Annotated in this window: 44 protein-coding genes and 12 pseudogenes; 26 read left to right on the forward strand and 30 right to left on the reverse strand. The window is 68.9% G+C overall.

Going from position 1 to position 57671, the window contains the following annotated elements; genetic code table 11:
• From ACNPQM_RS28610 to ACNPQM_RS28630, 5 genes are all read right to left on the reverse strand, one after another.
• A partial coding sequence (locus tag ACNPQM_RS28610) for an HAD family hydrolase (RefSeq protein WP_418086227.1) occupies positions 1-559 on the reverse strand: 559 nt, incomplete at its 3' end.
• A 47-nt stretch (positions 560-606) separates the two neighbouring features.
• A complete protein-coding gene (locus ACNPQM_RS28615) occupies positions 607-1713 on the reverse strand; it encodes an ABC transporter ATP-binding protein (RefSeq protein ID WP_418086228.1) in 1107 nt (368 codons plus the stop codon).
• Positions 1710-2543 carry an ABC transporter permease gene (locus tag ACNPQM_RS28620; RefSeq protein ID WP_418086272.1) on the reverse strand — a complete coding sequence of 278 codons (834 nt, stop codon included), beginning with the start codon at positions 2541-2543 and terminating at the stop codon, positions 1710-1712. Before ACNPQM_RS28620 ends, ACNPQM_RS28615 begins: the two co-directional genes overlap by 4 nt.
• Positions 2540-3520: an ABC transporter permease gene (locus ACNPQM_RS28625; protein WP_418086229.1), complete on the reverse strand. Its 981-nt coding sequence runs from the start codon at positions 3518-3520 to the stop codon at positions 2540-2542. Before ACNPQM_RS28625 ends, ACNPQM_RS28620 begins: the two co-directional genes overlap by 4 nt.
• Positions 3521-3528: 8 nt before the next feature.
• Positions 3529-4686: an ABC transporter substrate-binding protein gene (locus ACNPQM_RS28630; protein ID WP_418086230.1), complete on the reverse strand. Its 1158-nt coding sequence runs from the start codon at positions 4684-4686 to the stop codon at positions 3529-3531.
• Positions 4687-4985: 299 nt separating this feature from the next.
• On the opposite strand from ACNPQM_RS28630, the gene ACNPQM_RS28635 reads away from it, so the two are divergent.
• The gene (locus ACNPQM_RS28635; RefSeq protein ID WP_418086273.1) at positions 4986-5726 is read left to right on the forward strand and encodes a GntR family transcriptional regulator; all 741 of its coding nucleotides are present in this window, start codon (positions 4986-4988) and stop codon (positions 5724-5726) included.
• A gap of 310 nt (positions 5727-6036) precedes the next feature.
• On the opposite strand, the pseudogene ACNPQM_RS28640 reads toward ACNPQM_RS28635, so the two are convergent.
• A pseudogene (locus ACNPQM_RS28640) lies at positions 6037-6291 on the reverse strand (5-amino-6-(5-phosphoribosylamino)uracil reductase); the annotation flags it as partial.
• On the opposite strand from ACNPQM_RS28640, the pseudogene ACNPQM_RS28645 reads away from it, so the two are divergent.
• Positions 6290-6586 (forward strand): annotated as a pseudogene (locus ACNPQM_RS28645) (oxidoreductase); the annotation flags it as partial. The pseudogenes ACNPQM_RS28640 and ACNPQM_RS28645 overlap by 2 nt on opposite strands.
• A 23-nt stretch (positions 6587-6609) precedes the next feature.
• Here the strand turns inward: ACNPQM_RS28645 and ACNPQM_RS28650 are convergent.
• Positions 6610-7404 (reverse strand): annotated as a pseudogene (locus ACNPQM_RS28650) (IS5 family transposase); the annotation flags it as partial.
• 100 nt (positions 7405-7504) lie between these two features.
• Between ACNPQM_RS28650 and ACNPQM_RS28655 the strand changes: the two are divergent.
• Positions 7505-8134 (forward strand): class I SAM-dependent methyltransferase, encoded by a 630-nt coding sequence (locus ACNPQM_RS28655; RefSeq protein WP_418086274.1) that lies wholly within the window; start codon positions 7505-7507, stop codon positions 8132-8134.
• 108 nt (positions 8135-8242) lie between these two features.
• Here the strand turns inward: ACNPQM_RS28655 and ACNPQM_RS28660 are convergent, their stop codons facing one another.
• Together ACNPQM_RS28660 and ACNPQM_RS28665 are read right to left on the reverse strand one after the other, a co-directional pair.
• A complete protein-coding gene (locus ACNPQM_RS28660; RefSeq protein WP_418086231.1) occupies positions 8243-8434 on the reverse strand; it encodes a hypothetical protein in 192 nt (63 codons plus the stop codon).
• A pseudogene (locus ACNPQM_RS28665) lies at positions 8425-9170 on the reverse strand (transposase). The gene ACNPQM_RS28660 and the pseudogene ACNPQM_RS28665 overlap by 10 nt, the downstream one beginning before the upstream one ends.
• Positions 9171-9287: 117 nt before the next feature.
• Between ACNPQM_RS28665 and ACNPQM_RS28670 the strand changes: the two are divergent.
• The 5 genes and pseudogenes from ACNPQM_RS28670 to ACNPQM_RS28690 all read left to right on the forward strand — a co-directional run.
• Complete coding sequence (locus ACNPQM_RS28670; RefSeq protein ID WP_418086232.1) at positions 9288-9479, forward strand: hypothetical protein; 192 nt, start codon at positions 9288-9290, stop codon at positions 9477-9479.
• Positions 9480-9485: 6 nt separating this feature from the next.
• Positions 9486-9968, forward strand: coding sequence for a hypothetical protein (locus ACNPQM_RS28675; protein WP_418086233.1), 483 nt, complete (start codon positions 9486-9488; stop codon positions 9966-9968).
• 3 nt (positions 9969-9971) lie between these two features.
• Complete coding sequence (locus tag ACNPQM_RS28680) at positions 9972-10460, forward strand: integrase core domain-containing protein (RefSeq protein WP_418086234.1); 489 nt, start codon at positions 9972-9974, stop codon at positions 10458-10460.
• Between the two features lie 199 nt (positions 10461-10659).
• A pseudogene (locus tag ACNPQM_RS28685) lies at positions 10660-10950 on the forward strand (S8 family serine peptidase); the annotation flags it as partial.
• Between the two features lie 23 nt (positions 10951-10973).
• Positions 10974-14444 (forward strand): annotated as a pseudogene (locus ACNPQM_RS28690) (S8 family serine peptidase); the annotation flags it as partial.
• 228 nt (positions 14445-14672) lie between these two features.
• Here the strand turns inward: ACNPQM_RS28690 and ACNPQM_RS28695 are convergent.
• Positions 14673-15263: pseudogene (locus tag ACNPQM_RS28695) on the reverse strand (transposase); the annotation flags it as partial.
• Positions 15264-15267: 4 nt separating this feature from the next.
• A pseudogene (locus ACNPQM_RS28700) lies at positions 15268-15945 on the reverse strand (IS630 family transposase); the annotation flags it as partial.
• Between the two features lie 261 nt (positions 15946-16206).
• On the opposite strand from ACNPQM_RS28700, the gene ACNPQM_RS28705 reads away from it, so the two are divergent.
• The 3 genes from ACNPQM_RS28705 to ACNPQM_RS28715 all read left to right on the forward strand — a co-directional run bounded on the left by ACNPQM_RS28705 (position 16207) and on the right by ACNPQM_RS28715 (position 18517).
• The gene (locus ACNPQM_RS28705; RefSeq protein WP_230215181.1) at positions 16207-16548 is read left to right on the forward strand and encodes a PadR family transcriptional regulator; all 342 of its coding nucleotides are present in this window, start codon (positions 16207-16209) and stop codon (positions 16546-16548) included.
• Positions 16545-17501: a hypothetical protein gene (locus ACNPQM_RS28710; RefSeq protein WP_418086235.1), complete on the forward strand. Its 957-nt coding sequence runs from the start codon at positions 16545-16547 to the stop codon at positions 17499-17501. Before ACNPQM_RS28705 ends, ACNPQM_RS28710 begins: the two co-directional genes overlap by 4 nt.
• Positions 17502-17596: 95 nt before the next feature.
• Complete coding sequence (locus ACNPQM_RS28715) at positions 17597-18517, forward strand: phosphatase PAP2 family protein (protein WP_418086236.1); 921 nt, start codon at positions 17597-17599, stop codon at positions 18515-18517.
• Between the two features lie 208 nt (positions 18518-18725).
• Here ACNPQM_RS28715 and ACNPQM_RS28720 read toward each other — a convergent pair.
• A pseudogene (locus ACNPQM_RS28720) lies at positions 18726-18980 on the reverse strand (transposase); the annotation flags it as partial.
• A 101-nt stretch (positions 18981-19081) separates the two neighbouring features.
• Here ACNPQM_RS28720 and ACNPQM_RS28725 point away from each other — a divergent pair.
• From ACNPQM_RS28725 to ACNPQM_RS28735, 3 genes and pseudogenes are all read left to right on the forward strand, one after another.
• Positions 19082-19279, forward strand: a pseudogene (locus ACNPQM_RS28725) (IS5/IS1182 family transposase); the annotation flags it as partial.
• Positions 19280-20180: 901 nt separating this feature from the next.
• Complete coding sequence (locus tag ACNPQM_RS28730; RefSeq protein WP_418086237.1) at positions 20181-20420, forward strand: hypothetical protein; 240 nt, start codon at positions 20181-20183, stop codon at positions 20418-20420.
• 204 nt (positions 20421-20624) lie between these two features.
• Complete coding sequence (locus ACNPQM_RS28735; RefSeq protein ID WP_418086238.1) at positions 20625-20804, forward strand: hypothetical protein; 180 nt, start codon at positions 20625-20627, stop codon at positions 20802-20804.
• A gap of 612 nt (positions 20805-21416) precedes the next feature.
• Here ACNPQM_RS28735 and ACNPQM_RS28740 read toward each other — a convergent pair.
• Positions 21417-22058 carry a TetR/AcrR family transcriptional regulator gene (locus ACNPQM_RS28740; protein WP_358863263.1) on the reverse strand — a complete coding sequence of 214 codons (642 nt, stop codon included), beginning with the start codon at positions 22056-22058 and terminating at the stop codon, positions 21417-21419.
• Between the two features lie 66 nt (positions 22059-22124).
• Here ACNPQM_RS28740 and ACNPQM_RS28745 point away from each other — a divergent pair, with 66 nt between their 5' ends.
• Together ACNPQM_RS28745 and ACNPQM_RS28750 are read left to right on the forward strand one after the other, a co-directional pair.
• A complete protein-coding gene (locus tag ACNPQM_RS28745; RefSeq protein ID WP_418086239.1) occupies positions 22125-23606 on the forward strand; it encodes an APC family permease in 1482 nt (493 codons plus the stop codon).
• Positions 23603-25042 (forward strand): amidase, encoded by a 1440-nt coding sequence (locus ACNPQM_RS28750; RefSeq protein ID WP_418086240.1) that lies wholly within the window; start codon positions 23603-23605, stop codon positions 25040-25042. The genes ACNPQM_RS28745 and ACNPQM_RS28750 overlap by 4 nt, the downstream gene beginning before the upstream one ends.
• 43 nt (positions 25043-25085) lie before the next feature.
• Here ACNPQM_RS28750 and ACNPQM_RS28755 read toward each other — a convergent pair whose 3' ends face one another.
• A complete protein-coding gene (locus ACNPQM_RS28755; RefSeq protein ID WP_418086241.1) occupies positions 25086-25493 on the reverse strand; it encodes a hypothetical protein in 408 nt (135 codons plus the stop codon).
• A gap of 154 nt (positions 25494-25647) precedes the next feature.
• On the opposite strand from ACNPQM_RS28755, the gene ACNPQM_RS28760 reads away from it, so the two are divergent.
• From ACNPQM_RS28760 to ACNPQM_RS28770, 3 genes are all read left to right on the forward strand, one after another.
• Positions 25648-26337 (forward strand): TetR/AcrR family transcriptional regulator, encoded by a 690-nt coding sequence (locus ACNPQM_RS28760; protein WP_418086242.1) that lies wholly within the window; start codon positions 25648-25650, stop codon positions 26335-26337.
• Positions 26276-27070 carry a maleylpyruvate isomerase family mycothiol-dependent enzyme gene (locus ACNPQM_RS28765; RefSeq protein WP_418086243.1) on the forward strand — a complete coding sequence of 265 codons (795 nt, stop codon included), beginning with the start codon at positions 26276-26278 and terminating at the stop codon, positions 27068-27070. Before ACNPQM_RS28760 ends, ACNPQM_RS28765 begins: the two co-directional genes overlap by 62 nt.
• A 375-nt stretch (positions 27071-27445) precedes the next feature.
• Positions 27446-27988, forward strand: a complete 543-nt coding sequence (locus ACNPQM_RS28770) for a YciI family protein (RefSeq protein ID WP_418086275.1) — start codon at positions 27446-27448, stop codon at positions 27986-27988.
• Positions 27989-27998: 10 nt separating this feature from the next.
• Here the strand turns inward: ACNPQM_RS28770 and ACNPQM_RS28775 are convergent, their stop codons facing one another.
• Positions 27999-28604 (reverse strand): TetR family transcriptional regulator, encoded by a 606-nt coding sequence (locus ACNPQM_RS28775; protein WP_418086244.1) that lies wholly within the window; start codon positions 28602-28604, stop codon positions 27999-28001.
• Between the two features lie 46 nt (positions 28605-28650).
• Here ACNPQM_RS28775 and ACNPQM_RS28780 point away from each other — a divergent pair, with 46 nt between their 5' ends.
• A complete protein-coding gene (locus tag ACNPQM_RS28780) occupies positions 28651-29115 on the forward strand; it encodes an SRPBCC family protein (protein ID WP_418086245.1) in 465 nt (154 codons plus the stop codon).
• Positions 29116-29235: 120 nt separating this feature from the next.
• On the opposite strand, the gene ACNPQM_RS28785 is transcribed toward ACNPQM_RS28780, so the two are convergent.
• Together ACNPQM_RS28785 and ACNPQM_RS28790 are read right to left on the reverse strand one after the other, a co-directional pair.
• Positions 29236-30288, reverse strand: a complete 1053-nt coding sequence (locus ACNPQM_RS28785; RefSeq protein ID WP_418086246.1) for a hypothetical protein — start codon at positions 30286-30288, stop codon at positions 29236-29238.
• A 132-nt stretch (positions 30289-30420) separates the two neighbouring features.
• Positions 30421-30894 (reverse strand): hypothetical protein, encoded by a 474-nt coding sequence (locus ACNPQM_RS28790; protein WP_418086247.1) that lies wholly within the window; start codon positions 30892-30894, stop codon positions 30421-30423.
• Positions 30895-31090: 196 nt separating this feature from the next.
• On the opposite strand from ACNPQM_RS28790, the gene ACNPQM_RS28795 reads away from it, so the two are divergent.
• The gene (locus ACNPQM_RS28795; RefSeq protein ID WP_418086248.1) at positions 31091-31309 is read left to right on the forward strand and encodes a hypothetical protein; all 219 of its coding nucleotides are present in this window, start codon (positions 31091-31093) and stop codon (positions 31307-31309) included.
• 120 nt (positions 31310-31429) lie between these two features.
• On the opposite strand, the gene ACNPQM_RS28800 is transcribed toward ACNPQM_RS28795, so the two are convergent.
• Positions 31430-32056 (reverse strand): TetR/AcrR family transcriptional regulator, encoded by a 627-nt coding sequence (locus ACNPQM_RS28800; RefSeq protein ID WP_418086249.1) that lies wholly within the window; start codon positions 32054-32056, stop codon positions 31430-31432.
• Between the two features lie 99 nt (positions 32057-32155).
• Here ACNPQM_RS28800 and ACNPQM_RS28805 point away from each other — a divergent pair, with 99 nt between their 5' ends.
• Positions 32156-32809 (forward strand): CatB-related O-acetyltransferase, encoded by a 654-nt coding sequence (locus ACNPQM_RS28805; protein ID WP_358863256.1) that lies wholly within the window; start codon positions 32156-32158, stop codon positions 32807-32809.
• Between the two features lie 58 nt (positions 32810-32867).
• Positions 32868-33409, forward strand: a pseudogene (locus tag ACNPQM_RS28810) (nucleotide disphospho-sugar-binding domain-containing protein).
• Positions 33410-33415: 6 nt separating this feature from the next.
• On the opposite strand, the gene ACNPQM_RS28815 reads toward ACNPQM_RS28810, so the two are convergent.
• From ACNPQM_RS28815 to ACNPQM_RS28840, 6 genes are all read right to left on the reverse strand, one after another.
• Positions 33416-34588, reverse strand: a complete 1173-nt coding sequence (locus ACNPQM_RS28815; protein ID WP_418086250.1) for an ROK family transcriptional regulator — start codon at positions 34586-34588, stop codon at positions 33416-33418.
• A gap of 302 nt (positions 34589-34890) precedes the next feature.
• Entirely contained in the window at positions 34891-38169 is a 3279-nt protein-coding gene (locus ACNPQM_RS28820) for a PQQ-dependent sugar dehydrogenase (protein WP_418086251.1), read from the reverse strand.
• A gap of 714 nt (positions 38170-38883) precedes the next feature.
• Complete coding sequence (locus tag ACNPQM_RS28825; protein ID WP_418086252.1) at positions 38884-39456, reverse strand: hypothetical protein; 573 nt, start codon at positions 39454-39456, stop codon at positions 38884-38886.
• A gap of 321 nt (positions 39457-39777) precedes the next feature.
• Positions 39778-42336 carry an NPCBM/NEW2 domain-containing protein gene (locus tag ACNPQM_RS28830; RefSeq protein WP_418086253.1) on the reverse strand — a complete coding sequence of 853 codons (2559 nt, stop codon included), beginning with the start codon at positions 42334-42336 and terminating at the stop codon, positions 39778-39780.
• A 709-nt stretch (positions 42337-43045) separates the two neighbouring features.
• Positions 43046-43936 (reverse strand): hypothetical protein, encoded by an 891-nt coding sequence (locus ACNPQM_RS28835; protein ID WP_418086254.1) that lies wholly within the window; start codon positions 43934-43936, stop codon positions 43046-43048.
• Positions 43933-44301: a hypothetical protein gene (locus ACNPQM_RS28840; RefSeq protein WP_418086255.1), complete on the reverse strand. Its 369-nt coding sequence runs from the start codon at positions 44299-44301 to the stop codon at positions 43933-43935. The genes ACNPQM_RS28835 and ACNPQM_RS28840 overlap by 4 nt, the downstream gene beginning before the upstream one ends.
• Before the next feature lie 23 nt (positions 44302-44324).
• Between ACNPQM_RS28840 and ACNPQM_RS28845 the strand changes: the two genes are divergently transcribed.
• Both ACNPQM_RS28845 and ACNPQM_RS28850 read left to right on the forward strand, forming a co-directional pair.
• Positions 44325-47201 carry a CHAT domain-containing protein gene (locus ACNPQM_RS28845; protein ID WP_418086256.1) on the forward strand — a complete coding sequence of 959 codons (2877 nt, stop codon included), beginning with the start codon at positions 44325-44327 and terminating at the stop codon, positions 47199-47201.
• Between the two features lie 59 nt (positions 47202-47260).
• Positions 47261-48376 (forward strand): tetratricopeptide repeat protein, encoded by a 1116-nt coding sequence (locus ACNPQM_RS28850; protein ID WP_418086257.1) that lies wholly within the window; start codon positions 47261-47263, stop codon positions 48374-48376.
• Between the two features lie 399 nt (positions 48377-48775).
• On the opposite strand, the gene ACNPQM_RS28855 is transcribed toward ACNPQM_RS28850, so the two are convergent.
• From ACNPQM_RS28855 to ACNPQM_RS28870, 4 genes and pseudogenes are all read right to left on the reverse strand, one after another.
• Positions 48776-49348, reverse strand: coding sequence for a dihydrofolate reductase family protein (locus tag ACNPQM_RS28855; RefSeq protein WP_358863445.1), 573 nt, complete (start codon positions 49346-49348; stop codon positions 48776-48778).
• 191 nt (positions 49349-49539) lie between these two features.
• The gene (locus ACNPQM_RS28860) at positions 49540-50277 is read right to left on the reverse strand and encodes an SRPBCC family protein (protein ID WP_418086258.1); all 738 of its coding nucleotides are present in this window, start codon (positions 50275-50277) and stop codon (positions 49540-49542) included.
• The gene (locus tag ACNPQM_RS28865; RefSeq protein ID WP_418086259.1) at positions 50274-50948 is read right to left on the reverse strand and encodes a helix-turn-helix domain-containing protein; all 675 of its coding nucleotides are present in this window, start codon (positions 50946-50948) and stop codon (positions 50274-50276) included. The genes ACNPQM_RS28860 and ACNPQM_RS28865 overlap by 4 nt, the downstream gene beginning before the upstream one ends.
• 602 nt (positions 50949-51550) lie before the next feature.
• Positions 51551-52932 (reverse strand): annotated as a pseudogene (locus ACNPQM_RS28870) (IS701 family transposase).
• Here ACNPQM_RS28870 and ACNPQM_RS28875 point away from each other — a divergent pair.
• On the forward strand, positions 52914-53291 hold the full coding sequence (locus ACNPQM_RS28875) for a hypothetical protein (protein ID WP_086831186.1): 378 nt from the start codon (positions 52914-52916) through the stop codon (positions 53289-53291). The pseudogene ACNPQM_RS28870 and the gene ACNPQM_RS28875 sit on opposite strands and share 19 nt — an antisense overlap.
• A 71-nt stretch (positions 53292-53362) precedes the next feature.
• Here the strand turns inward: ACNPQM_RS28875 and ACNPQM_RS28880 are convergent, their stop codons facing one another.
• Positions 53363-54457: an IS630 family transposase gene (locus ACNPQM_RS28880; RefSeq protein ID WP_418086276.1), complete on the reverse strand. Its 1095-nt coding sequence runs from the start codon at positions 54455-54457 to the stop codon at positions 53363-53365.
• A 319-nt stretch (positions 54458-54776) separates the two neighbouring features.
• A complete protein-coding gene (locus tag ACNPQM_RS28885) occupies positions 54777-56762 on the reverse strand; it encodes an NAD(P)-binding protein (protein ID WP_418086260.1) in 1986 nt (661 codons plus the stop codon).
• Positions 56763-57671 lie beyond the last annotated feature (909 nt).

Consider the following 57671-nt stretch of genomic DNA (forward strand, 5'->3'; position numbering starts at 1 on the left):
TTCCAGGTGGGGGGGGGGGGACGGGGCCCCGGGGTTGGCCCCCCCCCGCCCCCCCGGGGCGGGGGGCCCCCCCCCGCCCCCCCGCGGCGGCGAGGTAGGGGTCGGGGGCGGGCTTGGTGCGCGGGGTGTCCTCGACGGCGACCGTGACGTCGAACCGGTGTCGACCGATGGTCGTCAGCACGGTGTCCACCACCGCGCGCGGGGAGGCGGACACCAGCGCGGTGGGGATGCCCGCCTCGCGGAGCGCGTCCACCAGTTCCAGGGCGCCGGGTCGCGGCACCACCTGCGTCGCGACCCGGTCCACGAACTCCCTCAGGAGCTCGCCGGCGAGGTGCGCCGCGGGTGCCCGCCCGCCGGTGTTGCGGTACAGGTGGCCCGCGGTGTGCTCCACGGATCGGCCGAGTACGTCAGGTGTGTCGGCCTCCCCGAGGGCGTATCCGAGGTCGCAGGCGACCGACTCGACGGCGTCCCACCAGACCCACTCGGTGGCCACCAGGGTGCCGTCCATGTCGAAGAGGACGGCCTGCAGCCGGACTGACTCAGCGGTGTGTGGAGGCAAGGTCTGCTCTTCTGCTCAAAAGTGACGTAGTGTCAACGAATACTCTGTCAGGTGCGGCGGGAGTCCACCAGCACCGGTCGGTCGGGGATGGCCACGGAGACCGCCGCACCCGCGCCGAGCGCGGCTGCGTCGGGTGTGGACAGGTCGGCCTTGATCTCGGTGCCGTCGGCGAGCCGTACGGTCAGCCGGGTCATCGCGCCCAGGAAGGTCGCCGCCACCACCCTCGCCCCGCCGTCGGCATCGGAACGCACAGAAACGGCCTCGGGCCGCACCAGTACGTCCAGCGCGTCGCCCGCCGCCGCCCCGCCCGCCACCGGAAGCCGACGACCCAGCACCTCGATCTCGCCGTCGCCGGCCGGGCAGCCGGGCAGCCGGTTCATGGTGCCGACGAACTCGGCGACGAACGCGGTCGCCGGGTGCGCGTACAGCTCCATGGGCGGGGCGCACTGCTCCAGCCGCCCGCCACGCATCACCGCCACCCGATCGGCCATCGACAGCGCCTCCTCCTGGTCGTGGGTGACGAAGAGGGTGGTGATGCCGAGGTCCTGCTGGAGCCGGCGGATCTCCTCGCGCAGCGTCAGCCGTACCTTGGCGTCCAGTGCCGACAGCGGCTCGTCCAGGAGCAGCACCCGCGGCCGCAGCGCCAGCGCACGGGCCAGCGCGACGCGCTGCTGCTGACCGCCCGACAGTTGGTGCGGGTAGCGGTTGCCATGGTCAGGCAGGCCGACCAGCTCCAGCAGCTCCGCAGCGCGAGCCCGCCGCTCGGCCGCACCTGCCTTGCGGATCCGCAGCCCGAAGGCGACGTTGTCGCGGGCAGTGAGGTGCGGGAAGAGACTGTACGACTGGAAGACCATGCCGGCGTCGCGGCGGTGTGCCGGCACTCGGGTGACGTCACGGCCGTCCACCAGCACCTGGCCGGATTCGGGCTGCTCAAAGCCCGCGAGCATCCGCAGCGCGGTGGTTTTGCCGCAGCCGGACGGGCCTAGCAGGGCAAGCAGTTCACCAGGCCGCACCGAGAGACTCAGGCCGTCGAGAGCCAAGGTGGTACCGAAGGTCCGGCGCAGTTCGACGAACTCAAGGGCGGCGCCGGTCTCCCGAGCCTCTGTCGGGGTCCGGCCGGTCGAGCTGAGGCCGGGCGTATGCGGATCGATCATGCGGAGACGACCCCCTTCCGGGGAGTACGAGCGGTGCGGCGGCGCCCTCCGGCCGGCGCGAGCAGCAGCAGGAGCAGCCAGGTGAGCAGCAGGCTGAGCACCGACACGGCCACCGACAGCTGGGCGTCGGAGCCTGCGATCCCGGCGATCCACACCGCGAAGGGCTGGAAGCCGAGCAGTTGGGCAACGGTGAACTCGCCGAGCACCAGGGCGAAAGTGAGAAAGGACGAGGCCAGCAGCGGCGCCCGCAGATTGGGCAGCACCACCCGCAGCACCGCATGCGGCCATCCGGCGCCGCAGTTTCGGGCGGCCTCCACCAGGGTGCGTACGTCGATCGTGCTCAGCCCGGCATCCAGCGCCCGGTGCACGAACGGCAGCGCCATCACCGTGTACGCGAGCACCAGCACCACGGGGAAGGCCGGGTTCTGGATGGCAACGAAGGTCCCGAAGAACGGGGTGCGCGCCAGGTGGTCGGGCGCCCAGGCGAGGACGGTGCTGATTCCGGCCGTCAGCGCGACCGCGGGTACCACCAGCGGCAGTGAGCACACCACCTCGACCACGGGGCGCAGCCGGGGCACTCCCAGCCGTACTGCGAGCAGCGCGGGCACCACGAGGAGCAGCACCAGGGCGATGGTGGCGGCGGCCAGTTCGAGGGAGAGCAGCAGGCCGTCGCCGAAGCCGTCGGCGACGACGATGCGGGTGTACGCACCCAGGGTGAGGCCCTGGCCAGGGGCGTCCACGGTGAAGACCGCGGAGGCGGCCAGCGGCCCGAGGAAGTACAGCGCCGCGCCGGCGAGGACCAGGCCCCGCCAGACGCGCAGGCGGGTCAGTCGAGCCATCGGGCGCTCCGTCGCTGTAGGGGGCGGTACACCGCCATGACCAGACCGGCCACCAGGACCATGTCCAGGCTGAGCGCGAGCGCCGTGTTGGCCTGACCGACCAGGACGTTGCCGGAGAGGGCGTCGGCGATCTGCAGGGTGACCAGGGGCACCGAGCTGCCGACCATGGCTGCGGCGGTTGCGTACGCGGCGAATGCGGTGCCGAAGAGCAGCACCAGGCCGCCGAGCAGCGACGGGGCCAGCACGGGCAGTGCGACGTACCGCCAGTACTGCCAGGCGGTGGCGCCGTTGTTCTGCGCTGCCTCCCGCCACTGGACGCGCAGGCCGTCGAGCGCGGGCACGACGGTGAGCACCATGAGCGGGATCAGGAAGTACAGGTATGTGATCACCAGGCCCCAGAAGCTGTACAGGCTCCAGCCGTGTTCGGTCAGGTGCAGGTGCTGTGTGATCACGCCGGCGTTGCCCAGGGTGGCGACGAAAGCGAAGGCGAGCGGCACTCCGCCGAAGTTGGCCAGCACCCCGGAGGCGGTGAGCACCACCTCGCGCAGCGCCCGGAACCGGGCTGTGACCACGGCCTGCGCGAGCAGCAGCCCGAGCACCGTGCCTGCGCCTGCGCAGACGGCGGACAGTTTGACGCTGCCGCCCAGCGCGGTCAGGTACGCGCCCTGCAACGAGGCGCTGAGGTTGGCGGTGGTGTAGTGCGAGGCGCCCGTCGTCGGGTCCTGCGCGGTGAACGCGCCGTTCAGCATGGCCAGCGCCGGGACGCCGAAGCACAGCGCAGTGAAGGCAAGCAGCGGTACGACCGCGAGTGCGGCCGCCGAGCGACGGCGCGGTTGCGGGGCCGGGCGGGACAGCCGGGATTCGGTACGGGGCCCGGGCGGAGCCGGTTCCGGGCGCCGTGCCGCGGCGTTCGGCCCCCCGCCGACGGACACGACGGCGGGAGAAACGGTGGCGGAGGAGTCGGTCATGAGCTGGGTCAGCCGGCCACGGCCTTGGCCCAGCCCTGGGCCACGACCTGCTTGGCCTTGTCCAACTGGGTGTCGGCCGGGAAGGAGGGAGTGCCGTCGACCTGGGGCAGACGGGCGGCGGCTGCGCTGTCGAGCGTGCCGCTCCGAGTCATCGAGGGCATGAGCGCCGGGCGGGCGTAGCCCTTCAGGAAGAGATTCTGCCCCTCGGTGCTGTAGAGGTACTCCTCCCACAGCCGGGCGGCCGCCGGGTGCGGGGCGTCCTTGTTGATGGCCTGCGAGTAGTACTGCGCGTACTGGCCGTCGGTGGGGACGACCACCTTCCAGTCCACGCCCTTGCTGCGGAACTCATCGGCGTAGCCGGCGTTGAGGTAGTCCCAGTCGATGCTGATCGGGGTCTCGCCCTTCTCGACCGTGGCCGGTGTGGTCTCCACCGGGTTGTAGTTGCCGGCCTTCTTGAGCTTCGCGAAGAAGTCCAGGCCGGGCTGGATGTCGTCGAAGGAGCCCTTGTTCGCCAGGGCTGCGGCGAAGACCGCGCCGAAGGCGGAGCCCGACTTGGTCGGATTGCCGTTCATGGCGACCTGGCCCTTGTACTGCGGCTTCAGCAGGTCGGCGAAGGACTGGGGGCACTGCTTGACGCGCTTGGCGTCGCAACCGATCGAGACATAGCCGCCGTAGTCGTTGTACCAGCGGGCCTGGGCGTCGCGCTGCGTGGCCGGGATGGCGTCGAAGGCCGCAACCCGGTACGGGGCGAGCAGCCCCTGCTGAGCTGCGCTGAGCGCGAACGACTGGCCCAGGTCCACCACGTCCGGAGCGCGGTCCTGGCCCTTGCGCGAGGTGATGGCGTTGATCTCGTCCTGGCTGGCGCCGTCCGGGTTCTCGTCGTTGACCTTGATGCCGTACTTCTTCGTGAATCCGTCGATCACGGCACCATAGTTGGCCCAGTCGCGGGGCAGGGCGATCGCGTTGAGCACGCCCTCCTTCTTGGCCGCCGCGACCAGTGCGTCCATACCACCGAGGTCCTGCGCCGAAGCGACGGTGGCGGCGTGCGGGCCGCCCGTGCCGCCGGACGCGACGGAATCGGGAGCCGAGCCGCAGGCACTGAGCGCGAGCGTGGCTGCGGTCAGTACGCCGGCAAAGCCGGATATTCGCGCAGAAAACAGGTTCACAAGGTCTCCTGAGGGTGCATGAGCTGCCCGGACAACAGTGATCGGGTACTGCCCGGATCCAGATAACTTGTCCAAACAAGATGTCCCAAGTACGTCGGAGCGTGATGACCTCTCGGTGAACGGAGAGCTGCTGCTCGCTCTCGGTTTGAAGGCTGTTTCAGACGATGGGGGCCGCGTAGGGGATGCGGTCTCCGCTGTGTGCAGGATGAGCGTGCCCGGCGCGGCGGGATCACCTACCCTGTGTGTACACGCCGGTGCCGCGCAGAGCGGAGCCGGTATCGCGGATGAGAGGGCTGGGTGTGGCGGCACGGCACGAACAGATCGCCGGCGAGCTGAGGGTTGCGATCGACCGCGGCGACTACCCGGTGGGGGGCCGGCTCCCTACCGAGGGCGAACTCGCCGAGCGGTACCAGGTATCCCGCGGCACCGTCCGCCAGGCGCTCACGGCTCTGGTGGCCGAGGGACTGATCGGCTCACGACAGGGCACCCGGCGGGTGGTGCTCGGCGCCCGCCGCAGCCAGAGCTTCACCGAACTGCGCAGCTTCGCTCAGTGGGCGCGGGTAGCCGGACACAAGGCCACCGGCAGCGTCGTCGAGACCGCCCGGCGCTCGGCCTCCACCGAGGACGCGCTGCGCCTCCAACTTCCTGCAGGATCAGAGGTGTTGTACGTCCTGCGGATGCGTGGTCTGGACGGACAGCCGGCCCTGCTGGAACGCACCGTCTACGCCGGCTGGATCGCGGACGCGGTCGAGCGCATTGAGCCCGACTGCGAGTCTGTCACCCAGCGGCTGCTCGACGAGGTGGGCGTGGTCTTCGCGCACGGCGAGCACGTCATCGACACACTTGCGGCGGGCACCCGCGACGCGGAACTGCTCGGTGTACGCCGCGGCACGCCGCTGCTGCGGGTCCGCCGGGTCACCACCACCCACGCCGGCCGCCCCGTGGAGTGGTCCGACGACCGCTACCGGCCGGGAACGGTCAACTTCCGTATCCACAACTCCATCGGCGCCAACCCGCTCGTCCGCCAGCCTGGCGAATGACCGCAGCGTGGTCCTTCAGAGGTGCATAGCACTCGCCCGCCGACGTCCGGGGCGGCTGTTGGGCCCGCCCGCGGTTCTGTATGGTCACCCCTTGGACCGAACCCGGTGAACCGTGTCCGGACGTACCGCCAGCCGTATCCTGCGCAGCACCTGCAAGGGCAGGCGGTCGAGTGCCACCCGCGAGGGGACCGCTTCGAGCGCCCGAGCCCGCGACTCCACCAGCCTCTGCTCCCTTGCCGCCGTCGGTGGCGCTGCTGCGGCTGGAGGGCCGCGTGGCGTCGGTCGGTGAAGGCCAGCGGGATCCGTTCAGTCAGCTGCGCAAGCCGCCAATGAGCTGCAGCAGGTGCAGGTTCGGAGATTTCGCGGCGTCGGCGTAGCCGGCCAGTTCGATGACGGTGACGCCTGCGTCCTGGAGGAGCTCGGTGCCGTCGGCCCCGGGGACGAACGTGTTGGGATCGCGTCAGGCGGTGACGACACGGTGGATGCCTGCGTCGCGGATGAGCTGGGCGCAGGGCCGGGGCTGTGAGGCGCGTTTGGCGCAGGGTTCCAGGGAGCTGTGGATCGTCGGTTACGGCTACCGCCCCTGGCTTGCCGGCGTCTGGCTCCTTGTGCTGACCTTGATGGGCATGCTGTCCTTCGGCGCCCACTCGCCCACCCCGGTCAAACAAGGCGAAGGCGCCCCGTTCCAGCCCCTCGTCTACACGCTCGACCTCTTGATCCCCATCGGTGGTCTGGGGCAGCGCACGGCCTGGTACTGGCCGAACGACATCCAGTGGCTGGCCTACCTGTTGATCGCTTTGGGATGGGTGCTGACGACCGCCGTCATCGCGGGTGTCACCCGCACCCTGCAGAAGAAATAGCGGGCGACAGCTGAGTTCAGGCGTCGCCAGCAGATCAGTGCGCATCCGAGGGTGAGGAAGGCGTCGTGGATGTCGTCGCGTATCTCCCAGCGGATCCGCAGCCGGCGGAACCAGTGCAGGTGGGCGAACGCGCGCTCGACGACCCAGCGTTGGGTGCCAAGTCCGGAGCCGTGCTCGATTCCCCGGCGGGCGATCAGCGGCTTCACCCCGAGATCCCAGACCAGACGGCGGTACTTGTCGTGGTCGTAGCCGCGGTCGCCCAGAACCACCGTGGGGCGCCGACGGGGCCGACCGCGCTTGCCCCGCACCGGCGGGATCGCCGTCAGCAGTGGGATCAGCTGAGTGACGTCGTTGCGGTTGCCTCCGGTCAGGGTGGCGGCCAGAGGGATGCCGGTAGCGTCGGTGATCAGGTGATGTTTGCTGCCCGCCCTGCCCCGGTCGACGGGGCTTCGTCCGGTCTTGGCTCCCCCCTTTAGCGCCCGAATATGGGAGCCGTCGACGGCCGCCCGGGAGAAGTCCAGGGCGTTCTCCCTGCGGAGTTCGGCGAGGAGAACCTCGTGGAGCCGAGGCCACACACCGGCCTCGGTCCACTCGGCCAGGCGACGCCAACAGGTCATACCCGAACCGAAGCCGAGGTCCTGTGGCAGGTGCTCCCAGGCGATCCCGGTGTGTAGGACGAACAGAATGCCCTGGAACACAAGCCGGTCCGGATGCCGCTTGCGCCCGGGGTGCCGGGCCCGACGCCCGACCCTGGGTAGCAGCGGCTCGACCACCGCCCACAGCTCGTCGTCGACTTCCCACGGCTTCGGCCGAGCCACCCAGCACCCCCGGATCATCAGTCCGGGAGTGATCCAACCACCTTGGAGATGGGGGCGGAGAACGGCTTTGAACGGCACGGGTGTTAGCTTCTTTCCCGTGATGGAACACCAGGACGAAACCAGGGCTGCCTACGACGGGGTCGTCGAGCTGTATGCGTCGATGTTTGCTAATCGGTTGGAGACGCAGCCGTTCGCGCGAAACATGATTGGCACCTTCGCTGAGCTGGTGCGTGGGACGGGGAACCTGCGGGCAGCCGACGTCGGGTGCGGGCCTGGACATCTGACGGCCATGCTGCACGACCTGGGGCTGGACGCCTTTGGGCTCGACCTCTCCCCGGCCATGGTCGACCACGCCCGGCGTGCCCATCCGGCGCTGCGGTTCGACGAGGCGCGAATGGAGGCCCTGCCGGTCGAGGATGGTGCGCTCGGCGGCGTGCTGGCCCACTACTCGATGATCCATACCCCGCCTGGGGAATTGCCCGCGCTGCTCGCCGAGCAGGTGCGTGTCCTGGCACCAGGGGGCCTGCTCCTGGTCTCGTTCTTCGGGACCGAGGGACCGGAGCCGGTCCGCTTCGATCACAAGGTGACGCCCGCCTACTGCTGGCCGGTAGACCGGTTCGCCGAGTTGCTTGCCGGGGCCGGGCTCGGCACGATCGCTCGGCTGCTCCACGACCCGGCCTCCGAGCGGGGCTTCCTCGACGCCCACTTGCTGGCCCGCCTCCTCAAGTAGGGCTTGGTCAGGTTCGCATTGGGGTGGGTATGTCGCGGTGGCAGGTGGGGCAGGTGCCGGCCCAGAGGGCGAGGAGTGTCTGCAGCTCGCGGACTACTTGGTAGAGGCTCAGTCCTGCGCCGCGTCTTTTGGGTCTCGTGCCAGTCGTTGGAGGGTGCAGAAGGCATGGGCGGCGGAGACGAGGGTGACGTGGTGGTGCCAGCCGCCCCAGGTGCGGCCTTCGAAGTGGGCGAGTGCCAGGGCCTGTTTCATCTCCTGGTAGTCGTGCTCGATGCGCCGGCGGAGCTTGGTCAGCCGCACCAGCGAGGCCAGGGGTATGCCGGAGGGCAGGCTGGACAGCCGGAACTGCACCGGTTCCGGCTCGGTGGCGGGCCATTCGCCAGCAGTCGGCGTTCAGGCAGTTCCACACCCTGCGTGGCCTGGCGGATCTCGCGTCCGGCGGGACGAATGCGCAGGGCGACGAAGCGCGAGTACATGCGCTTGAGGCCGGTTCGGCCTGTGCCTGGCCGGGAGCCCTCGCGCCAGGAGACGGGCCGGGCCGCCTGCCGGCCGGCCTCCATGACCAGTTCCTTCACCGTCTGGGGCTTGTCCGGGTATGTCGCCACCGGTGGGCGGCCGATGCCTTGATACTCGGGAGTGATCGGCCGTGCATGGGCGCGATGGGCGGTGTGACGGCAGGAGATCCCGACTGCGTAGGCCGGTTTCCGTTCCTCCAACCGCAGGCGGAAGGCGGCGGCATCTCCATATCCGGCGTCCGCGACGACCAGCGGGACGTCCACGCCCCAGGTGCGGGCCTCGTCGATCATGTCCAGTGCCAGCTGCCACTTTTCCACATGCCCCACCCGGGCAGGGATCCCGCAACGGCCGCGGCGGGCGACCCTGCCCGCATCCGCATCCGGCGAGGCGGGATCCCAGGAGGCGGGCAGGAACAGCCGCCAGTTGACCGCGGCCGAGGCGTGATCGTGCCCAGGTGCAGCGACACCCCCACCTGCCAGTTGGTGACCTTGCCCGCAGTGCCGGTGTACTGCCTCGACACACACGCCGAGGCATCCCCGTCCTTCAGGAAGCCGGTGTCATCGATCTGGACGCTGCTGGAGGAGGACCAGGAGCGGCTGCGGAACAAGTCGGGGGCGAACCGATTGGGTTCGCGCTGTTGCTGAAGTTCTTCGAGGTGGAGGCCCGGTTCCCGGAGGACTCCGGGGGAGATCCCGACGCCGGCGGTGTCGTACGTCGCCCAGCAGTTGAGGTGGCCGCGGAGGAGTGGGCCGCGTACGACTGGTCGGGGCGGGCGATCAAGCGGCATCGGATCGAGATCCGGGGCGCGTTCGGCTTCCGTGAGTGCTAGGGGCAGTTGGGCACCACGGCGGCCTGTCGGCTGACCGGACGCTCACGCGCCACCCACTACCGCCACCTCAACCCGCCACCGAGGCCCGCGCCGTGCCCGAGACCCACGCCCGCCTCGGCCCTGACACCGGCCGAGCGGGCCCAGGTCCTGGCGCTGCTGAACCGGCCGGAGTGCGCCGACCTGCCACCCGCCCAGGTCTGGGCATGTGAGCTGGACGCAGGATACTACTGGTGTTCGGAGCGGACGATGTACCGGATCCTGTCCGCCGCCGGGCAGAACGGCGAACGCCGCGGACAGGCCACCCACCCGCCCAGGACGATTCCCGAACTGGTCGCGAACGGGCCGTCGGAGGTGTTCACCTGGGACATCACCCGGCCGCCCGGTCCTGTCAAGGGCATCTGGTTCCACGCCTACGTGATCATCGACATCTTCAGCCGCTACATCGTCGGTCACACGGTCGAACTCGCCGAAACGGCTGAGCGGGCCTAGGAGTTGATCCGCGAGACCATCGAACGCAACGGCATCGTGCCCCACACCGTCCAATGGGACCGCGGCACCTCCATGACCAGCAAGAAGGTCTCCCAGCCGCTGATCGACCTTGGTGTCACCAGGAGCCATTCCCGCCCCAGGGTGAGCAACGACAACCCTTTCAGCGAAAGCCAGTTCCGCACCACCAAGTACGCCGCCGACTGCCCCGACCGCTTCGATTCACTGGCACACGCCAGGGAATGGATGGACGCGCTCGTCGGCTACTACTACAACCACGAGCACAGGCACTCCGGGATCGGCCTGCACGCCCCCGCCTCGGTCCACTTCGGCACCGCACACGAGGTGCGGAACCAGCGGGCCGTCGCCCTCGCCGAAGCATACGAACGTCATCCCGAACGCTTCGCCCGACGGCCGAAACCGCCCGCGATACCCGGCCAGGTCTGGATCAACGATCCTGTCAAACGCATGCAACCAGCACCACAAAACTCATAGCCACATAAACGTCTCATTTGACTTGAAAGCTACCGGTACGCCGAACCGCCCAAGCGGTGAGACCTTCCAGACCTTGGAGCCCGTGGACGAGAAGACGCCGGCCGACCAGGCCGTCCGCCCCTCCGCCCCCGCGGCCACCGCCGAGGCGGGCACCGTCTCTTGGGGTCTGGACGCCATTCACGCCCCCAAGGCCTGGGCCATGGGCGCCACCGGTGCGGGCATCACCGTGTCCAACCTCGACTCGGGCGTCCAGTTCGACCATCCGGCGCTGGTGGACTCCTACCGCGGCAACAACGGCGACGGCACGTTCGACCACGACTACAACTGGATGGCCACCCGGGGCACCTGCACGGGTGCGCCGTGCGACGACAACGGGCACGGCACGCACACCATGGGCACCATGGTCGGCGACGACGGCACCAACCACGTCGGCGTCGCACCGGACGCGCAGTGGATAGCGACGAACGGGTGCTGCGCGTCGAACGGCCCCGAATCGCTGCTCGAGTTCGGCTGGTGGCTGCTCGCCCCGACCGACGTCCATGGGACAAGCCGGACGTCTCAAAGCGCCCGCACGTCATCAACAACTCGTGGGGCCAGAATGCGGAGCACAACTTCAACGACTTCTTCCAGGCCATCGACGAGGCCTGGAGCGCCGCGGGCATCTTCTGCGTCTGGTCATCGGGCAACACCTCGCCGTACGCGGCCTGCGACACCGTCTCCTCGCCCGGCTCGGCCGCGAGTGCCTACTCTGTTGGCGCTTACGAGTCGAACGGCACGCTCGCGTCGTTCTCCCGCAAGGGCGAGGGTGAAGGCGGCCGGATCAAACCAGAAATCTCCGCCCCCGGCGTGACCGTCCGGTCCTCCTACCCGAACAACAGCTACACCGAGATGTCCGGCACATCGATGGCGGCTCCCCACGTCGCCGGCGCCGTGGCGGCGCTGTGGAGCTATGACCCGACCCTCATCGGGCAGGTCGAGGAGACCCGCCGCCTGCTTGCCGAGTCGGCCGTCGACGTCGACGACATCGAGTGCGGCGGCACCGCTGCCTTCAACAACAAGTACGGCGAGGGCCGGCTCGACCTCGTCCGCCTGCTCGAACTCGCGCCGCGCCAGGGCGGCACCCTGACCGGTGTCGTCACCGCCAAGGGCGCCCCGGTCCCCGCCGCCGAGGTGACGATCAGCGGCCCGTTCAGCCGGTCCATCGGGACCGACAAGGACGGCCGGTTCACGATGAACCTCCCGGTCGGCGACTATCAGATCAGCACCAAGGTCTTCGGCTACCTGACCGCGACCAACAGCGCCAGGATCGCCCTCGGCCAGAACACCTCGCTCGAGGTTCCCCTCACCGCCGCGGCGCGCCACGACATCAGCGGCAGGGTCGTCGACGACAAGAAGCAGCCCGTTCCGAACGCCGATGTCTCCGTCAAGGACACGCCGCTGGCCGCGGTACGCACGGATGCCAACGGCGCGTTCACGATCGCCGCTGTCCCCGAGGGCGGGTACGCACTGAACATCAAACCCAACGCCTGCTTCTCGCCCACGACCGTCCCGCTGACCGTCGGCGCGCAGAACGAGTCGCCCGAATTCCCGGTCGCGCTCGTCATCGACGAGGGCGGCTACACCTGCTCCGTCTCCGAAGGCGAGTACCTGCGCGGCACCGACCCGGTCGCGTTCCCGAGCGGCGTCTGGGCCACGGTGAAGCTGCCGTTCCCGGTCGCGCTCTACAACGGGAGCCACGACACCCTGAATATCAGCCTGCGCGGCGTGGTCTCCCCGGACGCCTCCACCGGTCCCGGCACCGGCGGTGCCGGCGCCTTCCCGTTCTATGTTCAGACCCCCGTCCAGACCACGGGCGGTGGCGTCTACACGGCGGCGACCAAGGTCAACGGCGAGGACGCCTTCGTCGTCGAGTTCCGCGATGTCCAGGTCTGGGCCTACCCGATCCGATCGGAATACACAAAGCCGGTCAGCTTCTCGGCCACCTTCACCCGCTCCGGCACCGTGATCTTCGGGTACGGGCACGGCATCGGCACCGACGACCCGGTGACCGCCGGCGCCCGCGCCATCACCGGCATACAGGGCTGGGCCGGCGTCGACGGCATCCGGTTCTCCGACAACGCCCCGGTGCTGCACGACGGGATGATCGTCACCTACGACCTGCCTGACTTCGGGTACCTCGACGCGACCGTCGTCGACCAGAACGACGGGCTGCCGGTGGCCGGGGCCAAGGTCTCTTTCACGAACAAGAATGGGCTCGTCGAGACCGTCACGACCAACGGGACGGGCCTCGTGCATCGCCAGCTTCCGGTTGGCGACTACACGATGACGGTCGACGCGCCGAACTACACGACCGCGGCAGACCCCTTCTCCCTCGACAAGCTCTACGCGAAGGCCAAGATCGACGCACGTCTGACCACGGGTGTCGCCGGCCTGAAGGCCGACGGCCTCGACGCGGTGCTGGGCACCGATCAGAAGGGCGTCGGCACGCTGACGCTGACCAACACCGGCTCGGCATCGCTGAAGTACGACCTGGGCGAGGCGGGGCGCCACCCGGAGCTCGACGCGACCGGAGCCACCGAGCGCACCGGGACGGGAGCCGACAGCACCATCGACCTCACCGCTTGGAACAAGACGTCGACAGGCACGAAGCCGTCGGCGTTCGACGGCACGAGCACCAAGGTCGATGCCGCTGCAGCGCGAGCCGCCGACAAGATCGGCACGACCTCCGGCGGCGACGTCATCACCCGGATCGCCATCCCCGGCAAGATCGAGGAGAAGGAGCCCACCGGCGTCGGATACGACGGCGACGTCTGGGTCCACGACTACGACGCGAGGACCAACACCGCCTACACGGTGACCGGCAAGCCGACCGGCAAGGTCTTCGACGCTGCGTGGAACCCCGCCTACCGCGCGTTCGACCTGGAGCTCGACACTCGGACCGGCGACATGTGCCAGATCGAGGACAGCCCGCGCTCGGTGATCCACTGCTTCGACCGGGAGACCGGTAAGGAGACGAGGATCATCAAGGGCACGTGGTCCACGGTGCAGTTGACCGGGCTCGCCTACAACCCGACGCTCGACGTCTTCTACGTGGGCGGCCGCGCGAACGGTTCTATCGGGACCGTCGCCGGCACCTCGTGGGACAACCCGGGTGAGTTCCTCTCCTACTGCGCTGCGCCCAAGCCAGAGGTGATGGGGCTGGCCTACAACCCCGCGTCGGACACGCTCTGGTACAGCGACCTCGCCAGCAGCGGACCGACCCGGCTGATTCAGGTCAACCCCAGCACCTGTCAGCTCGTCAACGCCTGGTGGTTCCCAGGCATGAAGGCGCGACAGGGCGGTGGCCTGGCCACCGACGTGACCGGCGCGCTCTGGGCCGTGGACCAGATCGCCGACGACGTCCTGCTCGTCGACGTCGAGGACGACCTGCTCACCGACCTGCCGTGGCTGTCGCTCTCCTCGACCGGCGGCACCCTGGCCCCGGGTGAGTCGACGACCGTCAAGGTCTCGGTCTCCTCGAAGGACGCCAAGCCAGGAGTCCTCGGCGCGAACATCGTGGTGAGGTCCGACTCCGGACGCCAGTCCAAGACCTACGTCCCAGTGACGCTCACGACCACGAAGCACCAGGTCGGCGTCAACGCCGGCGGCCCTTCGTTCACCGACGGCTCCGGCTACACCTGGTCCGGCGACCAGGCCTCCGGCGACGCGGCGTGGGGCTACGAGGGGAAGGCGAAGGTCACCTCCACGCAGGCCGGGATCGAAGGCACGACGGACGGCAAGCTGTTCCAGTCGCAGCGCACCACGCCGGCCAAGGACCTGACCTACACCTTCCCCGACGCACCCAAGGGCACCTACGCGATCGATCTCGGGTTCGCCGAGATCGAGAAGGTGGCCAAGGGGAAGCGGGTGTTCGACGTCCTCGTGGACGGCTCCCTGACGGAGTACGCGTACGACGCGGCCGCGGCCGTGGGGCCGAACGCCGCCGACTGGCGCACCGCCGTCGTGAAGCACGAGGGCGGCCCGCTGACCGTGGAACTGCGGGGTTCGAAGGGCCTACGCGCCCCGAGCATCGCCGCGCTGCGCGTGACGCTCGACCCGCGCGCAGACCAGGTTGAGCAGGAGCCCATGCCCGAGCAGCCGAAGCCGGGCGAGGTGCCGGTGGCTCCCGCCGGTCGCTCGTACTCGTCGAAGGTGACCAGCGGGCTCTACCGCGGAGCGTGCGGTCGCGGTGCCGTAGAGGCGGGTGTCGGTGGTGGTCTCGGTGTCGGGGATGCCCCAGGTGTCGGGTTGGCCGAAGGCGAACTCGCCGCCGTGGCGGGGCGGGCGGCCCCTGGTTCCGGGAAGTCGGGGCGGGGCCGCCCGGCGCAGGACACGGTCCGAGCGCATCCGTGCCAGCACCTGGACGGGCAGGTCCCGGGGCAGGAAGGCCAGACGCGGGGCGTCGTAGCCGGCGTCGGCGACGACGAGCGCGTCCGGGTCGCCGGCCTGCCACTGCCCGGCGGCGACCAGGCGCTCGACCAGGTCCCGCAGCTGTCGGGCGGTGACCGCGGCCGCGTCCTCGCCCGGCGCCAGACGCCGCACATCCAGCGGGACAGTCCACGAAATGCGGCCCGGCTCCAGCGCGCAGACCACCGAGTAGGGCCAGCCGGGAACGGGAATGTGCTGATCCTTGCACCGTCCGTAGGTGTGGCACAGGATCCGCTGCGGCGAGGTGTGGGCGTCCGGCCGCAGCCAGCAGGTGATAGCGACGCCCAGGACCAGCCGGCCGTCGGCCGACCGCGGCATCGGCACCGAGGCTAGTGCCGCATCAGGCAACGTTCGCCCTGTTCACGACCTCGCGGAGGCGTTCGTCGGCGGCGTGCTTGTTTCGCCAGATGATGTAGCGACGGATCACGCTGCCCTGCTCAAGTTGTCGAGCACGATCGCGATGCGGATCTCGGGCGGGTAGAGGCTGCGCAGGTAACGGCAGAACTCCAGGAACCTGGTCCGCTTCTTCTTCGGCTTGATGTGGCCATAGAGCTTGCCCTTGGCCAGGTCGTAGGCGGCGAACAGGTGCCGGACCCCGTGCGGGCGGGTGTAGGTCGCCCGCCGGCGGGGCCCCGGTTCCCGGGCGGGGTCCTTGTGGCGGCCGCCGCGTTCGGTCCGTTGCCGTCCGGGGCTGGAGGTTGAGCGAGCCGAACTCGTCCAGGCATAAGACGACTTCGGGCTCGCCTTCCTCGGGTATGACCTCACCGCCGGCGATCGCGTAGAGGTGTTCGACCTGGGACTTCTTGGCCGCGTAGTCGGGGTCGTGTGAGGTCTTCCAGGTCTTTATGCATGGAAATGAGACGCCTTCCTCGCGGAGCAGGGCCCGAAGGCCATCGTGGCTGATGTCGTCGACCGCCCCCACGGCTACCAGGAAGTCGGCCAGCCTGGCTGGGCTCCAGGTCGAGAACGGCAGGCCGTGCTCGACCGGCTTGGACTTGGCGATCTCCTTGATCTCCCGGCCGGTCCGGGCGAACAGAGTCTGGTCCGTGGGAGATTCAATGGAGGCGAGACGGGTCCGGCGGACACGGTGGGAATGACATTCCGCTCGGCCCGGACCAGGTCGCGGTGAGCATCCGCCAACGCCGCGCGGGTGCGTCGAGGAGACCGCCGTCGCGCCCGCCGGCCGGGAGAGGGTGACGCTCGCCGCGGGCGTGGAGGCGCTGCCAGTGATCGCCCAGGGCTGGTATATATATTTCTTAGCTCGATATATCCTCGACGCATGACCAGACGGAATCCGCCCTTGACGGAACCGCAGTACTTCATCCTTGCTGCGCTCATGGATGGTCCGTTGCACGGTTACGGCATCATCAAGGCTGCCGAGCAGGCCACCGACGGGCGGCTCCGGATCGCTGTCGGCACTCTCTACGGCGCCCTGGAGCGGATGGAGCGGGCCGGCCTGGTGGCCGCCGGCCATGAGGAGATCGTGGACGGGCGGGCGCGGCGCTACTACCGGCTCACCGAGGACGGCACCGAGGCGCTCGGCCGGGAGGCGCTGCGGATGCAGCAGGCGGCGGCCGTCGTCATCGGACGCTCGCGGGATGCCGGAGCGGCCCCGGCATGAACCGTCTGCTGCTCGCGGCCTACCCCGAGCCCTACCGTTCCCGGCAGGGAGAGGAGTTGCTGACCTGCCTGGCCGAGGCGTATCCCGGCCGCTCCTGGCCCCCGCCGCGGGAAGTTGCCGCCTTGGTGCGCGCCGGGGTCCAGGCCCGCGCCCGTGCCACCGTTGACGACGCCACTCGGCCGTGGTGGCTGGACGGCATCCATCTGACCGCCCTGGCCCTCGCCGCGCTGGCGCTGGTGCCCTACCTGCAGGACGTGTGGCACTGGGCACTGCACATCGACCCCGGACAGCACGCCATCGCCTTCCACTTCTCCGGCTGGTACCCGTGGGCCGAAGGTCCCACGCGGACACGGCTGCTGCCCTACGGGCTGCTCCCGCTGGGCTGCCTGATCGCTCTGCTGCGTGGCAGACCGTGGATCGCGCTGCCGGCCGCGGCAGCCATGATCTGGGCCGGCGCCACGTCCCACGGCCGCACCCTCTTCGGCGACGAGGGCAAGGCGGGCCTGGGCTACTACGGTCTTGGCGCCCCGATAACGGCCCGTGACCTGGCGCTCTCGGGGGCACTGTGCGCCGCGTGCACTGTGCTGGCGCTCGGCCGTCCCAGCCGTCTGCGACGCCGCTCGTTCCGCTGGCTGGCCCCCGTCGTGCTCGCCATGTTCGTGGCCGGGGGCCTGCACATCATCTCCGTCAGTCCAGCCTTCCAACGCGGCCTGTTCGCCCTCGAAGTCGCCGCGCTGATCGCCGCGTGGGCGGCGACGGCCGCCACCGGCGACCACCGGTGGCTGATCCCCGTCGCAGCGGTCGCGATCGTCCGCACGCAGGCGATCGTCGTCCAGCCGGACGCGTTCATGCAGTCCCTTCCGGACCTGGTCGTCCTCATCCTGCTGATCGCACCCCTCCCCGCCCTGGCGTTCACCGCCCAGCGCCGACAGGGGCAGGCACTCGCCGAATAGGAGCGGACCCCCGGTGGGCCGGCCGAGCCTGGCGGCCTAAGTCGTGCCGCAAGACGTGCGTGACCGAACTCCCTCAACGGAAAAAAAACAGAACGATGACTCAGCACGATTCCCCGTCCCTACCCGCACCGTCCGGGGCCTCAAGGCAGGCCCCCGAGGCCCCCGACGACCCCAGCCCGTCACGTACGACACGGCCGTGGATGCGGGCTCTGCTGTACACCCTGGGGTTCCTGACGGTCTACCTACTCGCCATCTGCACCCCGTGGGGGCAACGAGCTGAGAACGCCCTGTTTGATCTCGGTAAACAGGGCAGCGAAGAAGCATGGATCTACCCCCTGTCAGGAGCGGCCTACGGCTCGACGCCCCTGCCGCCGATGGAATTGAGCGCCAAGCCCACCCTGATGGCGGGCCTGGCCGTCATCGTGGTCCTCACCCTGGTGCGGCGGTGCTGGCGACAGGGGTGCGCGGCGCTCGGGGTCGTCATTCTCACGACCGGAGGCAAGGAGGTGCTCAAATCGACCATCCTGCCCCGCCCCGATCTGGTGGGCGCGCCCGAGAATCTCCTTGATCAAGGTTTCCCCAGCGGGCACACGGCCATCCCCGCCGCACTGACCCTCGCCGCCGTCCTCGTGGTTTCCCCCCGCATCCGCCCCTACGTCGCCGCGGCCGGTGTGCTGTGGCTCGCCTGCATCGCCGCCGCCAGCGCGACCATGGGCGGCCATCGGCCCAGCGAAGTGCTGGGAGCCACACTATTGGCCTGTGCCTGTTACGGTCTCGCAGCCTGGCTGCTGCCGCCAGCCGCCGCGCCAGGCGCCACGCGGAGCCCCCGAGCGCTGCCCGTCATCACCCTGACGCTGGCAATGGCCCTCGCCCTTGTTTCCGGCGCACGGAACGACACCCTCACAAGGTCACTGGTCTCCGCGGCGACGGCCTTCATATGTGCGGCCCTGGTCTGGTACGCCGCAGTCGGGCGGCCCGCACACACCGCACGCCGCACACGCCCCGCACTGGGCTGACCACCCGGCCGGCTCCGGGCGGGAACCGGCGCATCCTGGCAAAGCAGCGGTCCGACGCCACCGCCCAGTCGTAGAAGCCGTCGACGCCCGAGCGGGGATGCGCTCCCGCCCGGCGTGTCCTCCCGTAGTCCGGTCAACAAGCCGGTGTCGCCCGGCGCGGCAACCGGACGAAACATCACCACAGGGCGAACGTTGCCTGATGCGGCACTAGCGCCTGGCGCAGGCGGTCGGTGTCGATACGGCCGCGGGCCAGGGCGGCGTAGAGACTGCCGTGTTCGCGGCGGTGCTCGCCCACCAGCGAGAGCTCCACCAGCGACCGGACCGGCCCGTCCGCGCACAGCACCGCATCGGCCAGGTCGAACAACGCGCCCCCGTGTCGGGTCAGGCACGAGTAGAACTCGCCCCGGAATCATGACAGTTGAGCGAACGCATCCTGCCCGGCACCTTCGTGCAGCAGACTCATCCTCACGGCCTTCGTCCTGGTCGCGTGCATACCTTGGTCGGAGCACAGGATCAGGCGATGGCCGCCTCCGCGTACGGCGGTTACCGACCGAGAGGCCTCACATGTCGACCAGTGTCACATACACCGCCGTACTCGATGCGCGACGGTCTACCGCCGAGCATCTCGCCCGGCTGCTGCGAGACCGGCGGGCCGAGTTCGGTACCCGCAGCGGGCGACGGGCGCTGGGCTGCTTCCGCCAGGCCGTGCTCGTCCTGCGCTGGTTCATCGACGGCACCCGTCTGGCCCAACTCGCCCGGGACGGGCCTTAAAGGGGCCGAGTTTTGAGGAAACAGCGAAAATCCAGAATTCACTGCACAGCAAAGACGGCACTTTTCCGGCTCGGGCATCGAGCGGATAGCCGGACGACCTCTCCTTAATGAATCGAGAAGAGGCGAAAGGACGGACAGGCATTGCCCCGTTGGGCGCCCGCTGTGCCTCCTCTTACCCAGTCCCCTTGAGACCCCTGTCTCCAGGGGGGCACATCGGTCTCTCCCCAGGGCCCTGCCGGCCGGTCGGTGAGTGCTGTCTCGGCACGCCCCGAAAGATCAAGATGGCAACACGCTCGAACTTGACACGGAACAAGCCTGGACACACCTCTTCGACACCGTCCACGACCCACCCGCACCGGCCTGATCACCCCGCTCGCCAGGGCCCGACCGGAACCGAACCCGTGGAAAAGCTGGGCAGACAAGCAGAAACAACCTGCCCATCCACGACCACCGATCGAAACCAGCTCACAAGACGATCAAGAGATCATCTTCAGAGAACATCGATGGATCGAGGCTAAGGGAAGCGACGGCCACATCGCGTCGTCGCCGCCCGCGACCAAGAGCAGATCGGCTCTGGCCGCTTCCACAGGGATCTCCGTCGGCGGAAGCGAGTGAGCGAAGGTCCGCTCGCTCAGTTCGTACCATCCGCGGATGGCGACAGGACCTCTGTCCGGCTCCGTGGGAGTCCAGGAATCGTCCATCGGGACAAAAAGGCAGGGGTCTCTCCCGCCAGGTCCAAGACGAGCGATACGGATGGTGCGCTCCGTCGCGGCCACGATTCTACGGCTGCAGCGACCCGGCGCTAGCCGAGTTCATCGGGCTGCGCACCAATGCCGCCCCGGGCGGCCATGCAACGCCCTCTTCGGCGGTTCGACTCCGCCCCCCGCGGAGTGTGGGACGCACCGGACGCACAACCGTCCTGGACCGGCTCCCGGACAGCGAAATCGACTTCCTCGTCAAGAACGGCCTGCGGGAAGTCGCCCTCGGCATCGAGCCTCCTGCTCCGGCGCAAGCTTCCACCACCCCGTCCGACCACCCCAACGGCTTGATTCCCCTGGCCCCCAGCTCCGTGCACGACGGGGCCTTCATGAGATTCTTGATCACGCCCGCCGCCCGTACTCCATCCGGCTGATGGCCGCCACGCTGCCCCCGTCGGTGAGAATGAGGCGGTGGGGGAGACCGTGCAGGAGCTCTTCACTGACCTGTTGACTCTGTTCGGCCTCTACTCCAGCTGTAAACCATCTCCGACCAACGTTCGTTGGGCCACCGGACGACCTGCCAGCGCTCCGCTGCCGCAGGCCGTCCACAGCCCAGCGCCAGAAAGCAGACCGAGCCCGTGTTCCAGGAAACCCCGATCTACAACCGCCTCGTCACCGAACAAGGCGACGTCCTTGCCCTAGTACGCGCCGAGGCCCAGCAAATACAACGAGACCTGGAACAAATCATGCCGCCCCGGTGGCAGCCCGCCCCCGCCTGGCTGGACCAGGGCGGCGCTCCCGGACGGCAAGGCGGCTGAGTCCGCAGGCGCGGAGCCGCTCGGTCGGTTCTTCCTTGACGCCCCGGGGTCGTCAAAGGCGCCTGGACTTCGGCGCTGGCGGAGGGGGTGCGTCCGCGGGCTCATGACCGCGCCCGATACGGCGCCGACATCGCCCACGCCAAGAGATCTGCTCGAGCGCGAACATGGCCGCGCGTAGCTCGGCCACGTCGCTGCGCGCGGTGCCGCTGATGGTGCCCGGATACTGGTGAACGCCCATGCCCCAGTGGCCGTGACTGGTCAGATGTCCCATCACCAGGTGCGTGTCCGAGACCGCGGCGTCCGTGGCCTATGTGATCCGCCGCTCAGGCTCGGCGGTGACCGCCCGGTCATGCACGGTCGGCCACCGCTTCGCTTGCGTGCGCCGGCGCGAGGTCCCTGAGCACAGGACTGCCTCGGTGCCTGTGCCGAACCACTTTTCACCGGTCACAGGGTTGTGAAGGATGACGGATCCGGGATGCTGACCAGACTTCTGTGGATCACCGGGATGTGCTCCGCCACCACGTGAGGATGAGCCCTCGTCCGACGGACGGGAGCGCACACGCGGGCCTCAGGCGACCTGCCGCCGATGGGCGATGGTGGTGGCGGCGATGTTCATCGTGGCCTTCGCCCGGCCCGACGCCCTTCGAAGCGCTGTTCCAGCCCTGCGATGATGACCTCCGACCCGGTGCCGTAGGAGTCGAGGTGGTGCAGCGGGGCGAGCTGATCGTGCCGATGCGGAGCGGCCCGCTCGGCCGAGGCGACGGTCGGCCGGTTCCGGACGGCTATGACGAGGAATCCGGACGCGTAGGCGTCGATCACGCTCAGCGCGGTCAGGGCGTCCTCTTTGGTCAGCCCCGCCGTGACGAGCAGGTCGACCAGCCGCTCCATGTGCGGGGCGACCGGCCACTGGTCGGCGTCGGCCAGGGCCAGCAGCTCGAACGAGCGGGGGAACGAGGCGGCCAGGTCCGCGTAGGCACTCAGCATCCCGCGCGTCGCGTCCTGCCAGGATTCCCCTTCGTGTGGACGCAGGTCCATGCGGTCGATGAGCTGCCCGACCACGACGCCGCGCAGGTCGTCGGCATCGCTCACGTGGGAGTAGAGGCTCATCACCCCACAGGAGAGCTCACCCGCGACTCGGCGCATGGTCAGGGAGTCCAGTCCGTCGCGCTCGATCACGTGCAGCGCCGCGACGCCGATGCTCTGCCGGGACAGCGATCCGCGCGGTCGCCGCTGGGTCTCTTGACGTGTGGTCACCCGCCCAGGATACTCCGTACACCATACCGTACTTAGTACGTTCCCAGTGTCTCTCAGGAGCCGCTCATGGCTGTGCCGATCACTGATGACCGCCCCGTTCCCGACGCTCCTGTCGGGCGGCTCGCCGGCGGGAAGCTCCGCACCTTCGACATCGTGTTCTTCGTCGTCGGCGCCGCCGCGCCGCTGACCGTGGTCGCCGGCAGCGCACCCCTGGCGTTCCGGCTGGGCGGCATCGGCGCGCCCGCGGCCTACCTGTTCGCCGGCGTCGTCTACATCGTGTTGGCGGTCGGATTCACCGCCATGTCCGAGCACATGACGAACGCCGGAGCGTTCTACGCCTACATCTCCCGCGGCCTGGCCAAGCCCGCCGGCGTCGGGGGAGCACTGGTCGCGCTGCTGTCGTACGGCGCGATCTGTACCGGGTTCTACGGGGCGTTCGGCTACTTCGCGACGAACACCCTGGCCGACCTCACCGGTGTGACGGTTCCCTGGCCGCTGTGGTCGCTGCTCGCGGTGGCCGTCGTCGGGTGCCTCGGCTACCGCCAGATCGACGTGGGCGCCCGAGTGCTCGGGGTGTTCATGGCTGCCGAGGTCCTGATCCTGATCGTCGTGACGGTGGCCGTGCTGGTGACCGGAGGCCCGGAGGGCATGTCAGCCCGCTCCTTCCAGCCCGGCCAGGCGTTCGGCGCAGGCGCCGGCGGGATGTTCGTGCTCGTCCTCGGCGCGTTCATCGGCTTCGAGGGCACCGCGATCTACTCGGAGGAGGCGCGGGAGCCGAAACGGACGATCCCTCGCGCGACCTACCTGGCCGTTGCCTTCCTAGCCGTGTTCTATACGTTTGCCACCTGGGCCGCGACCGTCGGTTTCGGAGCCGACGGCATTGTGAATCTGGCTCAGTCCGACGACTTCGCGAACATGTACTTCGACCTCGCCGACAAGTTCGTCGGACCTGCGGCGAAGTCCGTGATGGAAGTGCTCATTGTCACGAGCATCTTCGCGGCCCTCATCGCGTTCCACAACGCCAGCACCCGCTACCTGTTCGCCCTGGGCCGGGAGCGGCTCCTGCCCCGCAGGCTCGCCCGCACCCACACGAAGCACAGCTCGCCGCACGTGGCCAGCGTCGTCATGACTGCGGTCTCGGTGGTCGTCGTGGTGTTCGCAGCGCTCGTCCACGCCGACCCCTACATGCAGCTGCTGCTGTGGACGAACGGCGTCGGGATCATCGGGATCGTCGCCCTCCAGGTGCTGTGCGCGCTCGCGGTCATCCGGTTCTTCTGGAGGGACGATCGCGGACACCACTTCGCACGGGTCAAGGCCGCTCCGGCGCTCGCCGCCGTCGGCCTCACCGCCGGCCTGTACCTGATGCTCACCAATTTCGAGCTGCTCACCGGCCGCACCGGCTGGATCAACGGCGCGCTGCTCGGCCCGGTGGTGCTGATCGGCCTCGGCGGGGCCGGTTACGCGCTCCGCCTTCGGGCCCGTCGGCCGGACCTCTACGCCGTGCTGGCCAGCACGGATGCGACACAGAACACGAAGGAAACTTCATGACAGATCTGCACTACCTCAGCGCGCACGAGCTGCTGGCGGCCTATCGGACCAGGGCGCTGTCGCCCGTCGAGGTCCTCGACGCGGTCGAGGCCCGGGCGGACACCGTCGAGCCGGCCGTCAACGCTCTGAGCGACCGGCTCCAGGAGCGGGCCCGCGTCGCCGCGGTCGAGGCCGAGGCCCGCTACGCCGGCCGGGGCGGCGGCGAGCCTCGCCCGCTGGAGGGGATCCCCGTCGCGGTCAAGGAGGAGCAGCCCATCGCCGGGCTTCCACTCCGCCTCGGATCCCTGCTCACGGACGACACTCCCGCGCCGATCACCCACCCGGTGGTGGAGCGCGTCCTTGCGGCCGGCGGCGTTGTCCACGCCCGGGCGACGACACCGGAGTACTCGTGTGCGGCGTTCACCCAGTCCGCGCTGTGGGGAGTCACGCGGAACCCATGGAACCTCGGCTACGGGCCGGGCGGTTCGTCCGGCGGCTCCGGCGCCGCTCTCGCCGCGGGCACCACGATCCTGGCCACCGGATCCGACATCGGCGGCTCCATCCGGCTGCCCGCCTCGCTGTGCGGAGTGGTGGGGTTCAAACCCCCATACGCCCGGGTCCCGGGTATGCCCCCGTTCAACTTGGACACCTACTGCCACGACGGACCGATGGCCCGCACTGTCGCCGATACCGCGCTGCTGCAGAACCTGATCGCCGGCGCGCACCCAGTGGATCCCGTGTCACTTCTGGCGCCCCGGCCGGTGGTTCCGGACGCGGTGAAGGCCCGTGGCTTGAAGGTCGCCTTCGCGGTCACCATCGGCGACTTCCCCATCGATCCGGACGTCGCCGCGAACACCCGCGCCCTGGCCGACTCCCTGCGGGGCGCCGAGATCAAGGTCGAGGAAGTCGCGATACCCATCACCCAGGAGACCGTGTTCACCGCGGCCCTGATCCACTACGGCGCCATCTTCGGGCCGATGATCACCGAGCTCGGCGACAACGACCAGCTGAGCCGCTACGCCCGCCGCTTCGCCGACCGGGCGGGACAAGCCCTCGCTGCCCACGGCTTCTTCAAGGGCCTGGGTATGGAGGCCGACGTCCAGCAGGCTCTGGCCGACGTGTTCGCGGACTACGACGCCATCATCTGCCCCACCCTTGGCAGCACCGGCTTCCTCGCCGACGACGACTACGTCGACCACGGCGTCACCGTCGACGGAACTTACCTCGACTTCTACCTTGGCGCCGCCCTCACGCCGGTTTTCAACGTCGCCAGCCGCCACCCTGTCCTGAACATCCCCACCGGCCGCGCCGCCAACGGCGTCCCCACCGGCGCGCAGATCGTCGGTCGCGCCTACGACGACGCCACTCCCTTCCATATCGGCGCCGCCGCGGAAGAGATCCACCGCTGGTGGGCCGATCCCGTCTGGCGTCCGGATCTGGCCGGGGAGAGTATCTGACACATGCCGATAGTCCCGCTCGGTATCGCGACCGCGCCCACGGCTACCCGTTGTGACATTCGTGGTCGGACACCTCCGCGCCAAGTGGCCGTGAGTGGAGGGTCTCAACCAGCCACCAAAAGGTCCGGTCGAATGCCTCGATGATCTGGAAGGTCCAGTGGCCGGGGGTGACGTCGCGGTCCTTGATCTTCCGCTCAACGAGGTCGGCTTCCTCGTCCTGGCCGGCCTCGTGCAGAAGGCGTTCGGCGTCGCCCACGGCGAAGTCGGCGCCGTCGGTCAGCTGGTGGAACCCATCAGGGGCCGGGCGGCACGCGAAGAGGGATCTGACCACCGCCGGCTCAGGTCCCTTACCTACGTCCGCGCAGATCAACCGAGGCGGCTCCGGGTTACGAACGTTGCTCGATCCACCAGCGATGAGGCCGACGGCGCCGCGCAGGACGTGGGTGGACATGATGTGGCGGTGGTGCCTGGTCCATTGCCGGGCGCCCCTGATCGCCCGCCGGGCTGGACACACGGTTTCGCTGAAGGAGGGTAGGCGAAGTCTCCAACCTTCTGTACCCGTATGGGTGTTGACTTCCCTACTGGTGTTAGGCTTTCTTAATGGTATGAGGGAGGATCGCAGGCTCCGCCGTCGCAATGAGACCGTGCAGGAGATCCTCGACGTTGCGGTCGAGGTGATGGCCGAGGAAGGCGTGGCCGCGCTCAGCCTCGCGGAGGTCGCGCGGCGGGTGGGCATGCGTCCTCCTTCCCTGTACCAGTACTTCCCGTCGAAGATGGCCGTCTACGACGCGCTGTTCGAACGCGGGATGCGGCAGGCGGTCGAGGTGCTGGATCCGTACCTCGTCAGGCTCTCCGAGGATCCGTGGAGAGCCATCACCGCGGGCCAGGAGGCCACCATCACCTGGGTGATGGCCAACCCGGTGCTCGCGCAGCTCCTCTACTGGCGGCCAGTGCCAGGTTTTGAACCCTCGCCTCGGGCGTTCGAGCCCGCCCTGCGACAGTTGGAGGTCTTGCGCTCGGCACTGCAAGCGGCGGTGGATGCCGGGCAGTTGGCGCCTGCAGCCGCAAGCGAGGAAGGCGTGGCCCTCTACACGGTGCTGACGTCCGGTGTGATCAGTCAGCAGCTCTCCAACGAACCGTCTCCATCGGCCGGGGAGGGCCGGTTCACCCGGCTCGCACAGACGGCACTGGACATGTTCTTCCGCTTCTATGCCCCCGAGGAGGGCGAGTCCGATGACTACATCCTTCGTGGCAGCCGCACAGCTGCCGCAGACCGGCCGCGACCGGTCGGCTGAGATCGCCGAGGCCGAGGGCCGGGCAACCTTCGCCCTGCTCAAGGGCCTGGGCAACGGCGACTGGTCGCTCCCCACCGACTGCGGCGAGTGGGACGTGCGCACCCTCGTCTCCCACCTCGTCGGACAGTGCGAGGACAACATCCGTCTCCGTACGATGCTGCGCCGCCAGCTCGTGGGGCCGCGCCGCTACCCTGACAAGATCACGCTCGACGCCCACATGGCCGTGCAGATCGATGACCATGCCTTTGAGGCCGGCCCGTCGCTGGTGGAGCAGTTCGCGCAGTTGTGGCCCCGCGCCGTGCGCGCCCGTAGGCGGAGGCCCGGTCCGATTCGGCGCGTCACGGTGGACAGCGGGATCCCCGGGGAACCCCGGATGTCCATCGCTTACCTCCTCGATGTGATCTACGTACGCGACTTGTGGATGCACCGCATCGACCTGGCGCGGGCCACGGAACAGTCGGTCGCACTCGGGGAGCACGACCGGCACATCATCGAGCAGGTGGTCCGCGACCTGGCGCTGGCCTGGTCCGACGCACCGGTCCTTCTGAAGCTCAGCGGCCCGGCGGGCGGTACCTGGCTGCTGGGCTCGGGTGAACCGGCGGGGGTTGTCAGTGCCGACGCCGTGGCGTACATGCGTACACTGTCCGGCCGTGACGGCGAGGTCGCGCTGGAGCTTGTCTCCGGGGCCCAGGAGGTCCTCGCGGCCGTCCGCCGGGCCAGGGTCGTGTTCTGACGGACAGCCGCCTCATGGTCCGGGCCGGGCGACCTACGTCAACGGCGTCGGGTGCTGACGGAGTTGCTGAGCAGGTCGGGGACTGGAAACGGAGCAGCAGCCACCGCACCAGTCCCCGTCCGGTCGAGGTGGCTCCGCCCGGAGCCGCGGCGGCCATCCACAATCCTGACGGCCGCCTCCAGGTCTTCGCCGCCGCGCTCGCATTCATCCCGCTACCCAAGCGGATCCCGCATCGCTGACCGGCAGCAACCGCTCAGCCCCAAGACCACCATGCGCTAAGCAGATTCCGCACAGGCCCTGCTGGAACAGGCTGCCGAGCAGCCATCGCAGTGAAACCCGCTCGACTTGGTTACCTCCGTGACGAGATCCTTGGGCATGGAGTTCCTCTGTTACCACCGCGACCGGTCCGACTCCCTGCCGCTGCGCGACGAGCTGCTGGCAGCGCATTGGGCCTATATGGACCAGTACGCGAAGGAGATGATCGCCCGGGGCCCGACCCTCGCCGACGACACACCCACCGGAAGCGTGCACATCGTCGACCTGCCCGATCCCACCGCTGCCCGCACGTTCGCCTTCGACGAACCGAACTACCAGGCCGGCGTCTACCGGGACGTACTGCTGCGACGGTGGCGCAACACGCTGGGGCGCACCATGTGGGACTTCCCCGGCGGCCGGACTGGTGGCAACCGGTATCTGGTGCTCGGCCTCGGCGCGGGGCAGGCCGCCGACCTCGCGTTGCCGCCCGATCGGGAGCAGCTGATCGCCTACGGGCCGCTGCTGTCCGACAATGGCGACACTTGGCTGGGCACGGCGGCGTTGCTCCGGGCGCCGGACCCGGACACGGCACGCGCCATCCTGACCCCGGACCGGTACGCCGACATTGAGGTGCACAACTGGCAGTTCGGCGGGCGGCCGTGATGACCGAGGGTCACTCCGAGCCGTAATACAGCCGGAGGAACTCTTCCATCGCCGCGTCGACGCCGGCGCGGTCACCGGTGGCGAGCAGGTCAAGCAACAGGCCGCGGACGGTGGCAAGCCCCAGCCTGGCACGATTCCGGGCCGCGGCAGGATCTGCCCCTGCGGCCATCTCGGCGGCCACGAGCGGCTCCAGCCAGTCCGTCACGAGCCCTTCGAGGACAAGGGCGGCCTCGAGGCGGCCCCGCAGCGCGTGCCCGCAGATCTCGAAGAAGAGCCGCTCCTGATCGGCCAGCCCAGGGTCCGTCAATTGCTGCCACAGTCGCCGCGCGACATTGGCTGGCGAGAGACCGGGCTCCAGTCGGAGTTGGGACAGCAGATCACGCTGGCGCCGCTCCGATGTCCTGACGACCTCGACGAGCAGCTGTTCCTTGGAGCCGAAGTAATGGATCAGCATGCGGTGACTGACGCCGATCGCGGCGCCCAGGCGGCGCAGGCTCAGGTCCGTGATGCCGTGTGCTGCGACGTGGTCGACGGCCGCATCCACCAGTTGGGCGCGCCGGCGCCCGTCCGTGCCGTGCGCGGCGCTCTCTGGATGCACGTCGTCCGTATTCACCACATCGCGAGTGTACCAATTGGTACATGGTGCATGTACCGTGTGGTACATGAAGTCTGTCACCGTGTCGATCGATGTGCCGCAGACGCCGGAGCAGGTCTACGACTTCCTCGATGTCATGGCTCACCACGAGCGTTTCACCAACCACTACCTGACCAACTGGCGCTACAGCGGCCCCGGCCGCGGCGTCGGGTCGTGCGCCACGGTCACCGCCGCACTGGGCGGCACGAAGACCGACGTCACCATCGAGGTCGTCGAGGCCGACGCACCGCGGCGCATCGTCGAACGCAATGTCAGTGCGGCCGGCCGGCGCCTGGCTCACGGCGTCTACACCATCGAACCGCTGCGAACCGGTGGGAGCCGCCTCTCGTTCACGTACGCCTGGGCGCGTGCCCCTCTCGCCGACCGCCTGCTGGCACCCGTCGTCCGGGCCACGATGCAGCGCGCCAACCGCACGGTCATGCGTCGCCTGGCCGCCGAGTTGATTCGCCATGTCTCCGCTGCGGGATCCTGACGGCGGTGCATCTCGACGTTTCTGTCCGACGCAGGACCCGAGCCCCGCGGCGGCCCAGCCCAGGCACCCTGGCTGACTAACGGGAGAAAGAACTGTCCGTCGAGATCATCGACGACGGTCTTAAGAGGCCGCGCTCACGGCCTTCTTCGCTGCGGTCTTGCTCTGGTAGGGGCAGGCGAGCTGGTGCAGGATCTCCTGCGCCAGCAGATCCTCGGTCCCTTTCAGCGCGTCCGCCAGTTTCTGGTCAACGGGGAACACCATCTCCGCCGCGACGTTGTCCTGCACGATCCGGGCCACGTTGTCGAGGGCGACGAAGACCGGGTCGGAGGGCAGTTGGGCCGTCGGCAGGTCGATCAGGTGCGAGTCCGCCTTCGCGGGGTCCATGAACTGCTTGACGATAATCGAGTTCTGGTTCGGGGCGGACGTCGTCCAGATCGACAGAACGACGATGTACAGGCCGGGCCAGTCCTCCTTGCCGACCTTGTCCCGCCATCGTTTCATGAGACCTTCCACGCCGTCGATCTGCGCCCGGGTCGCATACCTCACGTTGGTACCGATAGCGTCGTTCAGGCCGCCCGTGAAGCTCTCGAACGACTTCATGTCAAAGGAACCGCGCTGCACGGACTCGTTGATGAACCTGAGCGCGGCGTCGAGGATCTGAGTGCTCGAGTCTTTGAGCTCCTGAGGCATGTGCGCGTTGTGGAGTTGCTGTCGGGCGATGGTCAAGGTTGTGCCGAAAGCCTGAAGTGGGCTGATCCAGCCGTTCGTTCGGGGTCCCTTGAACGCCACCATGTCCACGTCGTGCTGGTCGAGATAGGCGGAGCTCGGGAGGTTCGGGATCTGGCGGTTCAGGTACGGCGCGATGATTGAGTAGATGCCCAGTGGAGCGTGGGCGATCGACTTGGCCAGCTCGAAGATCTCGGAGACAGGGTGCAACGACTCCTGCTCTCCGTTGTGGATGAGGGTGTACAGGCCACCGCGGTCGTCATTCTGAACGACGATGACCGGGCCGAGTTGCTTGATCAACTCGGCCCGGAGTGCATCGTAATTCTTCTGCGTGTCGGTATCGACCGCGAAGATTGCGTTGCGTGCCCGGAGTTCCAGGGCCGCCGAGTCCGGTTCTGGATTGCCCTCGTCCGCAGACGCGGCCTGAGTGCCGCCGAGAAACGCCATGGCACCGAATGCGGTAGCTGAGCCGAGGAAATTTCTACGCGTGCTCACTTTCTGTCTTCTCCCCGTTCGAGCTTCGATCATTCACGTGCGCGCGTCGGCGTGTCCGGACCCTTGTCGTATGCGGAACGTCGCTCAGTCGCCGGTGTTGGTGGCCCAAACGGGCCGGTTGGCGTTGTTGTAGACGACGACGTTGCCGTCGTCCTGGACGGCGAGGTAGCGACCCTTGTGCCAGGTTCCGGCGGCCCAGATGGCCTGGCCGGCCCTGTTGTAGATGACGAAGTTGCCGTCCGCCTGCATGACGAGATGGTCGGCGTTGGGGTAGACGTTCGGGGCCTGCCAGGCGGGACGGTTGTCCTTGTAGACGACGACGTTGCCGTCGCTCTGAACACGCAGGGCGGTACGGCCGCTGCCGGAGGTCCATGCCTGGTTCTTGCCGAGGGTGGCGGGCGCGTAGAAATGGGAGTCGCTCCGCAGGGCCTTTCGGGGCTGCGAGCTCTGGACGGTACGGCTGCTCTCCACGGCGTCAGCGGCAGGAACGGAAGCCAGGACGGGCAGGGCTGCGAGGACGAACGCGGGCAGGCCGCGCCACACGAGGTTCTTGATCACAACCCCGGATTTACGCAGTCCGCATACGTCTGCGACAGCCCTGCAGCCACGAACTCACCCGTACGGTCCAGCGACTTCACCGCCGAAACGACACTGCACGAGTCTGCGGCCCGGGCCGCGCCGGGCTCGGCTCTCCTACCGCCGGGCCGAGGAGATCTTCGAGGAGAACACCCGGCTGCCGGCCAACCCACTGGCCTTGCACGAGGGCATCGAGCACCAGGACGGCTGGACCCTGCACCGGCTGCGCCACAGCGCCCTCACGTACGATGCCGAGGGCGGGACCTCCACCTCGATGCTGCTCGCGCGGTCCCGGCGCGCCTCAGTCCGCTCGCTGGAACGGTACGCCCGCCCCGGTGTCGATGCGGTCGCCCGGCACGTCGCCGAGCGAGACCCCGCCGCCCGCCACAAAGGCTGAGCCTCCGGGAACCTACCGTCGGGTTACTTGAGTCCTCGTGTCCGAGCCAGGACTACTCGACCATGGTCCAGGTCTTGTCGCGCTCCTGATTGCGCTTGCGTTCACTCCCTGTCTTCTCGATCACACGCTCTCCTCGCGGCGGACGGAGAAGGCACCCGCGGCAGCCGCCAGGACTGCCGCCTCCGCTGCCCGTTCCGGGAGTTGCGGGTCCGGATTGGCACGCAGGAGCACTAGCTGGTGGTAGAGCGGCGCCGTGGCGGCGATCAGCAGGCTCCGCGCGTCCGTGTGCTGTGCGGGGAGTTCGCCGCGCTCGATGGCGCGCTCGACGAGAATCTCGCACTGGGCGTACCGGTCCGTCCACAACTGCGTCTGGGCCCGCGCGGCCTGTTCGGAGTGGAACGAGGCGGCCATAAGGGCGACGGCGAACGACGGCTGTACGACCAGGGATTCCTGGATCTCCTGGTTGAGGGCCGTCAGATCGCCGCGTAGCGAGCCGGTGTCCGGCGGCTGCCAGTCGATCTCGCCGGCGGCGTCGATGACGTCGACGAGCAAGCCGCCGACATCGCGCCAACGCCGGTAGACCGTGGCGCGGTGCACTCCGGCCCGCGTCGCGACACCCTCCATCGTGAGTCCTTCGTGACCGCCTTCAGCGAGTTCGGCGCGCACCGCATCGAGAACCTGGGCGCGGATGCGGGCGGTGCGGCCGCCCGGACGGCGGTCCGACGTCGTGTCCAGTGGGTCTGTCATCGGCAATCAGTATCCGGTTGATCAAGGCGGCAGGGCTGTGCCAGCATCTTAACGCGACAGTTGTCGCGCTAGGCCCGATAGAGAGGAACTGCCTCCACGATGCCGCCCGTTCCCGCTGACCCCACCGTGCTCCACCCGATGCCCGAGCACCCGCGCGTGGTTCTGCTCAAGCCGCTGGTGAAGTCGCCGTTGATCGAGGTCGGTGACTTCTCCTACTACGACGATCCGGACGACCCGACCGCGTTCGAGACGCGCAACGTCCTGTACCACTACGGTCCCGAGCGGCTTGTCATCGGCAAGTACTGCGCGCTGGGGACGGGCACCCGGTTCATCATGAACGGCGCCAACCACCGTATGGACGGTCCTTCCACCTTCCCGTTCCCCACCATGGGGGGCTCCTGGACGGAGCACTTCGACCTGATCACCGACCTGCCCGGCCGGGGCGACACGGTCGTCGGCAACGACGTGTGGTTCGGCCACGGCGCCACGGTCATGCCCGGTGTACGCATCGGTCACGGCGCGATCATCGCCGCCGGCGCCATGGTCACCGGCGACGTCCCCGACTACGGCATCGTCGGCGGCAACCCCGCCCAGCTCATCCGCACCCGCTACGACGCTGCGGACATCGCCCGGCTCCTCGCCGTGGCGTGGTGGGACTGGCCCGTACAGCACATCACCAGGCATCTACGGACGATCATGTCGGGGACCGTCGCCGACCTGGAGGAGGCCGCCGCGCAGATCGACCAGCCTTGACACCGCGTCCTCGCCACACCGCCCGCACCCGTCCCGCGCCGGAAACGAGTGATCGCCCATGTCCCGTCGCCGCGCCCATATTGCGATGATCGGCGTCCCCATCGTCAGCCATGTCCTGCCCGGCCTCGCGCTCATCCGTGAGCGGGTGGCCCGCGGGCACCGGGTCACCTACGCCAACGACCCTCTCGTGGCCGACCGGATCGAGTCCGCCGGCGCGGAACTGGTTTCCTGCACCTCCACGTTGCCCGTCGCCGACAACGACTGGCCTGCCGATCCCATCGCCGCGGTGAGCCTCTTCCTCGACGACGCCGGGAACAGGCCGACGCCTTCGTCACCCACGCCGGCATGGGCGGCTGCGGCGAAGGGATCCTCGCTGGCGTTCCCGTGATCGCCGTGCCGCAGGGAGCCGAGCAGTTCATGAACGCCGACCGGCTCGTGGAACTCGGCTTCGCCCGTCGTGTGGACACGGCTGACGCCATCGCCGAGACCCTTCGCACGGCGCTGAACGACGTGGCTGGGTGCGCACATCTGCGGCGTTGTCGTCAGTCAACAATGCTCCGCGTTGCCTTCCGAAGAGCATCCAATCGCCGGACGAGCTGATCCATGTCAGGACTCCTCGCTGTACGCGAGTTCGCTCGCGAGGAATGCCGCGCCCACGACCCCTGCGCGGGGCCCGAGTTCGGACATGACGATCGGCAGATTGCCCGTGGCGAGGGGAAGCGAGCGCTTGTACACGACGCTGCGGATCTCGGCGAGCAGCGGATAGCCCAGCCCGGTCAGACCGCCGCCGATCACGATCATCGACGGGTTCATGAAGCTGACCAGGGTGGCGAGGACCTGCCCGACCCGGTGACCGCCGGCCCGGACGAGGTTGACGCTCGTGTTGTCGCCGCCGGACGCGCACTCCGCGACATCCCGGGCGGTCAACACCCCACGCTCGGTGAGCCGTTCGGCGAGTGCCGGCGACTGCCCGGACTTCGCGGCCTCCGTGGCGTCCCGGGCCAGGGCCACCCCGCCGAAGTACGCCTCCAGGCAGCCGGTGTTCCCGCAGGAGCAGACGGGCCCGTCTGCCTCGGCCTCCACCTGAACGTGCCCGATGTCCCCGGCGCACCCCTCCGCGCCCCGGTAGATACGGCCGTGGTGTTGCATGCCGGAGCCGATACCGCTGCCGATCTTCACGAAGAGCAGATGGTCGACGGTCCTTGCGACCCCGCTGTGCCGCTCCCCGAGGGACATGACGTTGACGTCGTTGTCTACGACGACGGGGCAGCCGTGCGCGCGGGAAAGGGTGTCGCGTACGGGAAAGCGGTTCCAGCCCACCATGATCGGCGGTGAGACGGGTACGCCCTCCCGGAAGCTGACCGGCCCCGGCAGGCCGATGCCGATGGCGTCGAGCCGCGTGTAGTGCCCCTGGTCGGCCATCGCGCGCAGGAGTTCGCTGATGCGGCCGAGTACGGCGACCGGCCCGGATCGGATATCGGCGGGTTCGGAGCAGGAGGCCACCGGTGCGAGCGCGCCGTCGGTGATCTCGATGTCGACGGAGCTGGCGCCCAGATCGACGGCGGCGAACCGCAGGCCGGGGTCGAGTTGAATGAGGGTGGAGCGCCGTCCGCCGCGCGACGCGGCGGGGCCCGCCTCACTCACCCGCCCGGCGGCGACCATGCGGTCGAGTTCGCCGAGCAGCCGCGGGCGCGGAACCTCCAGCCGGTCCGCGAGTTGAGCGCGGGACAGCGGGCCGTTTTCACGCAGCAGACTCAACACGCGGTACTGGATGTTCACGGACTCACTTCCTCTGGGCGCCTTCGGACAGCTTTCGGGAGGTGTCGCGGCGACGGAACGCGGGCGGTATGGGGGCCGGGCATCGTACCGCCCGGTAGGATCCCTGCCCGCGGGTGGCAGGATCGCAGGGGCGCGTGCGGCCTCCGGCAACTTTTTCACAGAACGTCGAAAGATGCTGCCCTGTTGACGGAACTCGACCCGGCAGGGACGCCCCGGCCCGGTAACAGGCCCCGCGACGGAGTGGAGTCCGGGCACAGAACTGCCCCGCCGGTGAGAGCGGGGCAGTTCTGTCGGTCCCGGCGTCAGCCGGTGGCGCCTCCCTTCAGCGCCCGCGCGTCCCGTGCCAGGGCCGCGCCCGCCGCGCTGTTCGGCACCAGGGAGGTGTCGGCCGTGTAGCCGACGAACGACTCCAGCATGGCCGCGGCCCGGCTGGTGCGGCCCGCGTCGGCGTGTGCCTCGGCCCGGTCGAGCCGTACGGTCAGCTGCCGCTGTCCCTGCGCCGTGATCAGGCCGTCGGCCCGCAGCTGGGTGATCAGCGCGCGGAGGTCCGCGTAGGAGGTACGGGTGGTGAAGGCGACCGTCTTCGTGGTGGTGTTGCCGGCCTTGTCCCGGGCGCTGACCGTGAGGTCATGGCTTCCCAGCGGCAGCCGCCACAGCTCCAGCGCCTGGCCGGAGGTGACGGCCGTGCCGTCCAGGGTGGCCGTCGCAGTGGCCCCGCCGGAGACCGCGTCCGCCGCTGAGAAGACCGGAGTCGGACGCTTGGAGTCTCCGTAGACACCGTCAGCGTCGAGACCGGTGGCCGTCACCGTGGGACCGGTGCGGTCGATCCGTACGGTGAGCGAACCCACCTCGGAGACGTTGCCGCCGTTGTCGGTCGCACGGTAACGGACGGTGGTGGCACCCTCCTTGGACAGCGTGACGGCGGCGTTGGCCGACTGCCATGTCGTTCCGTCGTCGACCGAGTACTGACGACTGGCGACCGTCCCGTTGTCGGTCGCCGAGACCGTGAGCGACACGTTGCTGGTGTACCAGCCGTCGTCACCATTGGGCCGGGGCGGGTTGAGCGTGGCGGTGACCTTGGGCGCGGTCTTGTCCGCGACGCCCGCGCCTTGGAAGGTCAGTGAGTCCAGCTCGACACCGCCGGAGCTGGTGACGAAGACCTCGCCCGTCCCCGAAGGGGCGTTCGACAGAGCGGTGGTGACGGTCTGCCAGCCTTCTCCGGCCGGAACCGGCACCGTGGCGAACGGCTCGGCGTCGGCCGAGCCCCAGCGCAGCGCCAGCGTGCCGGCGCCACTGGCGCGGGTCTTGACCCCGTTGATCCCGGCGAACGACACCGGGTCGTACGCGATCCAGTCACCCGCGTCGAAGGAGGTCACCTTGCGCTGTCCGGACGCCGTGGTGTCGTCCGTGATCGTGACGCCCTTCGCGGAGTCGTAGTGCTCGCCCTGCATCAGCGCCGGGTTGAGCACCACCTGGGCGTCACCGGTCGCCGGCGGCACGCCGCCCGCGCCCTTGTCGGTGTAAGTGATCCCGAGGACGCCGAAGACGTTCTCGGTGTCACCGTGCCCCGCGTCGACCGGGGTCACGACGCCGCCCGTGCAACCGGTGCCGCTGTTGACCGGGTGCCCATGCTGGTTGTGCCCGAGTCCGAAGGTCCAAGCCGCTTTGGTGCAGTCCGGCGTGGTGCCGTCCTCCGGGTCCTCGACGGCTATGCCGTACGGCACGGCGTCGCCCCAGTTGAAGAACCCGCCGTCCGGCGGCGAGGTGATCCGTACCGTAGGCGCCGTGTTGCCCACGGTGATCTGACGGCTCGACAGTCCGAACTTGCCTTGCGGGTCGGAGACCTTGAGCCGGGCCTGGAACTGCCCGTTCTCCGGGTACGTACGGGTGGCCGTGGGTCCGGTGGCGTCGAAGGTGCCGTCGCCGTCGAGGTCCCACTGGTAGGTGAGTTCGCCGTTCTCCGGATCGCTGGAGCCCGTGGCACTGAACGAGACCTGAAGCGGTGCCTGGCCGGACGACTTGTCGACCTTGATCACCGCAGTGGGCGCCTTGTTGCCCTCTGCGTAGTCGATCCGGTAGAGACCCGCGTCGGGGTTCTGACGGAAGAAGCCGTCGCCGTAGTCGAGGACGTAGAGCGCGCCGTCCGGGCCGAACTCCAGGTCCATCGGGTTGTCCCACTGGGGGATGCCGTTCTGCGACCGCTCGCTGTTGGGCAGGACGTTCTCCAGCTTGCTGACGGGTCCGTCGGGCCCGTCGAGCGTGAGCGCTGCCACATAGTCCTGGGAGAATTCCGCGAAGAACGCCTTGCCGTCCCAGTACTCCGGAAACTTGCCCGGCGAGGGGTTGTTCGCGTCGTAATGGTAGACCGGACCGGCCATCGGGGCCTGGCCGCCCGGACCGCCGGGACCGCGGAAGGCGGTCAGCTCGGGCCACGGCTGGTCGGTGTCCCGGTCGCCGTACCAGAGAGTGGCCGGCACGGACGGGGGCAGCTCAGTCAGACCGGTGTTCCAGCGGGAGTCGTTGACCGGCGCCGCGCAGTCGAAAGCGGGGCCGGGAGTGAGGGTGGCGAAGTCGAAGTCCCGGTAGGGCTTGCTGTTGTCACCCGTGCAGAACGGCCAGCCGCTGTTCATGGCCTTGGTCGTGGTCTGCCACTCGACGTATCCCATCGGCCCACGGTTCGGGTCGGCGGTTCCGGCGTCGGGGCCGTAATCGCCCCACATCACGGCGTCGGTCTCGCGGTCCACCGCCAGCCGGAAGGGGTTGCGCAGGCCCATCACGTAGATCTCGGGGCGGGTCTTGGCCGTGCCCGGTGCGAACAGGTTCCCCTTTGGGATCGTGTAACTGCCGTCCTCCTGGACGTCGATCCGTAGGATCTTGCCCCGCAGGTCGTTGGTGTTGCCCGCGCCGCGACGCTCGTCGAGACCGGGGTTGTAGCCGGCCGCGTCGTTGATCGGCGTGTAACCGTTGACGTTCGGGCCCGACGCCGGGGTGTTGCCGCCAGTGGCAAGGTAGAGGTTGCCGTCACTGTCGAAGTCCACGTCACCCGCGACATGGCAGCACTGACCGCGGTTGGTGTCGACCCGGATGATCTCCTGCGCGGTGGAGAGGTCGAGCTTGTCGCCGGTCCACTTGAAGCGGGTCAGGGTGTCGTACCCCTCCCACTGCTTCCAGTAGGCGTCCGTCTGCCCGGCGGGCAGCTGCAGCGGTGCGGAGCCGGCCGGGGTGTTCAGCGGCGGCGAGTAGTAGAGGTAGACCCATTTATTGGTGGCGAAGTCCGGGTCGAGTGTGACCGTCTGCAACCCCATCTCGGAGTTCTGGTACACGTCGACGTGGTTGACGACCTTCGTGACACCGGTGCCGGGGTCGGTGAGCCGCAGGTCGCCGTTGCGGGCGGTGTGCAGGACGCGGCTGTCAGGCAGTACGGCGAGGTCGATCGGCTCGCCGGTGTCCTTCGTCAGGGTGACTTTCTCGTAGTTCGACCAGTCCAGGGCGTGTTCGTGGCCTGGGTGTGCCTGGGCGGCGGGCGCGACGGCCACACTGCCCAGCGCGGGCAGTGCCACGAGCAGGACCCCCGTGATCATGCGTCTCAGGGTGCGGTGCACGGTGATGCTTCTCCTCGATCTCTGGCGGTGCTGCACGGTGCGTGAGCGACGACCGCTGTGACGTCGATTGCGCAGCGCCTCGTGACGGGCGGTGGCCCGGCCATGGGGGGAGAGACGTAGAAAGACTCGTGAGGTGGAGGACGTTCGAGTGAACGCTGATCGGTTGCGGTGTTAATGCGACGAAACACATGTCTCGATGGGCCGAGACGTTAGAGCGCCGAGTAGGGGCTGTCCAGAGGTTCGGTACGAATCTCTGGAACTTTCTAATGATTCATCAAAAGAACTGAGGTGCCGACAGAAAGGGCGACGGCATGGCCAAGGTGCTCGTGGGAGGTCACAACGGCTCAGCTGTGCACCTGCGTTCGTGGTCGCGCAAGAGGCGGGAGCCGATCTCGGCTCGCAGTCTGAGGTAACGCGTCCCGGTGGCTGGCGAGTTGATCCAGTGAGGAAGTCGACCGGGGGCCACTCGGTCACTGTGGCCGGGAAGTCGAAGCCAGGGGAGCCGAAGCCGGTGATGTCGTTCCGATGCGCCCGGTACGGGAAGGCCGTTCGGGGCTCAGGAGGTTCCGACCTCATCGCGTACGGGGCGTACAGGGCCCGCACCTGGCCGTACGCCTCGCGGGCCAGGCCGGCCACCGTGCGGACGCGCACGGTGGCCAACGGACGACGACGGCCCCCGACGGCGGCCGGATTCTATGCCGTGCAGTCGTACTGTTCGGTGAGGTTGTCGATGCCCTCCAGGAGGATGGTGCGGCTCTTGGAGATCAGAGCTGCTGTGTCCCAGTTCTCCTTGACCAGGACGCCTGGGGCGACCTTCAGAGTCACGGTGATGTGGGGGGCACTGGTTCTCATGGGCCTGGCGCAGGCGGCGGGGAGCTGGACTTCGCTCTGGCGCGGCCCGATCCAGCCGGAGTACCCGGCGCCGACCGGGGCAGCGTCCTTGGCGGGTTTGTTAAGGGTGTCGGTCGGCCGCACGTCGAGGGTGTACTGGATCCGGGCAGTCGTGTCCTTCTTCGTCTCGCGTTCGACGCAGCAGATGGTGGAGAACATCGGGTCCGCCCCCGCCCCCGCGCCCTTGTCCTCGTCCACGATCAGCTCGCCCCCCTTGCGGTCGTCGAGCAGGCCCGCTGTCTCCTTCGTGAGCATTCCCAGGCACAGATTTCTCGCCCGGAGGTCCTTCAGCGGGCTGGGCCAGAGCTGGATCGCGGCGACGACGGCTGCCGCGACCACGAGCACTGTGGGCAGCACCAAGTGCCTTTTGTTCATCAGTACCGCTCGCTCATCTTCATGTGGGCATCCTTGATGCCGCTCTGGTACCACTGCTGGGCCGTCGGCTGGATGCCGTTCTCGTACTCGCCGGGGCGCGCGTCCAGCTCCGACTTCTTGAGCCCCCTTCTTCATCGCCATCCTCTGCACCATGGCGTTCATCTCGCGCGCCGTGGTCGTATCCGCCGTCGACGATGCGGCTTCGGTGTCACCGTACCGCTCGACTGGGCGGCGCTGGTCAACGGCAGTCGGGGGAGCGTCAGTCCGGGGCACACTCGGCGCGGGCGGGGTCATCGGGCGTGCCCTGGACTGCTTGACAGCTCAGCAGGCGAGCCGCGCGTCCGCCCAGTCGGCATGGTCGTACTGGTTGCCGTCGCCGCCGTCGGTGACGCGCAGACGAAGCGTGGTCGCCCCGGCGAGGTCGACGTCGACGGGGCTCGCCGGCTCGGTGCCGGTCATGAGAGGGCTCTTCCATGCTTGCTTGCCGTCCACCCAGACTTCGAAGACCACGCTGCCGTGCTCCGCGACCTCCGCGTCGACACCGACGGCGGCAGTGAGCCGGGAGCATTGCTTGCCGAGGTAGAGCCCGACGTCGGAGGCTGCGTGCACGCCGAGGCCCCTGGTATAGGCGGTGGCGCCAATCGTGACGGGCCCACCGTCGCCGGCAGCCTGATCGCCGTTGCTGTGGTCGCGTTCGACCGGGCCCCAGCCGTTGGTTTGCGAGACGAAGGTCAGATCGCTCACCCATGCCTGACCCGTCGGCGGCTCCGGTGGGGTCGCCACCGATACCGTCACAGGGTTGGAGACCACCTGATCGCCGCCGATCGTGGCCTGGGCGGTGACGACGGACTGACCGATGCCGACCGCCGTGACCAGGCCATTGCTGTCAACCGTGGCGACGGAGGGGTCCGAGCTGGTGTACGTGACCGTCACGGGTGCGCTGGTGATGTTGTCGGCGTTCAGCGCAAGGCCATCACCAGTGACGGTCACCGCTGAGGCAGTCATGTCGGCAGTGTTGACACGCTTGTTGAAGCCCTTGACGTAAGTGTTGTCGGCCAGGGTGATGTCGTCGGCACCGTCGAAGGTGAACAGCGGCACGGTGCTGCTTGAGGGCGGTGCGTCTGTGGAGAGAGTTGCGGTGCTCCCGATGAACAGGGGTTGGTCCGGCCCAGTGAGACGCAGGTGCGCGTAGTGCTGGATCCTGTTGCCGCGGAAGGTCAGGGCACCGACACTACGGCCGGAGACCACCGTTGCGGAGGTGAGGTTGAAGTCGTTGTCCGCGATGAGGACGTTGCGGTGCACCGGCTGGCCGGCGACGAAATCCTGGTTGGTGGGGTCGAACGAGATGACCGGGCTCGCAGGGCGGTCGAAGACATTGCCGCGGATGACGACGTCCCGTACGGGTCCGGACTCGTACCAGGAGTGCGCGTCGGACGAGATCTCGATACTGGACATGCTCATACCGTCGAAGTGGTTGTTCTCGATCCGCACGGGCCTGCGGGTGGTGACGAGAATGCCTCGGGTGGGGACCGCCTGAAAGGTATTTCCCTTGATCACGACGGACGGCGTGTAACTGACGTTCTCCGCGGCGTAGTTGCCGGGGGCGTCGACGACGGAATCGGGCAGCGGGCGGTCGACAGCCACGGTCATGGTGCGCAGGTACGTCTCAGGATCGGCGCCGGCGGGGACACTCGTACCGGTGGGTCCGTCCACCGAGACCACCGTGGCCGTCGCGCCGGGCGCGGCAAGCATGGTGCGCTTGTTGACGAGTTCGATTCTGTCGCCGGGATGGAACTGCGGGAAGCCCGCCGTCTCGTGGTGCATGTACCGCAGAGACAGCTTCTTCTGCTTCGCTTCCGTGCCAGTCACCTGGAGATAGGTGCTGTGGACGTTGATGGGGTCGTCCTGCGGATTGTCGAAGACGCAGTTGGTGATGCGCACGGTGCCTCTGACGCCGGACATCTGGATGTGGTCGGCGAAGCTCGACGTGACCCGCCCGGTTCTGCGATCGGTCTTGAACACGACCGAGTCGATGGTGATGTCCTTGCTGAACTGGCCGACCATCCCGAAGCCGTGGAGGTAGCCGAGTCGCAGATGGTCGACGGTGACGTGAGCCGACTCCCAGAACAGGGCCGCGGGGGTGTCCCGTGTGGTCTCGCGCATCGCGTAGACGTACCCGTCGTCCGTCGGCGCGGTGCCGTTGGTATAGACGATCTCCAGTCGGCTGCCACCCAAGTCGGTGATCTTTGCGACGTTCTTGAAGACCGGGTTCGATGTGCGCCGGGTTCTGTTCGATGAAGGGTCGTGGATCTGTGCGTAGTTGAAGGAGTTCGTGCCGGTCCAGTAGGCCTGCCCGGTGACCGGGCTCCGTTCTCCTGACCACCGCACCGAGGTGCCTTCCACCGCGTAGTGGTAGGTCTGGGGCACGGTGATGATGCGGTAGGCCCGTCCGTTCGTGACCCCGGTCTGGGCCACCGTGATGTCGACCGTCTTGGGGTCGACCCAGTCCTGCGAGAAGTTGGTGAACCGTACGTTGGTGGAGCGGATCGCGGCGAACACGGTCTGGAACCCGTGATTGAGGATCGTCGAGCCGCCGCCGTCGACCACGACGTCACGCATGCCCTCGAGGAGAATGCCGATGCTCTTCGTCTTCAACGACTGGTCGGCGCCCAGCGTGTTGCTGACGTAGAGCTCCCGCTTGGGGGCGCGCTCGGGATAGACCTGGTATGTGCCCGGCGCGAAGTGGATGGTGGTGGGCCGGTGGATGCTCTTCGCGTGAGCTATGGCGGCTGCGATCCCGGCCGCGGAGTCCGCCTTTCCGCTGGGGTCGGCGCCGAAGTCTGTGACCTCAACGACGGTACGCCTGGTGTTGTCGGCCAATGATCGGCTCGACACAGATCCGATGACTGAATTCTGTTGAAGCTGGCTCGCGTTCTTCTCGACGGCGACAGCGGGGGGCGTGACACAGAGGGCAGCAACCCCGCACGCTGCGACAGCGGAAGTGAGCGCCTTTAAGTGGGAGGACATACGGGCAGCCCGCGGATGTATGGATCTCATGGCGTCCCTTTCTGAGGACCGAGCTCGACATCCGATGAATTCGACGCCATGGAAGATAGAGGCCAACTCACCATAAGGGCAAGGGAAGTGACAAAAACCAACACGCTGGTTCCATGGGTCACGGCCGAACGGCCGCGCAAGCGGCGAGATCGTCCGCACCTGGACGGGCGAGGACACCCTCAGCGCAGGACGGGTCACCTGGGACGGTACGTCCGAGTCGGGCGTACCGGTGGGGACCGGCGGTTATACCTGGCAGCTTGCCGCCACCCCGGCGGACGGCGCGGGTCCGGACGCGACGGCGTCGGGTGTCGTGAAGGTCACCGGCTGAGCACAGCGCCGCATGGAAGCCGGCTCTTGCCCGAGGCCGTCTCGGGGAAGGAGCCGGAGCCCTGTACACCGTCAACACAGGGAACGGATGTCGGCCCGGGGGCTACCGCCCTGGTTCAGGGAAGTCTCCCCAGGCTGAATGCGGGCGGCGGGTGAACGCGGCCTCGTCCACGTCGGTGATCCCTGCGGCGGTGAGAGGAGAAGCTCAAGTCCGTTTCCTGAGCAGCGTGGTGATCTCGGCGCCGACGTCCTCGGTGAGCCTGCCTGCGCACGAGATGCCGAGGCTTTCCGCGAGCCCTCGGCCGTGCAGGTCGACGGCCGACTCGGCGAGTTCCGCGAACGCCACGGCCGCCGCCCGAGCCCGCCACCAGGCCGTCGCCGCGGTGACAACGCCGACGACCACCGACGGCCACCACACGGCGCCCACGGCGAGATAGCCGAGGGCCCACGCCACCAGCCGGGTCGCGGCGGCGAGCCGGCTGCGGGCCGTGCCGATCTCGGCGCGCACATCCTCGGGCAGCGTCAGCCAGAGCCGTGGCCAGGCCGAAGTGAGGTCGAGCCGGTAGGCCTCCCAGACGCGGGTGTCCACCGCGTCGATCCGGTCGCCCAGCCAGAACGGGTGGGTCGGCTGCACCAGGCTGATCCGGTTGCGCCGGGCGTTGAGCTCACGGGCCCGCGCCGCGGCCGCTTCCGCCTCGGGAGTGCGCTCGGCCCTGGCCGCCTCCACCAGAGCATGGTCGAACCGCTCCTGCGCGGCGTCCCAACGCCGGCGGCGCCGGGCGGTGAGCCGTCGCGGCCGGGTGGCGAGCCACAGTCGTTCCACCGCGGCGCCCAGCGCGGTGACGGCGAGCCCGAGGCCCGCCGAGGCGGCGAGGAGTCCCGCCAGGACGAGGACCAGCGTGCCGGTGCTCCGCAGCGCGGGCTGTGCCGACAGCAGGTCGAGCCGGGTGAGCAGCAGGCCGGTGTCGTGCCAGTGCTGGTGTCCGAGCGTCACCCCGGCCACGGTCACGCTCATCAGCAGCACGCTGGGGCCGAGCAGCAGGGTGAGCCAGCGTTCGGCCAGCTTGCCGCCCAGCGCATCGAGGAACGTGGTCACGACCCAAGCCTCGTCATGGCCATCGGCTGCCGGTGCACCAGGCAGTCCACCGGCACCGTGCCCGGCGCCTCGACGCGGGGGCAGGTACCGCCGGGGCAGGCGAGGACCTCGAGGACACGGTGCCCGTCGCCGCCGCCGGGCAGCCGCTCGTAGGAACGGACCGGGCTCAGCCCGGCCGCGTGTCCCGCCCGCAGCAGCATTTCCTCCAAGGCATCGAATTCGTCGGCGAGTTCACAGGGCGTGGCGCCACCGCGGACCCGGTCGGAGATCGACTCCGCACGCGCCCGGATCTCCGGCGAGGTCCGCACCGCGTCGGCCGTGTCAGCCAAACGCCTGCACAGAACGGCGAGTTGGTCAGCGGTCATCACAATGAGGATAACCTCGCGTGGTGACCCCGACACCCTTCGACAGCGAGATCGAGTGGAACCGGCGCCGGGTTGCGGAGGGCTCGGTGAACGCCATGAGCGACCTGGCCATGAGGCTGCGCGACCGCCACCGGTACACGGGTGATCCGACGGATCTGGTGGAGGGGATCGCCCAACTGCGCACCGCCATCGGATACGTGCCGGACCACCCGATCAGACACACGTTGCGGGTCAACCTCAGTGCCTTGCTGCTGGATCACTTCCAGTACTTCGGTGACGTGTCGGCGCTGCACGAGGCGATCGCCGGATGCGACGAGGCGATCTTGCTACTGGATGAGGAGAACCGGCGAGTGGCGGCCACGATGCGGGCCGAGACGCTGGTCCTGCTTGCCGAGCACACCCGCGACCCGGCGTACGTCGCCGAGGCAGTCGAGTCGGCGTCACGACTGCCGCGCGTGCCGGCCGTGCTGTTCGTGCTGGGCAAGGCCCTGTACCTGCGGTACGGGCTGACCGACGACCACACCGTACTCGCCGAGGCGGCCCGGGTCCTCGAGGAGAGTGTCCGTGCGACGCCCGCCGACGATCCGAACCACCTGCTGCGGCTCAACCAGTTGGGCGATGTGCTGCAGCGCTCCGCAGAACACACGGGTGACGAGTCGGTGCGAGAGACCGCCATCCGGCATCTGCGGGTCGCGGTGGCGGGCACCCCGAGCACGTCGGGCTTGCTGCTGGACTTCAAGGTCGACCTCGCTGCCGCGCTGCTCGACCGCGGCCGGCACACCGGTGACCTCGCGGCACTGCGGGAAGGCGTGAGCCTCCTGCGCGAGGTGCTCGAGGCCACCCCGTCAGGTACCCACCCGTGGGGCAACCGATGCGAGAACTACCTGATTGCCGTGCACACCCTGGTCGAACGGACCGGCGACATCGAACTGCTGGACCAAGCCGTGGAGATCGGCCGGTCCGCGCGTGGCTGGGGCAGCAAGGAAGCCACCGTCCCGCTGCTGCTGGGACTGCTGCACCACGATCGGTTCCTGCGCACCCGGCTGCAGTCCGACCTGACGCAGGCGGTCACCGCGTTGACCGAGGTCGTCGAGGCGGTGCCGTACGGCGGGCAGGACCACGTGGCGGCGCTGGGCAACCTGGGCCGGTTCTGGCTCTCCGAGTACCGGTTCAGGGGCGATCCAGCAGCGTTGCGCCGGTCCGTGACGGCACTGGGCAGCGCCGTCCGCGCGAGTGCTCCCGACACTCCCCAGCGCGGCGTAACCCAGATCAACTACGGTGACGCCCTGAACGCCCAGTACGAGCTGAGCCTGGATCCCGGGGTCCTCGCCGCGGCGGGGCACGCCTTCCGCGAGGCGGCTCGGACCGAGGGAGCGCAGCCGATGGTGCGGATCAGGGCCGCACGCGCATGGGCACGCACTGATGCGCAGGCGGGACACTGGCGCCAGGCGCGGGACGCCTACGCGTTCGCGGTCGGCCTGCTGCCGCTCGTGGTGCCGCGGCGTCTTGCCCGCCTCGACCAGCAGCGGGTGCTGGAGGAGCTCAACGGTCTCGCCGCCGACGCGGCCGCCAGTGCCTTGTGGGCAGACGACCCGGACACGGCAGTACGGCTGCTGGAACTCGGTCGTGGCGTGCTCGGCGGGCAGGTGCTGCAGAGCCGCAGCGATCTGTCCCGGCTGCACGCCGTCGCACCCGAGCTCGCCGAACGGCTGGGGGACGCGTTCGACCGGCTGACCCCGTCCGGGCATCTCCTGGGCGCCGCGGCGGATGAGCGGCACGACCTGGACATCCGGCTGGGACGTCTGCTCGACGAGGCCCGCGCGCTGCCCGGGTTCAGGGACTTCCTCGCCCCACCGGAGCTTGCCGACCTGCTGGCGTCCACGGTGAACGGACCCGTCGTGCTCATCAACGTGAGCGGGTTCCGCAGCGACGCGCTGATCGTCGAGCCGTCGGGTGTCACGGCAGTCGAACTGCCTGGCGTGACGCCGGACTCCGTGGCGGAGCAGGCCGCTGCTTTCGGGGCCGCTCTGAACGCGGCGACCCGGCCGGGAGCGGGCGAAACCGAGGCCCAGGCCACCGTCACGGAGGTGCTCGGCTGGCTGTGGGACTTCGTCGCCGAACCGGTGCTGAAGCGACTCGGGCACACCGCCGCGCCGTCCGGCGCCTGGCCACAAATCTGGTGGTCACCGGTGGGACAGCTTGCGTTGCTTCCCCTCCACGCGGCCGGCCGCTTTCCGGACGGTGCGACGGTCCTCGACCGGGCCGTCTCCGCCTACACCCCGACCCTACGGGCATTGCGGCACGCCCGGGCCCGGTACGCCCGAGCAGGCGAGGATCTGGTGATCGTGGCGATCGGGGACGCACCCGGCGCGAAGGCACTGCGCAGCACGGAGCGGGAGGCGAGCAGGATCGCCGCACTGACCCCGGCCACACGGCTGATCGGCGCGCAGGCGACGGTCGACGCGGTCCGTGCCGCGCTCGTGTCGCACGCGTCGGCGCACTTCGCGTGCCACGCGGCGAGCGATCCCGGCGCCCCGTCAGCCGGGCATCTGCTGCTGCACGACGGTCCGCTGTCGGTGCTCGACGTGTCCGCACTGGACCTCTCCGGGGTCCGGCTCGCGGTGCTGTCGGCGTGCGAGACCTCCCTCGGCGCACACCGGATCCCGGACGAGGGCCTGCATCTGGTGTCGGCCTTCCAGCTCGCCGGCTACCCGCAGGTCGTCGGCACGCTCTGGCAGGTCAACGACCACGTCGCCCGGCTGGTCGGCGTGGACCTGCACCAGGGAATCGCGGAGGGCGAAGACGTCGCAACAGCGTTGCACCACGCCGTGCGCCGCTGTCGGGAGCGTTTCCCGAGGACCCCGACGCTGTGGGCGGCGTACCTGTATTCCGGTCGATGACGGTCACGTGTCCGGCAAACGTATGGCCACCGGCGTGGCACTGCGGCCAAGCTGGTGATGTGGCGTTCTGGGGCAGGAAGAGGAAGAAGAGGAAGCAGCCGGAGGTCACCGACCACGTCGTCGGTGACTTCGGCAAGGCCGAGATCAAGGTGACCGAGCGGCCCGGCGACGTGCCGCTGATCAACATCAAGCTGTCGGTGACCCAGGAGTTCGCCTTCGGCGCGGAGTTCGTGCACAAACGCGAGGAGCTCGGCCTGCGGCACCCGGAGACACTGCACGCGCTCCACTTGTACGCGGCGGCCCTGGGCCGACTGCCCGACCGGCGGAACGACGCCGTCGAACTGCTCGACTGGCTGGTCGCCGCCCGCGCGGACGACGAGGAGAACAGACTCCTGGCTTTGAACGACCTCACCCGGCTCCTGCAGGAGGGCGGCCATCTCGCGCTCGCCGAGCAGCAGTTGCGGGAGGCGTTGTCCGGGTGGGAGCGGCTGCGCGGCCAGGACGACGCCCAGACCCTGTCGATCGCGACGAACCTGGGGAACGTCCTGATCGACCTCGGGCGCCGGGAGGAAGCGGAAGGGCTGATGCGGGACACGGTGGCCCGCCGTACCCGCACACTCGGCGCCACCCATCCGGACACGCTGAGCAGCAGGAACACCCTGGCGGGAACGTTACGCGGCTCGCCCGACCGATTCGCCGAGGCCGAGCGCATGTACCGGGCGATGCTGGCCGACGTCGACGGCGGCAGCGACCTGGCGTTGACCGTTCGGCACAACCTCGCCGCCGTGCTCATCCACCAGGGCAGCCACGCCGAGGCCCTGACGATGTACCGGGAACTGGTCGACGCCCGGTCGCGGCTGAAGGGCGACCAGCATCCGGACACCCTGACCACCCGGCACAACTACGCAGTCGTCCTGAACCGGCTCGGCCGCGTCACCGAGGCGGAGACGCTGATCGCCGAGGTGCTCCAGGGCTACCGGCGGGCGTACGGCCTCCGGCACGCCGCAACCCTCGGGGTCCAGGTCGACCTGGCTGCGATGAAGGCCAACCAGGGCCGCAACACGGAGGCGGTGCCGCTGCTGCGCGACGCGATCGAGGGCTACCGGAGCACGCACGGACCCAACCACCCGCGCGTCCGTGAGCTCACCGGCGTCCTCGCGCAGCTGGGCGGGTGATCACGCCATCGGTCACCTGGTGTCGTGCACGAAGCCCAGCAAGGGCTCGAAGCGGGCCCGTCAACCAGGGTTCCTGTCGTCCTTGCTCTCGTGCGTGGCTTCCGGCCAGGCGCGCCCTTCGACGGCGAGGCCGGGATGCAGCGGTGAAGCCTGGCGACAGCCGGGTCGCTGGAACTGTCGTTCGGTCAGCCGCAGCATCGCCTTCGCAGGCGCTGCCGGACCGTTGGCCCGGCCTCGTGGTGGGGGCTGCGGAGGCACACTGCCTGTGGGTACGAGCCGTGGGCCAGGATGTGTTGCCTGGCCCACCGACGATGAGGATCAGCACGTGCCTGTGATGGCAGACGGCCGGTGGCGTCTGCCATCACAGGCGGGGGCGAAACCGGGATGCCCGAAGCGTCGTCAGCGGACGACGTCGAAGACCTGCTTCTGCAGGCCGTTGCTGTAGACCTCGTGCTCGACCAGCTTCAGCTTCTGGGTGTCCTTGTCCGTGGTGCTGAACAGGCGCTTGCCGGCTCCGAGCAGCAGCGGGAAGACGAGAAGGTGGTAGCGGTCGATCAGGCCCGCGTCCGAGAGGCTGTGGTTCAGCGAGGCGCTGCCGTGGACGATGATCGGGCCGCCGTCTGCCTCCTTGAGGGCGGCGACCTCGTCGAGGGAGCGCAGGATGGTGGTCTCACCCCAGTTGGAGACCAGCTTGTCCTCGGTGAGGGTAGTGGAGACGACGTACTTCGGCATCGTCTTGTAATGCGCGAAATCCGCCATGTCCGGCCACACAGGGCTGAACGCCTCGTAGCTGACCCGGCCCATCAGCATCGCGGTGGACTCCTGCTGTTCGCGCCCCTTGAGCTCGAACGCCTCGGGGACGAAGTCGACCTCCTTGAAGGTCCATCCGGAGTTGCGGTAGCCGGGTTCGCCGCCCGGGGCCTCCATGACGCCGTCGAGCGAGATGAAGGCCGTGCTGATCACAGTGCGCATGAGAGGTTTTCCTTGATCTCTTGGAGGTGTGTTGTGTGGCTGCTCGGTGCGCGCTCGGCCCGCGTTCACGGCGCAGGCGCCCCGATGATGAGGTGCTGGTGACCGCCGCGGAGAGCGGCTGGTCCGGTGATTCTGGGGGTGAAGCGGATCAGGGTGCCCGACGGTGCGGCTGTGCACCGGTGAGCGCGGAGTCAGGCGAGGAGGCCGGTCAGCCACTGCTGCCAGGCGGCCTCGGCGCCGTCCGTGTCCGGGCCGAAGAGGTGGTGGAACATCAGCACCACGCCGGGGAAGTGGTGGAAGGTGTAGATCCCGTCGGCGGTACGGACCTCGATGCGCTCGTCGTCCGACCAGGTCACTTCACCGTCCACCTGCGGCAGGCCGGCCGGATCGGCGTGCGCCCGTGCGCCCACGGCGACCGGGCTCGGTAGCGACAGCCCGCGGGTGAGGGCTGCCCGGACCTGCTGCGTGGGCTGCTCGCCCGAGGGCGCCATGGCGAAGACGGGGACGCCGGCGCGTCCCGGGAAGTGGGTCAGGTACTCGCGGAGCGTGTGGAGGTGGAAGGGCCAGCCGCGGCGCAGCGCGTCGTACTCGTCCTGCCAGTCGTCGCCGAGCATGCCGCTCTGGACGATACGGAGTACGGTGCTGCCACCGTCGCGCCCCTCGATCAGGTACTCGAAGGCCATGAAGCGGCCGTCCTCGGCAGTGGCCGTGCGGGTGGCGAAGCGTCTGCCGGGTTCGTAGGCGGTGACCACCGAGGTCTCCCGGTTGCCCCCGATGTCCATGGCGGCGGTGCCGCCCTCGCGCGGCTCCACCTCGCTGCGTCCCATGAACCAGGAGTCGATCCCCGGTCCGGTGGCGATCGCCTCCCAGACCTGCTCCGGGCTCACCGGCAGGGTCGCCTCCTGCTCGATCTCGAAGGGGTGCGTCATTGCGAGTTCTCCTGTCGTGCTTCGGATCCGTGTCCTTCTGTCCCTCCGGGGTTCTGCCGCGGGTCAGCCTCGCTCCCCGGGGCGCCGGAGGGCGCGGCGGGAATCTGGTGGAGCCCGACGATCACCCGGTGACTACGGCCCCCGGGGGCGGACTCGTCGTGGTAGCGGCTGACGAGGGCCGTCACGGCCTGGGCCAGCTCGTCGGCGAAGGCCGTGCGGTCGGCCGCGGAGGCGAACCGCACCTCCGCATCGATGGCGAAGGTGGCCAGTCGCCGCCGGGCCCGGGAGGCGCCGGTCAGCAGGGCACCGACCTCCTGTACCAGTCGTGCTCCCAGCGACAGCAGCCAGCGGGCGGAGAGCTGGTCCGGGGACCGGGACGGGTCCGGGCTGACGGCGGCCAGGGCGCTGGGGGAGATCACGTAGGAGGCGGCAGTGGCGCGGTACACCCGCTCGGTGACATTGCCCTTGCGCCGTTCCTCGACGAGTTCGACCAAGCCGTGACGCTCGAGTTCCTTCAGGTGGTAGTTGACCTTCTGCCGGGGCAACCCCAGGCGGGCGGCCAGCATGGCGGCCGAGCCGGGCTCGGCCAGGGCGGCGAGGATCCGGGACCGTATCGGGTCCAGGGACGCCTCGGCCGCAGCGGGTTCTTCGATCACAGCGACGTCCAGCACCGCTCCAGGATGGAGCCGACAAGAATTATTGTCAAGAAAATAAAAACTGTCGGTGTGCCTTCTGTGGCGTCGAGGCCGTCGCCCCAGCCTCCTGCGTGACCTAACTGGGCCTGTCTCCTCGAGGCCGAGGACGACCTGGAGAGCCGCCGGGCTCGATCCATCGAGCCGCGGCGCGTCGACTCGGCCTTACCTTCCGCTTCCCCCCGCCGCGTCGTTGCGCCTGCTCTACCGCCGACGTGCCCCCGTCGATAGCGGTGAAGGCGAACCGTGTTCGGTGCGCTCCTTCTCCAGGTAGTAGTAGCTGCGCGTCCGGGTCGCCGAACAAGAAGAACAGACGCAGTCCCTTCGCGCCCCGCTCCATTTCCAGCGTCCACGTGTATGTCTCCGGTGCGGGCTCCCTGGCGTTTGCGGAAACTTCGAAACCGGGTTCCGTATCGTGGCGTTCCTCCCATGAGGTTTGCCGCGTGACGCTCACAGTGACGTGTTGACCATTGCCCCAACCCGACTGCTCATCGGTCAGGTGCCAGGTCCCAGTCCCCGACATGCGCCAGCCCTCGTCGAAGTTGAACTCCTGCCCGTCGAGGTGCGCCACGACGGCCGTTTCATCGGCCTTCAGCGCGACCTCCGTTCCATCCCAGCTCCGCCACATCCCTACGGTGTCGGCGTGCGTTGCGTTCGACACCGCGGGTACGGAGCTGTTTCATCTCCCGGTAGTCGTGCTCGATGCGCCGGCGGAGCTTGGCCAGCCGCACCAGCGAGGCCAGGGGTATGCCGGAGGGCAGGCTGGACAGCCGGAACTGCACCGGTTCCGGCTCGGTGGCTGGCCATTCGGCCAGCAGTCGGCGCTCAGGCAGTTCCACACCCTGCGTGGCCTGGCGGATCTCGCGTCCGGCGGGACGGATGCGCAGGGCGACGAAGCGCGAGTACATGCGCTTGAGGCCGGTTCGGCCTGTGCCTGGCCGGGAGCCCTCGCGCCAGGAGACGGGCCGGGCCGCCTGCCGGCCGGCCTCCATGACCAGTTCCTTCACCGTCTGGGGCTTGTCCGGGTATGTCGCCACCGGTGGGCGGCCGATGCCTTGATACTCGGGAGTGATCGGCCGTGCATGGGCGCGATGGGCGGTGTGACGGCAGGAGATCCCGACCGCGTAGGCCGGTTTCCGTTCCTCCAACCCCAAGCGGAAGGCGGCGGCATCTCCATATCCGGCGTCCGCGACGACCAGCGGGACGTCCACGCCCCAGGTGCGGGCCTCGTCGATCATGTCCAGTGCCAGCTGCCACTTTTCCACATGCCCCACCCGGGCAGGGATCCCGCAACGGCCGCGGCGGGCGACCCTGCCCGCTTCCGCATCCGGCGAGGCGGGATCCCAGGAGGCGGGCAGGAACAGCCGCCAGTTGACCGCGGCCGAGGCGTGATCGTGCCCAGGTGCAGCGACACCCCCACCTGGCAGTTGGTGACCTTGCCCGCAGTGCCGGTGTACTGCCTCGACACACACGCCGAGGCATCCCCGTCCTTCATGAAGCCGGTGTCATCGACGATCAACGCCTCCGCACCGATGACATCGTGCAATTTCCAGGCGAGCCGGGCCCGCACATGGGCCGGATCCCACGGACTGGAGGTGATGAAGTGCGCCAGCGCCTGACGATTGCCGTCCTCACCGAGGCGGGCCGCCATCGGCTCCACCGACTTGCGCCTCCCGTCCAGCAGCAGCCCCCGCACATACACCTGCCCCCAACGCCGCTGGTCCGCACGGAAGAACCCGTCGAACAACTCCGCCGCGAACGCCTCCAGGCCCTCCTGGCCACCTGGACCGGCGCCTGCTCGATATGCGGCCAATCTGCACCGACACCAGAACCACACCACAGGACCTAACAAAGCCCTACTAGTGCTGTGACCGGGAAGGTTCACCGTGATCGGAAGGCGGCTCGTGGGTCGAGCGCACGCGAAACTGCTGGTATTACTGGGGCATGCAGGAAGAGACCGCACGCTCCGCGATCGACACGTTCATCTCCGCGTTCAACGCCTCGGACGACAGCTATGTGACTGCCCTGCTCTCCCAGGCCCTGACCTCAGACGTGGTCTTCTGGGGGCCGTTGGGTCGCAGCGAAGGAATCGGCGCGGTCGAGCGGTTCGTGCTGGACATCCGACGCCACCCGGCGGGGACCGGCACGATGGTGCGCTGCTCAGCGGTGGACATGCCTGACGAATGGGCCCGGTACCAATGGGTCTTCACCACGCCGGATGGAGGCCCCCGCCTGGCGGGAACGGATGTCGTCCATCTGCGACGGAGCCTCATCGACCAGGTCATCGTCTTCGCGGGGGAGATCGAGCCGTTCGCCTCCTGAGTCATCCTTCTGTCGCTGTCCTTCTCCTGAACTTGCCCCGTCGGCGTTCGGGGGCTGCTGTTCGCGGTTGGTCAGGCCGCGGTGTTGAGGGGGCGTCCGCCCCAGCGAATGCCCTTTTCGCTGCGGGTGCGGGCGCGTTCATTGCGGTGGGCGGCGAGTACGTCGGGGTGGCGGGCGTTGGTGTTGCGCCAGCGAAGGTAGCGGTGCAGTGCCTGGGTTTGCGCAGGGTGGCTGCGGTGGTGGGAGTTGGCCAGGGTGAACTGCCGCAGCGGGCCGAAGTGGGCCTCGATCGGGTTGGCCCAGGAAGCGTAGGTCGGGGTGAAGCACAGCTCGACCTTGTTCTTCTTCGCCCAGCGGCGGATGCCCGCGCCGGTGTGGGCGGAGAGGTTGTCCAGGATGATGTAGATCGGGGCGCCGTCGGGTCGGGCGGCGCGGATCGACTTGAGCGCGGCCAGGGTGTTGGCGGTGCCCTTGCAGCGGCGGTTGACGCCCCACAGGCGGTCGTCGCCCACGGAGTAGCAGCCGTGGAAGTAGGTGACGCCGTGGGTGCGGCGATAGGTCGCCGGCAGCCGGTTTGGCTTGCCCTGCTTCGCCCAGCAGGAGCCTGCGGTGGGCCGGATCCCCAGGGGCCCGAACTCGTCGAAGGCGAAGACCCGGTCCGGGAAGCGTTCCAGCACCTGCTCGATCCGGTCGAGCTTGGCGTCGCGATCAGGGTCGGGTGACTCCTTCCAGGTCTTGGTGCGCTGGAAGGTGATGCCGCGGCGCCGGAGCAGGCACCGTAAGGCTACACGGCCGATGCGGATGACACGTCCGTGCATTTTCCGCAGGTAGGCGGCGAGCTTGCGCAACGACCAGCGGGTGAAGGGCCGGCCGAGCTTGATGGGGCGGGTGGTGGCCGTCTGGATGACGAAGTCTTCCTCGTCAGGGCTGAGTCGGCGGGGACGGCCTCCCGCCCAGCGAGGGTCCAGGCAGGCCAGGCCGATCTCGTTGAACCGGTGGATCACGTCCCGGACGGTGTCCTCGTCAGCCTGGACCAACTGGGCGATCAGAGGCACCCGGTTCCCGCCGGCCGAGGCCAGCAGCATCATCGCGCGCCGGTAGCGCACCGAGTTGGTGCTGCCCCGGCGCACGGTCTGCTGCAGCTTCTGCCCCTCCTGGTCGGTCAGCCCGCGTACATGCGTTGGCGGTGGCGATGAAGACGTCGCGGGGAACTGAGCGAGCGACGGGGGAGGGGCACAGAGCCCCGAACGCCCCCTCCCCCGCTCTCCCTTGCACAACGTGTCTTCGGCCGAATCGGTGACCATCAGCCGCCCGCGTCGTTGATCATCCCGACGGCTCGTGAGTCCCGCCTGGAGGAGGACCCATGTGTCGCTCAACAGCCCTGATCCCCTGACTGACGCCTCGGTTGTCCTCAGCGGGAATCGTCGGCTGTCCGGGCGGTGCCGTCGTGCGCGCCGTGACGTCGGCGGGCCATCTCCGGCTCCGTCAGAAGGCGATGCCGTCGACACCGCGGGAGACGATGTCGCTGGGCTTGCCCGCCAGGTCGCGGACCGCCCGCCAGGCCATGTCCATCGCTGAGTCGACGTAGGCACGAGGGGCCGAGTCGGTGTTCGCGATCGCGACCCGCCCCCACGTCTGGCGGGCGACGTGGCTCGGCAGCTCGCCGTAGGGCCAGAACGTGTCCCAGGGACGGCCGTACTCGTAGGCGTATGCGTGGGCCCAGCGGTTGACCGTGATGCCCTCGATGTCGCGCGCCGGGTCGAAGCCACCCGGGCCGAGGGCGCGGGCCAGCTGGTCGCGAAGATTGCGCTCCATCTCTGCAAAGCTCGTCCTGATCAGCTCGCCCCGGCCTGCCGCGCCCTGCCGGCGGGGCGGGAGACCGGGCCGGCACGCCGCGCGAGAGACATGCAGGATCGCCGACTCGCTCGGCTTGTCGGGGAAGTGGTAGCCGCCCATGCTGACCGGGAAGTCCAGTTCGGCGCCCGTCCAGTAGCCGGTCGGGAACCGAACGCTGGAGATCTTGAGGTTGTCCAAGGCCTCCCAGTTGCGGACCAGAACGCTGGTGTACACGAGGGCAAGACGCGGGCTGTCCTTGAGGGCGCCCCGCTGCCGCTGGGAGATCTCGCTGGTCAGGAACGGGATGATCTGGTTGTTGCAGGCGAGAACGACGTGCTCGGCGCGGACGGTCTCCAAGCGGTCCTTGTGCACGTAGGAGACCTGCACCTGGCGGGCGGAGTCCGGGTCGCCCTCGTGTACGACGCGCACCGCCGGTGAGTTCAGCCGGATCCGCACGTTGTTGCGGCGCCGATCGAGCTCACCGTACTGGATCCGGCTGGTCGGGATGGTCTCCATCCCCTGCCCCGGCATGGCATGCGGGATCAACTTCCGCACGAGCGAGTAGACGACCCCTGCGTTGCCCTCGGGGAAGTGGTAGATGTAGTCGTCCTCCGAGGTCCACACCTTGTGACCGGTAGGCGCGATCCGCGGATCGGGGCCACCGTCCCAGTCGAGGCCGAGCCCGTCGAATCCCGCGAACTCGATCGACGCGTCGAGCGCGCCGACGGCGTCGGCGCCATAGCCCCAGTTGCCGTTCGGCGTGGTCTGCAGGAACTTCTGGGCGTCGGGGTGTGCCTTGACGTGGTCGCGCAGGTAGTCGAGGTAGGTGATGTCGGCGAGCTTGTCCTTCTTCTGCTGGTCGGAGAGCCCGGGCATCCAGTCCCGGGGGTCGTCGTAGATGGCGGCGAGGTCGGCCTTGGCTTGGGCCGCCATCGGCGCGTTTTCGAGGATCGTCGAGTACGGCGTGCCGCGCTGCCAGGTGACCAGGTGGTCCTTGCCCCAGGACTCCTTGTCGAAGAACAGGCCACGACCCAGGCCGTGGCGCGCGTTGAAGCCGGAGTCGAAGTACTTCTCGAACCGCTCGACGCGGATCCCGATGTCGGTGAGCAGTTGTCTGGCGGGCGGCGCGTACGTCGAGGGCGACTCCAGCGATTGCGACCCGCCGTAGCTCAGCAGTGTTCGAGCGGTGGTGCGGAACTCGTTGCGCCGCGCGTGCCCGCCGATGTCGTCCATCGCATCGAGCACGAGGATTTTGCAGTTCTTGCCGAACTCCATCTGGTAGTAGCGCGCGGCCGAGAGCCCGCTGATGCCGCCGCCCACGACGACGAGGTCGTACTTCTCGTGGGTGTCGCGAGGCTCCGGCGCGTCGTCCCAGAAGGTTCCGTCTCGCAGGGCGTGCGGCACCTTCATGGCGGCGTCGGAGTACCCGCGCAGGCCTTGCCAAGTCGGCGGGTAGTAGCGTGCATCGGCCCTCGGGGCCTCGGCGGCCGAGGCCGGCCCCGCCGCCGCGCTGCCCCCCGCTACCAGCGCGCCCACGCCCAGGGCGACGCCGTCCAGGAAGTCGCGACGGCGGATCTTCCGGTTCATGCCCAGCTCGTCGTCGGTGAAGTCGCTCAACTGGCTCGCCCCCAACACTCTCGGAGAATGTGCGGATCCAAGCGTCATGCGCGTCGTTTGCAACTGAATCCGCACAGCAACGCGGCCTGATGCTACGGATCTGCTCATCGGCGGTCAATGGTGCGGTCAATGGTGCTCGGGACGCCGGGAGGCCCCAACGGACCGCATCTGGCGCCGTAGTTCGTCGCGCAAGACATCCAGGACCAGCCGCCCGGCGGGCGAGGAGGAGCGACACGTGCGGGAAGGTCCATTGCCGGGCACCCGCAGGAGGCACCGATAGGGCCCAGGGCGTCCCCGACGAACAGCACGTCGTGACCCGCTCGCCGTTCGCCCGACTGCCTGCCGCCCCGCCGCCGTTCCGTCCGCGTCCGTCGGCGGGGGCGACGGCGCGCACGCCACGTAGCCCGAGCAGTAGTTGCCGATGTCGTTGAGGTACTCAGAATCCGGCAGCAGGTCGGCCTGCAGCAGCAGTTGGGCCACCGCAATACGGCCAGGGCCACGGCGAGCAAAACCGCGGCGACGGCCCCGGCCGCCACGATCACTCTCTGCCTGCGGTCCGTGTCTACGGCGCGTCCTGAGCGCTGCTCACCGCCAACCCGCAGTACGAGGTACTGGTGAGCGACCTGAACGGCGCTACCGGCGTCGAAAGCAACACTGTCAGGCGCAACCTGCCCGGCCCGGCTCCCGAGCGCGGAGCATCCTCGACCGCCGTCTCAAGAAGTGCGGATTTCGTTGCGATGGTGGGTATTGGGATGCGAAAGCGTCCGCCGGGATGGCCTGGTCCGTCTGAATTCCTTGTAGCTGTACAGGTGTTGGGGTAGAACTCTCCTGTCTCGTGCTTCCTCGCAGGAGGGACCATCGCTGTGGCAGTGGACGAACACCCCGATCTCCAGGACGAACACGCACCCCGCGAACCGAACCGCCGCG

Origin of the sequence: Streptomyces sp. NPDC056231 (genome assembly GCF_048270745.1) — a bacterium.
Lineage (GTDB): Bacteria > Actinomycetota > Actinomycetes > Streptomycetales > Streptomycetaceae > Streptomyces.

Excerpts from the sequence above, each read along its gene's own strand:
- ACNPQM_RS28615 (WP_418086228.1), bottom strand. The coding sequence starts at position 1,713 with ATGATCGATCCGCATACGCCCGGCCTCAGCTCGACCGGCCGGACCCCG.
- ACNPQM_RS28625 (WP_418086229.1), bottom strand. The coding sequence starts at position 3,520 with ATGACCGACTCCTCCGCCACCGTTTCTCCCGCCGTCGTGTCCGTCGGC.
- ACNPQM_RS28655 (WP_418086274.1), top strand. The coding sequence starts at position 7,505 with ATGGAACACCAGGACGAAACCAGGGCTGCCTACGACGGGGTCGTCGAG.
- ACNPQM_RS28705 (WP_230215181.1), top strand. The coding sequence starts at position 16,207 with ATGACCAGACGGAATCCGCCCTTGACGGAACCGCAGTACTTCATCCTT.
- ACNPQM_RS28710 (WP_418086235.1), top strand. The coding sequence starts at position 16,545 with ATGAACCGTCTGCTGCTCGCGGCCTACCCCGAGCCCTACCGTTCCCGG.
- ACNPQM_RS28715 (WP_418086236.1), top strand. The coding sequence starts at position 17,597 with ATGACTCAGCACGATTCCCCGTCCCTACCCGCACCGTCCGGGGCCTCA.
- ACNPQM_RS28745 (WP_418086239.1), top strand. The coding sequence starts at position 22,125 with ATGGCTGTGCCGATCACTGATGACCGCCCCGTTCCCGACGCTCCTGTC.
- ACNPQM_RS28750 (WP_418086240.1), top strand. The coding sequence starts at position 23,603 with ATGACAGATCTGCACTACCTCAGCGCGCACGAGCTGCTGGCGGCCTAT.
- ACNPQM_RS28755 (WP_418086241.1), bottom strand. The coding sequence starts at position 25,493 with ATGTCCACCCACGTCCTGCGCGGCGCCGTCGGCCTCATCGCTGGTGGA.
- ACNPQM_RS28760 (WP_418086242.1), top strand. The coding sequence starts at position 25,648 with ATGAGGGAGGATCGCAGGCTCCGCCGTCGCAATGAGACCGTGCAGGAG.
- ACNPQM_RS28765 (WP_418086243.1), top strand. The coding sequence starts at position 26,276 with ATGACTACATCCTTCGTGGCAGCCGCACAGCTGCCGCAGACCGGCCGC.
- ACNPQM_RS28770 (WP_418086275.1), top strand. The coding sequence starts at position 27,446 with ATGGAGTTCCTCTGTTACCACCGCGACCGGTCCGACTCCCTGCCGCTG.
- ACNPQM_RS28780 (WP_418086245.1), top strand. The coding sequence starts at position 28,651 with ATGAAGTCTGTCACCGTGTCGATCGATGTGCCGCAGACGCCGGAGCAG.
- ACNPQM_RS28785 (WP_418086246.1), bottom strand. The coding sequence starts at position 30,288 with ATGGCGTTTCTCGGCGGCACTCAGGCCGCGTCTGCGGACGAGGGCAAT.
- ACNPQM_RS28800 (WP_418086249.1), bottom strand. The coding sequence starts at position 32,056 with ATGACAGACCCACTGGACACGACGTCGGACCGCCGTCCGGGCGGCCGC.
- ACNPQM_RS28805 (WP_358863256.1), top strand. The coding sequence starts at position 32,156 with ATGCCGCCCGTTCCCGCTGACCCCACCGTGCTCCACCCGATGCCCGAG.
- ACNPQM_RS28820 (WP_418086251.1), bottom strand. The coding sequence starts at position 38,169 with ATGATCACGGGGGTCCTGCTCGTGGCACTGCCCGCGCTGGGCAGTGTG.
- ACNPQM_RS28825 (WP_418086252.1), bottom strand. The coding sequence starts at position 39,456 with ATGAACAAAAGGCACTTGGTGCTGCCCACAGTGCTCGTGGTCGCGGCA.
- ACNPQM_RS28840 (WP_418086255.1), bottom strand. The coding sequence starts at position 44,301 with ATGACCGCTGACCAACTCGCCGTTCTGTGCAGGCGTTTGGCTGACACG.
- ACNPQM_RS28855 (WP_358863445.1), bottom strand. The coding sequence starts at position 49,348 with ATGCGCACTGTGATCAGCACGGCCTTCATCTCGCTCGACGGCGTCATG.
- ACNPQM_RS28860 (WP_418086258.1), bottom strand. The coding sequence starts at position 50,277 with ATGACGCACCCCTTCGAGATCGAGCAGGAGGCGACCCTGCCGGTGAGC.
- ACNPQM_RS28875 (WP_086831186.1), top strand. The coding sequence starts at position 52,914 with ATGCAGGAAGAGACCGCACGCTCCGCGATCGACACGTTCATCTCCGCG.